This is a genomic window from Devosia sediminis (assembly GCF_016411825.1).
GTDB lineage: Bacteria > Pseudomonadota > Alphaproteobacteria > Rhizobiales > Devosiaceae > Devosia > Devosia sediminis.
Genome location: NZ_JAEKMH010000003.1, coordinates 1 through 54,917 on the forward strand (window position 1 = coordinate 1; position 54,917 = coordinate 54,917).

At 64.7% G+C, this 54,917-nt stretch carries 54 protein-coding genes and 2 tRNA genes (1 of these 56 running past the window's edge); 34 read left to right on the forward strand and 22 right to left on the reverse strand.

Going from position 1 to position 54,917, the window contains the following annotated elements; genetic code table 11:
* The first annotated feature begins 151 nt into the window (after nt 1–151).
* The 6 genes from murJ (at nt 152) to JEQ47_RS13075 (ending at nt 6,147) form a co-directional block, all read left to right on the forward strand.
* On the forward strand, nt 152–1,714 hold the full coding sequence (murJ, locus tag JEQ47_RS13050; RefSeq protein ID WP_198876888.1) for a murein biosynthesis integral membrane protein MurJ: 1,563 nt from the start codon (nt 152–154) through the stop codon (nt 1,712–1,714).
* A 69-nt stretch (nt 1,715–1,783) separates the two neighbouring features.
* The gene (trpS, locus tag JEQ47_RS13055) at nt 1,784–2,815 is read left to right on the forward strand and encodes a tryptophan--tRNA ligase (RefSeq protein ID WP_210338021.1); all 1,032 of its coding nucleotides are present in this window, start codon (nt 1,784–1,786) and stop codon (nt 2,813–2,815) included.
* Nucleotides 2,816–2,880: 65 nt separating this feature from the next.
* Nucleotides 2,881–3,354 carry a universal stress protein gene (locus JEQ47_RS13060; protein ID WP_198876889.1) on the forward strand — a complete coding sequence of 158 codons (474 nt, stop codon included), beginning with the start codon at nt 2,881–2,883 and terminating at the stop codon, nt 3,352–3,354.
* 254 nt (nt 3,355–3,608) lie between these two features.
* Nucleotides 3,609–4,175: a NifU family protein gene (locus JEQ47_RS13065; protein WP_198876890.1), complete on the forward strand. Its 567-nt coding sequence runs from the start codon at nt 3,609–3,611 to the stop codon at nt 4,173–4,175.
* A gap of 194 nt (nt 4,176–4,369) precedes the next feature.
* The gene (locus JEQ47_RS13070) at nt 4,370–5,626 is read left to right on the forward strand and encodes a class I SAM-dependent RNA methyltransferase (protein WP_236020870.1); all 1,257 of its coding nucleotides are present in this window, start codon (nt 4,370–4,372) and stop codon (nt 5,624–5,626) included.
* 134 nt (nt 5,627–5,760) lie between these two features.
* Nucleotides 5,761–6,147, forward strand: a complete 387-nt coding sequence (locus JEQ47_RS13075) for a hypothetical protein (protein WP_198876891.1) — start codon at nt 5,761–5,763, stop codon at nt 6,145–6,147.
* Between the two features lie 51 nt (nt 6,148–6,198).
* On the opposite strand, the gene JEQ47_RS13080 is transcribed toward JEQ47_RS13075, so the two are convergent.
* From JEQ47_RS13080 to JEQ47_RS13095, 4 genes are all read right to left on the reverse strand, one after another.
* Nucleotides 6,199–7,026, reverse strand: coding sequence for a sugar phosphate isomerase/epimerase family protein (locus JEQ47_RS13080; protein WP_198876892.1), 828 nt, complete (start codon nt 7,024–7,026; stop codon nt 6,199–6,201).
* Nucleotides 7,023–8,192 carry a dihydrodipicolinate synthase family protein gene (locus JEQ47_RS13085; protein WP_198876893.1) on the reverse strand — a complete coding sequence of 390 codons (1,170 nt, stop codon included), beginning with the start codon at nt 8,190–8,192 and terminating at the stop codon, nt 7,023–7,025. Before JEQ47_RS13085 ends, JEQ47_RS13080 begins: the two co-directional genes overlap by 4 nt.
* Before the next feature lie 156 nt (nt 8,193–8,348).
* Nucleotides 8,349–9,500 (reverse strand): Gfo/Idh/MocA family protein, encoded by a 1,152-nt coding sequence (locus JEQ47_RS13090; RefSeq protein WP_198876894.1) that lies wholly within the window; start codon nt 9,498–9,500, stop codon nt 8,349–8,351.
* Between the two features lie 113 nt (nt 9,501–9,613).
* Nucleotides 9,614–10,363 (reverse strand): sulfite exporter TauE/SafE family protein, encoded by a 750-nt coding sequence (locus JEQ47_RS13095; RefSeq protein WP_198876895.1) that lies wholly within the window; start codon nt 10,361–10,363, stop codon nt 9,614–9,616.
* A 212-nt stretch (nt 10,364–10,575) separates the two neighbouring features.
* On the opposite strand from JEQ47_RS13095, the gene JEQ47_RS13100 reads away from it, so the two are divergent.
* The 4 genes from JEQ47_RS13100 (at nt 10,576) to JEQ47_RS21070 (ending at nt 14,536) form a co-directional block, all read left to right on the forward strand.
* On the forward strand, nt 10,576–11,613 hold the full coding sequence (locus JEQ47_RS13100) for a Bug family tripartite tricarboxylate transporter substrate binding protein (protein ID WP_236020871.1): 1,038 nt from the start codon (nt 10,576–10,578) through the stop codon (nt 11,611–11,613).
* A gap of 201 nt (nt 11,614–11,814) precedes the next feature.
* A complete protein-coding gene (locus tag JEQ47_RS13105; RefSeq protein ID WP_198876896.1) occupies nt 11,815–12,360 on the forward strand; it encodes a tripartite tricarboxylate transporter TctB family protein in 546 nt (181 codons plus the stop codon).
* 12 nt (nt 12,361–12,372) lie between these two features.
* Entirely contained in the window at nt 12,373–13,899 is a 1,527-nt protein-coding gene (locus tag JEQ47_RS13110) for a tripartite tricarboxylate transporter permease (protein ID WP_198876897.1), read from the forward strand.
* Nucleotides 13,874–14,536 carry a TetR/AcrR family transcriptional regulator gene (locus JEQ47_RS21070; protein WP_198876898.1) on the forward strand — a complete coding sequence of 221 codons (663 nt, stop codon included), beginning with the start codon at nt 13,874–13,876 and terminating at the stop codon, nt 14,534–14,536. The genes JEQ47_RS13110 and JEQ47_RS21070 overlap by 26 nt, the downstream gene beginning before the upstream one ends.
* Before the next feature lie 160 nt (nt 14,537–14,696).
* Here JEQ47_RS21070 and JEQ47_RS13120 read toward each other — a convergent pair whose 3' ends face one another.
* Both JEQ47_RS13120 and JEQ47_RS13125 read right to left on the reverse strand, forming a co-directional pair.
* Nucleotides 14,697–15,407: a PadR family transcriptional regulator gene (locus JEQ47_RS13120; protein ID WP_236020872.1), complete on the reverse strand. Its 711-nt coding sequence runs from the start codon at nt 15,405–15,407 to the stop codon at nt 14,697–14,699.
* Nucleotides 15,408–15,610: 203 nt separating this feature from the next.
* On the reverse strand, nt 15,611–16,600 hold the full coding sequence (locus JEQ47_RS13125) for a complex I NDUFA9 subunit family protein (protein WP_198876899.1): 990 nt from the start codon (nt 16,598–16,600) through the stop codon (nt 15,611–15,613).
* A 159-nt stretch (nt 16,601–16,759) separates the two neighbouring features.
* Here JEQ47_RS13125 and JEQ47_RS13130 point away from each other — a divergent pair, with 159 nt between their 5' ends.
* Together JEQ47_RS13130 and JEQ47_RS13135 are read left to right on the forward strand one after the other, a co-directional pair.
* The gene (locus tag JEQ47_RS13130) at nt 16,760–17,122 is read left to right on the forward strand and encodes a GFA family protein (RefSeq protein ID WP_198876900.1); all 363 of its coding nucleotides are present in this window, start codon (nt 16,760–16,762) and stop codon (nt 17,120–17,122) included.
* Between the two features lie 58 nt (nt 17,123–17,180).
* Nucleotides 17,181–17,265, forward strand: a tRNA-Leu gene (locus JEQ47_RS13135).
* 59 nt (nt 17,266–17,324) lie between these two features.
* Here the strand turns inward: JEQ47_RS13135 and JEQ47_RS13140 are convergent.
* Together JEQ47_RS13140 and lnt are read right to left on the reverse strand one after the other, a co-directional pair.
* Nucleotides 17,325–17,699 (reverse strand): VOC family protein, encoded by a 375-nt coding sequence (locus tag JEQ47_RS13140; RefSeq protein ID WP_198876901.1) that lies wholly within the window; start codon nt 17,697–17,699, stop codon nt 17,325–17,327.
* Between the two features lie 17 nt (nt 17,700–17,716).
* Nucleotides 17,717–19,336 (reverse strand): apolipoprotein N-acyltransferase, encoded by a 1,620-nt coding sequence (lnt, locus tag JEQ47_RS13145; RefSeq protein WP_198876902.1) that lies wholly within the window; start codon nt 19,334–19,336, stop codon nt 17,717–17,719.
* 141 nt (nt 19,337–19,477) lie between these two features.
* Here lnt and tsaB point away from each other — a divergent pair, with 141 nt between their 5' ends.
* From tsaB to JEQ47_RS13170, 5 genes are all read left to right on the forward strand, one after another.
* Nucleotides 19,478–20,092 carry a tRNA (adenosine(37)-N6)-threonylcarbamoyltransferase complex dimerization subunit type 1 TsaB gene (gene tsaB, locus JEQ47_RS13150; RefSeq protein ID WP_198876903.1) on the forward strand — a complete coding sequence of 205 codons (615 nt, stop codon included), beginning with the start codon at nt 19,478–19,480 and terminating at the stop codon, nt 20,090–20,092.
* Entirely contained in the window at nt 20,089–20,568 is a 480-nt protein-coding gene (gene rimI / locus JEQ47_RS13155; protein WP_198876904.1) for a ribosomal protein S18-alanine N-acetyltransferase, read from the forward strand. The genes tsaB and rimI overlap by 4 nt, the downstream gene beginning before the upstream one ends.
* A gap of 90 nt (nt 20,569–20,658) precedes the next feature.
* Nucleotides 20,659–21,057 (forward strand): Fur family transcriptional regulator, encoded by a 399-nt coding sequence (locus tag JEQ47_RS13160; protein ID WP_198877353.1) that lies wholly within the window; start codon nt 20,659–20,661, stop codon nt 21,055–21,057.
* Nucleotides 21,054–21,869 carry a lysophospholipid acyltransferase family protein gene (locus JEQ47_RS13165; protein ID WP_198876905.1) on the forward strand — a complete coding sequence of 272 codons (816 nt, stop codon included), beginning with the start codon at nt 21,054–21,056 and terminating at the stop codon, nt 21,867–21,869. The genes JEQ47_RS13160 and JEQ47_RS13165 overlap by 4 nt, the downstream gene beginning before the upstream one ends.
* Before the next feature lie 84 nt (nt 21,870–21,953).
* Nucleotides 21,954–22,199: a hypothetical protein gene (locus JEQ47_RS13170; protein ID WP_198876906.1), complete on the forward strand. Its 246-nt coding sequence runs from the start codon at nt 21,954–21,956 to the stop codon at nt 22,197–22,199.
* Nucleotides 22,200–22,202: 3 nt separating this feature from the next.
* Here JEQ47_RS13170 and JEQ47_RS13175 read toward each other — a convergent pair whose 3' ends face one another.
* The 3 genes from JEQ47_RS13175 to JEQ47_RS13185 form a co-directional block, all read right to left on the reverse strand.
* Nucleotides 22,203–22,460, reverse strand: coding sequence for a hypothetical protein (locus tag JEQ47_RS13175; RefSeq protein ID WP_198876907.1), 258 nt, complete (start codon nt 22,458–22,460; stop codon nt 22,203–22,205).
* A 150-nt stretch (nt 22,461–22,610) separates the two neighbouring features.
* A complete protein-coding gene (gene pncB, locus JEQ47_RS13180; RefSeq protein WP_198876908.1) occupies nt 22,611–23,918 on the reverse strand; it encodes a nicotinate phosphoribosyltransferase in 1,308 nt (435 codons plus the stop codon).
* A gap of 293 nt (nt 23,919–24,211) precedes the next feature.
* Complete coding sequence (locus JEQ47_RS13185; protein WP_198877354.1) at nt 24,212–25,312, reverse strand: winged helix-turn-helix domain-containing protein; 1,101 nt, start codon at nt 25,310–25,312, stop codon at nt 24,212–24,214.
* A 210-nt stretch (nt 25,313–25,522) separates the two neighbouring features.
* Between JEQ47_RS13185 and JEQ47_RS13190 the strand changes: the two genes are divergently transcribed.
* Nucleotides 25,523–25,738: a DUF2934 domain-containing protein gene (locus JEQ47_RS13190; protein WP_198876909.1), complete on the forward strand. Its 216-nt coding sequence runs from the start codon at nt 25,523–25,525 to the stop codon at nt 25,736–25,738.
* 12 nt (nt 25,739–25,750) lie between these two features.
* On the opposite strand, the gene JEQ47_RS13195 is transcribed toward JEQ47_RS13190, so the two are convergent.
* The 3 genes from JEQ47_RS13195 to JEQ47_RS13205 all read right to left on the reverse strand — a co-directional run bounded on the left by JEQ47_RS13195 (nt 25,751) and on the right by JEQ47_RS13205 (nt 26,815).
* The gene (locus JEQ47_RS13195) at nt 25,751–25,990 is read right to left on the reverse strand and encodes a GIY-YIG nuclease family protein (RefSeq protein ID WP_198876910.1); all 240 of its coding nucleotides are present in this window, start codon (nt 25,988–25,990) and stop codon (nt 25,751–25,753) included.
* 175 nt (nt 25,991–26,165) lie between these two features.
* Nucleotides 26,166–26,241: transfer RNA gene (locus JEQ47_RS13200), tRNA-Ala, on the reverse strand.
* Between the two features lie 175 nt (nt 26,242–26,416).
* Complete coding sequence (locus JEQ47_RS13205) at nt 26,417–26,815, reverse strand: TIGR02300 family protein (protein ID WP_198876911.1); 399 nt, start codon at nt 26,813–26,815, stop codon at nt 26,417–26,419.
* Between the two features lie 220 nt (nt 26,816–27,035).
* Here JEQ47_RS13205 and JEQ47_RS13210 point away from each other — a divergent pair, with 220 nt between their 5' ends.
* The 16 genes from JEQ47_RS13210 to JEQ47_RS13285 all read left to right on the forward strand — a co-directional run bounded on the left by JEQ47_RS13210 (nt 27,036) and on the right by JEQ47_RS13285 (nt 46,275).
* Nucleotides 27,036–27,689, forward strand: coding sequence for a (d)CMP kinase (locus tag JEQ47_RS13210; protein ID WP_198876912.1), 654 nt, complete (start codon nt 27,036–27,038; stop codon nt 27,687–27,689).
* A gap of 178 nt (nt 27,690–27,867) precedes the next feature.
* Nucleotides 27,868–29,574 carry a 30S ribosomal protein S1 gene (gene rpsA, locus JEQ47_RS13215; protein WP_198876913.1) on the forward strand — a complete coding sequence of 569 codons (1,707 nt, stop codon included), beginning with the start codon at nt 27,868–27,870 and terminating at the stop codon, nt 29,572–29,574.
* 75 nt (nt 29,575–29,649) lie between these two features.
* A complete protein-coding gene (locus JEQ47_RS13220; protein ID WP_407931787.1) occupies nt 29,650–30,156 on the forward strand; it encodes a GNAT family N-acetyltransferase in 507 nt (168 codons plus the stop codon).
* 53 nt (nt 30,157–30,209) lie between these two features.
* The gene (gene sppA / locus JEQ47_RS13225; protein ID WP_198876915.1) at nt 30,210–31,148 is read left to right on the forward strand and encodes a signal peptide peptidase SppA; all 939 of its coding nucleotides are present in this window, start codon (nt 30,210–30,212) and stop codon (nt 31,146–31,148) included.
* Between the two features lie 32 nt (nt 31,149–31,180).
* Nucleotides 31,181–31,462, forward strand: a complete 282-nt coding sequence (locus JEQ47_RS13230) for an integration host factor subunit beta (RefSeq protein WP_035099264.1) — start codon at nt 31,181–31,183, stop codon at nt 31,460–31,462.
* Nucleotides 31,463–31,511: 49 nt separating this feature from the next.
* The gene (locus JEQ47_RS13235) at nt 31,512–31,874 is read left to right on the forward strand and encodes a lipopolysaccharide assembly protein LapA domain-containing protein (protein ID WP_198876916.1); all 363 of its coding nucleotides are present in this window, start codon (nt 31,512–31,514) and stop codon (nt 31,872–31,874) included.
* A 57-nt stretch (nt 31,875–31,931) separates the two neighbouring features.
* Nucleotides 31,932–32,579 carry a phosphoribosylanthranilate isomerase gene (locus tag JEQ47_RS13240; RefSeq protein WP_198876917.1) on the forward strand — a complete coding sequence of 216 codons (648 nt, stop codon included), beginning with the start codon at nt 31,932–31,934 and terminating at the stop codon, nt 32,577–32,579.
* A 126-nt stretch (nt 32,580–32,705) separates the two neighbouring features.
* On the forward strand, nt 32,706–33,926 hold the full coding sequence (gene trpB, locus JEQ47_RS13245; RefSeq protein ID WP_236020874.1) for a tryptophan synthase subunit beta: 1,221 nt from the start codon (nt 32,706–32,708) through the stop codon (nt 33,924–33,926).
* Between the two features lie 109 nt (nt 33,927–34,035).
* The gene (gene trpA, locus JEQ47_RS13250) at nt 34,036–34,860 is read left to right on the forward strand and encodes a tryptophan synthase subunit alpha (protein ID WP_198876919.1); all 825 of its coding nucleotides are present in this window, start codon (nt 34,036–34,038) and stop codon (nt 34,858–34,860) included.
* Between the two features lie 255 nt (nt 34,861–35,115).
* Complete coding sequence (locus JEQ47_RS13255; protein WP_198876920.1) at nt 35,116–36,099, forward strand: acetyl-CoA carboxylase carboxyltransferase subunit beta; 984 nt, start codon at nt 35,116–35,118, stop codon at nt 36,097–36,099.
* A 57-nt stretch (nt 36,100–36,156) separates the two neighbouring features.
* Nucleotides 36,157–36,849, forward strand: coding sequence for a nucleotidyltransferase family protein (locus JEQ47_RS13260; RefSeq protein ID WP_198876921.1), 693 nt, complete (start codon nt 36,157–36,159; stop codon nt 36,847–36,849).
* Entirely contained in the window at nt 36,846–39,869 is a 3,024-nt protein-coding gene (gene addB, locus JEQ47_RS13265) for a double-strand break repair protein AddB (protein ID WP_198876922.1), read from the forward strand. Before JEQ47_RS13260 ends, addB begins: the two co-directional genes overlap by 4 nt.
* On the forward strand, nt 39,866–43,312 hold the full coding sequence (gene addA, locus JEQ47_RS13270; protein WP_198876923.1) for a double-strand break repair helicase AddA: 3,447 nt from the start codon (nt 39,866–39,868) through the stop codon (nt 43,310–43,312). The genes addB and addA overlap by 4 nt, the downstream gene beginning before the upstream one ends.
* Nucleotides 43,313–43,477: 165 nt before the next feature.
* Nucleotides 43,478–43,801, forward strand: coding sequence for a thioredoxin (trxA, locus tag JEQ47_RS13275; RefSeq protein ID WP_198876924.1), 324 nt, complete (start codon nt 43,478–43,480; stop codon nt 43,799–43,801).
* A gap of 376 nt (nt 43,802–44,177) precedes the next feature.
* Nucleotides 44,178–44,501: a thioredoxin gene (trxA, locus tag JEQ47_RS13280; RefSeq protein ID WP_198876925.1), complete on the forward strand. Its 324-nt coding sequence runs from the start codon at nt 44,178–44,180 to the stop codon at nt 44,499–44,501.
* Nucleotides 44,502–44,601: 100 nt separating this feature from the next.
* Nucleotides 44,602–46,275, forward strand: coding sequence for a glycoside hydrolase family 3 protein (locus JEQ47_RS13285; protein WP_198876926.1), 1,674 nt, complete (start codon nt 44,602–44,604; stop codon nt 46,273–46,275).
* Nucleotides 46,276–46,411: 136 nt separating this feature from the next.
* Here JEQ47_RS13285 and JEQ47_RS13290 read toward each other — a convergent pair whose 3' ends face one another.
* The 8 genes from JEQ47_RS13290 to JEQ47_RS13325 all read right to left on the reverse strand — a co-directional run.
* Entirely contained in the window at nt 46,412–47,701 is a 1,290-nt protein-coding gene (locus tag JEQ47_RS13290; protein WP_198876927.1) for a bifunctional folylpolyglutamate synthase/dihydrofolate synthase, read from the reverse strand.
* A gap of 180 nt (nt 47,702–47,881) precedes the next feature.
* Nucleotides 47,882–50,305: a phenylalanine--tRNA ligase subunit beta gene (pheT, locus tag JEQ47_RS13295; protein WP_198876928.1), complete on the reverse strand. Its 2,424-nt coding sequence runs from the start codon at nt 50,303–50,305 to the stop codon at nt 47,882–47,884.
* Nucleotides 50,306–50,316: 11 nt separating this feature from the next.
* Nucleotides 50,317–51,357 (reverse strand): ASCH domain-containing protein, encoded by a 1,041-nt coding sequence (locus JEQ47_RS21075; protein ID WP_198876929.1) that lies wholly within the window; start codon nt 51,355–51,357, stop codon nt 50,317–50,319.
* Between the two features lie 27 nt (nt 51,358–51,384).
* On the reverse strand, nt 51,385–52,515 hold the full coding sequence (gene pheS, locus JEQ47_RS13305) for a phenylalanine--tRNA ligase subunit alpha (RefSeq protein WP_198876930.1): 1,131 nt from the start codon (nt 52,513–52,515) through the stop codon (nt 51,385–51,387).
* A gap of 113 nt (nt 52,516–52,628) precedes the next feature.
* Nucleotides 52,629–53,030, reverse strand: coding sequence for a 50S ribosomal protein L20 (gene rplT, locus JEQ47_RS13310; RefSeq protein WP_086471467.1), 402 nt, complete (start codon nt 53,028–53,030; stop codon nt 52,629–52,631).
* A 19-nt stretch (nt 53,031–53,049) separates the two neighbouring features.
* Nucleotides 53,050–53,250: a 50S ribosomal protein L35 gene (gene rpmI / locus JEQ47_RS13315; RefSeq protein WP_035084480.1), complete on the reverse strand. Its 201-nt coding sequence runs from the start codon at nt 53,248–53,250 to the stop codon at nt 53,050–53,052.
* A gap of 274 nt (nt 53,251–53,524) precedes the next feature.
* The gene (locus JEQ47_RS13320) at nt 53,525–54,091 is read right to left on the reverse strand and encodes a dihydrofolate reductase family protein (protein ID WP_198876931.1); all 567 of its coding nucleotides are present in this window, start codon (nt 54,089–54,091) and stop codon (nt 53,525–53,527) included.
* Between the two features lie 66 nt (nt 54,092–54,157).
* Nucleotides 54,158–54,917: the 3' portion of a glycosyltransferase family 2 protein gene (locus tag JEQ47_RS13325; protein WP_198876932.1), read on the reverse strand. It continues 92 nt past the right edge of the window; the window shows 760 of its 852 coding nt (coding positions 93–852); the start codon falls outside the window, past its right edge; the stop codon is at nt 54,158–54,160.

Consider the following 54,917-nt stretch of genomic DNA (forward strand, 5'->3'; position numbering starts at 1 on the left):
CGGCCCCCCCCCCCCCGCCGGGGGGGCTGGGGGCGCGGGGCCGGGGGGGGGGGGCCCCCCCCTTTCCCATTCCCGCCGGCAGGCCCCCTCACCCGGCCCTACGGGCCGACCTCTCCCCCGGAGGGAGAGGTGAAGAGGGCGCCGCTGCTCCATGAGCCTCTTCCGCAATTTCGTCTCCGTCGGTTCCCTCACCCTGGTCAGCCGCATTGCCGGCTTTGTGCGCGATGCGCTGATGGCCGCCGTGCTGGGCACAGGGCCCGCGGCCGACGCCTTCTTTGCCGCCTTCCGCTTCCCCAATCTCTTCCGCCGGCTCTTTGCCGAAGGCGCCTTCAACACCGCCTTCGTGCCCATGTTCTCTGGCGCCCTGGAGCGCGAAGGCGAGGAGGGCGCAAAGCTGCTCGCGGCGCGCATCATGAGCTGGCTGGTGGTGATGCTGGTCATCACCACGGTCCTCGCCGAAATTTTCATGCCGCAGATCATGCTGGCCTTCGTGCCCGGCTTTGTCGACGATCCAGAGAAATTCGACCTGACCGTGCTCTTGACGCGGATCATGTTCCCCTATCTGGCCTGCATGTCGCTGATGGCCGCCTATGGCGCCATTCTCAACACGCTGGGGCGGTTCTTCGCGGCGGCCTTTGCCCCGGTGCTGCTCAACCTCGTCAATATCGCCATGCTGGTGCCGCTGGCGACGGTTTGGGTGCAGGATCCGGCCTCGGCCACGGTCTGGGTCGCCGTGGCCACCATGGGCGGGGGCCTCGCCCAACTGGCCCTGGTCTGGGCGGCCATCGAGCGCACGGGCTTCCGGCCAAAGTTCCGGATGCCGCGCTTCGACGCCGAAGTCAGGCGCTTCTGGGTGCTGGCCGTGCCGGCAATCCTCGCCGGCGGCATTACCCAGATCAACATTTTCGTGGGCACCATCATCGCCTCGGGCGCCGACAATGCCATTTCCGTGCTGTCCTATGCCGACCGGCTCTACCAGTTGCCGCTCGGCATTATCGGCATCGCCATCGGCACCGTGCTGCTGCCCGAGTTGAGCCGGCACCTCAAAGGGGGGCGCGTCGTCGAAGCCCGCAAGAGCCAGGACCAGGCGCTGTTCGTCTCCATGCTGCTGACCATGCCGGCGGCCGTGGCACTGATCGCGCTCGCCGAGCCGATCGTGCGGGTGCTGTTCGAGCGCGGCGCCTTCAATGCCTTGGCCACCACCCAGACCTCGGAGGCTCTGGTCGCTTTCTCTCTCGGCCTGCCGGCCTATGTGCTGATCCGCGTGCTGCAGCCGGGCTTTTTTGCCCGCGAGGACACGCTGACCCCCACCATTTTCGCGGGCGCGAGCGTCGTCGCCAATATCGGCATTTCGCTCTGGCTGTTCCCCAGCCTCGTCCATGTCGGTATTGCCATCGCCACCGCCGCCTCGTCCTGGCTCAATGTGGTGCTGCTGGCAGGAACGCTCGCCCTGCGCGGCGACTTCCGCCTCACCTGGCCGCAATGGCGGGCGCAACTGGCCATCCTGGCCATCAGCCTCGTCATGGGCGGCGTGCTGTGGCTCCTCGCCGAACGCGGCGCGATGCATCTGGCATCAGGCGTGCAGCTCTGGCGCCAGGGCGGCGCGTTGGCGCTGCTGATCGGCTTCGGCATCGTGACCTATTTCACCCTGATCCACGTTTCCGGCACGCAGAACCTGCGGACCCTTCTCGGCCGCCTGCGGCGGCGCGGGTGACGGTTCCCTTCTGCGCGGCGTCCGTATAGAACTTGCCCCGGAATTTCGTCTCTCAGTTTGAAGGGCATCATGACGTTCAGCCCCCGCGTTTTCTCCGGCATCAAGCCTTCGGGCGACCTGCACCTGGGCAATTATCTCGGCGCCATCCGCCGCTTCGTGCCGCTGCAGGATACGCATGAGACCATCTATTGCGTGGTCGACATGCATGCCATCACCGTCTGGCAGGACCCGGAAGATTTGAAGCGCTGGACCTATGAAATCGCGGCCGCCTATATCGCAGCCGGCGTCGACCCCAAGCGCTCGATCATCTTCAACCAAAGCCAGGTGATGGAGCATGCCGAGCTGAGCTGGATCTTCAACTGCGTGGCGCGCATGGGCTGGATGGCCCGCATGACCCAGTTCAAGGACAAGGCCGGCGAGAACAGCGAACAGGTCTCGCTCGGCCTCTTCGCCTATCCCTCGCTGATGGCTGCCGACATTCTCTTGTACAAGGCCACCGGCGTGCCCGTCGGCGAGGACCAGAAGCAGCATCTGGAACTGACCCGCGACATCGCCAAGAAGTTCAATCACGACTTCAAGAAGCAGATCAAGGCGCTGGGGCATAAGGGTGACTTCTTCCCCATCACCGAAACCCTGGCCACCGGCCCCGCCATGCGCGTCAAATCGCTCAAGGATGGGTCCAAGAAGATGAGCAAGTCCGACGCTTCGGACCTCTCCACCATCTACATGATGGATGATGCCGACCTGATTGCCAAAAAGATCAAGCGCGCCACGACGGATGCCGATGCGCTGCCGAGCGAGGCCGCGGGCCTTGCCGGGCGCCTCGAGGCCGAAAACCTGGTCGGCATCTATGCCGCGCTTTCGGGTCAGAGCGTCGACGAGGTTCTGGGTCAATTCGGCGGCCAGGGCTGGGGCGTGTTCAAGCCGGCGCTGGCCGATCTCGCGGTCGAAAAGCTCGCGCCGATTGCCACCGAGATGAAGCGCCTGGTGGCCGATCGGGGCGAGATGGACAAGATATTGCGCGACGGCGCCGAGCGTGCCCGCGCCATCGCCCAGCCCATCATGGCCGATGTGCGCAATATCGTGGGTTTCGTGCGCTAGAAGCGTTTCCAGCAATAGTGCGACGCGGTTTTCCGTCCGGAAACGCGTCCTGAAGGAGCAGCGCCATGGTTTCGCAGGTCGAATACAAGCGCAAATTCCTCGTCGTCATCGACGAGACCCAGGAATGCGAACGGGCGCTTACTTTTGCGGCCTGGCGCGTCAAGCGCACCGGCGGCACCGTGGTGCTGGTGACCATCATTCCCACGCCCGAATTCATAGGCCTCGGCGTCGAGGACGTGCTGCGCGCCGAGGCGGTGGAAGAGGCCGAGCGCAATCTTGATCGGCGCATGGCCCGGATCCGCGAAATCGGCGACGTTCGGGCCGAGTCGGTGATCCGCGAGGGCAATGGCCCCGAGCAGATCGAAAGCGTCATCGACCAGGATCACGACATCGCCATTCTGGTGCTGGCGGCATCCAATTCGCCCGAAGGCCCCGGTCCGCTGGTGACCCACTTCGCCGCCCGCGCCAATGTCCTGCCGATCCCGCTGACCATCGTGCCCGGCCGCATGACCGACGAAGAAGTTATCGCTATCTGCTGAATGTCCAGCGCTTGCGCTGGCAAATCGCTCCAGTGGAGCGGTTTGAATGAAGCAGGCCCGGAGAGCTATGCTCGCAGGGCAAGAGCGTGCCACGAAGCGCCGCAAGATGGATTGCCCGGTCAAGCCGGGCAATGACGATGGACTGCGGGGCTTCCGGCATGAGGCCTGGCAGCCATGCATCTGGACTTTGCTATTGCATCCTGACTGTAAAAGTCTATTTTAGAAGCATTCTAATCGCATCGCGCGGGACATCCATGTTCATCCAGACCGAAGCCACGCCCAATCCGGCGACCCTGAAATTCCTGCCGGGACGCGAAGTGCTGATCGGTGAGCCGCGCGATTTCCGTTCGGTCGATGCCGCTGGCGTTTCCCCGCTGGCCACTGGTCTTTTCGCCATTTCCGGCGTGACCGGTGTGTTCCTCGGCTCCGACTTCATTTCGGTGACCAAGGACGACACCAACTGGGCCCATATCAAGCCGGCCATTCTCGGCGTCATCATGGACCACTTTCTTTCGGGCAAGCCGGTGATCGCCGAAGCGGGCGTCGCCGACGTCGATTTCAGCGAAACCGACGAGTTCTTCGAGGACGAGGACAAGGAAATGGTCGAAGTCATCAAGGAACTGCTGGCCACTCGCGTGCGCCCTGCCGTGGCCATGGATGGCGGCGACATCATCTTCAAAGGCTTCAAGGAAGGTACCGTCTTCCTCCACATGCAGGGCGCCTGCTCGGGCTGCCCCTCCTCGACCGCCACGCTCAAGAACGGCATCGAGAACCTGCTCCGCCACTTCGTGCCGGGCGTCGAAGCGGTTCAGCAAGTCTAAAGCGACTGCGGTCGATACAAGTTACGCAGCAAGCCGGGAGCCCGATGAGCGATCATCGGGCTTCTGTCTATTTGTGGCCCGTGCGTCACCCCACCCTAATTCCCTCCCCATCAAGGGGAGGGAGGCGCTGGGCTGAGGCATGGGTGTTCATCGTCGCCCTCCCCCTTGTGGGGAGGGACCAAGGGTGGGGTGCAATGCCCAGAGTTGCCCCGATCCCCCAAACCCGCTACTTCCGCCCCAGCAAGCCCCGGACCAACATGACCGTCACCGCCACCATCGAAGCGCTTGGCCACAAGGGCGAAGGCGTCGTCACCATCGACGGCAGCAAGGTCTTCGTACCCTTCGCCCTGCCCGGTGAAGTGGTGGACATCGACGTCGCGGGTGACCGGGGAACACTGCGATCCCTGACGACGGCGTCGCCCAGCCGCATAGATGCCTTCTGCCCGCATTTCGGCACCTGTGGTGGCTGCCAGCTTCAGCACATGGATGCCGAGAGCTACGCCGCCTTCAAGATCGGCCTCGTCGAAACCCCGCTTCGCCATGCCGGCATCGACGCAAGGGTTGAAAAGTTCATCACTGCCCATGGCGCCGGGCGGCGGCGTGCCACGCTCCATGCGCGCAGAGACGCTGCCGGCTATATGCGGTTGCGGAGCCATGATCTCCTCGATCTTGACGCCTGTCCGATCCTCGTGCCCGAGCTCAAGCGCGCCCCCGCCATCGCCCGGGCGCTGGGCGCCGCCATCGGCGACTGCGACGTGAGTTTTACCGCCACAAATGCAGGGATCGATGTGGCCATCCGCAATGCCCCCAAGGGCGTGCGCGCCGAAAAGCTGGTGCCGCTGGCCAATGCCCTTGGCCTCGCGCGGCTGGCGCTGGACCGGGAGATGATCCTGCTGCGCCAGCAACCCAGCGTCACCATGGGGCGATCGGACGTGGATCTGCCGATCGGCAGCTTCCTCCAGGCCACGGCGGAGGCCGAAGCGGTGCTGGCCGACTATGTGCTCGAGGCCGTGGGCAAATCCAAATCCGTTGCCGACCTCTTTTGCGGCATCGGCCCCTTTGCCCTCCGCCTGGCGCAGGTGGCGCCGGTCTATGCCGCCGACAGCGACCGAGCCGGCATTGCCGCGCTAGAAAAAGCCGTGCGCCACACCAAGGGGCTGAAGGCCGTGACGGCCAAGGCGCGGGACCTGTTCCGCGATCCGCTCACCCGGTTCGAACTCGCTTTCGAAACCGTGGTGCTCGACCCGCCCCGGGCGGGCGCCCAGGCGCAGGTCAAGGAGATCGCGCTCTCCAAGGTCAAGCATGTGGTCATGGTCGCCTGCGACCCGAAAACCTTTGCCCGCGACGCTGAACACCTCGTTCAGGCCGGGTTCAGGTTGAGCGGGCTAATAGCGGTGGATCAGTTCGCTTACTCAACCCATGTCGAGTTGGCAGCAACGTTCCGGCGCTGAGCCGGTCCGGGTGGAAAAGAGCAAAAATTGCTCGCAACTTTGCCGCATTTTGTGGGTTTAACGCGGCATCAAACCAATATTGACCAGTAGTGGCCGCGGGCGGGGGGTGCGCGGTGACCAGACGGAGACTTGCCTTGACCAAAGTCAGATCCTTTCTTGTTGGCGCTGCTCTCTTGAGCGCCATTGCCATGCCCGCCTTTGCCCAGGAAGCCAACATCAACGGCACCTGGGTCGATGCCGAGGGCACCAGCTTCACATTCAAGCTCTGCGGCGACGGTACCGACCTCTGTGGCGTGCTGAACGACATCCAGGGCGCCTCGCGCACCCCGGAAAACCTCGCCTATGTGAACCAGGAAGTGGTTCAGGCCGAGCAGACCGCCCCCGGCAAGTGGGAAGGCACCATCAACTACGGTGGCTCCGCGGCCGGCGCCAAGGTAACCCTGGTGGCCGAAAACGCGATCGAGATCACCGGCTGCCAGTTGGGCATCCTTTGCCAGTCGATCACCTTCTATAAGAGCTGATCTTATCTCGACAAAACAAAAGCCCCGGATCGCTCCGGGGCTTTTTCGTTATCAGCAGACGGTTGCGACCCGTTCCTTGATCACCTGCAGCACCTCGTCGCCGGGGCGCTTCCACCAGTTGTCCTGCGAGAAGATCTCGACCTCCTGCGGACCGTGGAAACCGGCCTCCTCGATCATTTTGCGGATCGCCTTTAGATCGATGACGCCGTCTCCCATCATGCCGCGATCGAGCAGCATATCCTTGGTCGGGACCAGCCAGTCGCAGATATGGTGCGCAAAGATGCGCTTCATGCGCCCTGCCCTTGCAATGGCATTGGCGAGGTTCGGGTCCCACCAGATGTGATAGACGTCGAGCGCCACGCCCACCGTTTCCCCGAGCTTCTCGCAGATGTCGAGCGCCTGATCGACCGTGTTCACGCAGGCCCGGTCGGCCGCATACATGGGGTGCAGCGGCTCGATGGCGATCTTGACGCCCGAGGCCTTGGCATGGGGCAGCATGGCGGCAATGCCGTCGGTCACCTGCTGGCGGGCGCCGGGCAGATCCCTGCTCGAACCGGGCAGACCGCCCACCACCAGCACGAGGCAATCGGCATTGAGCGCCGCGGCCTGGTCGATGGCGCGCAGATTGTCATCGATGCGCTTCTGCCGGTCGGCCGCGTCGACACCTGGAAACATCCCGCCGCGGCAGACGCCGGTCACCTGCAGCTTGTTGGCCTTGACGATGCGCGCCGCCTCGTCGAGCCCGATGGCCTCGATCTGGTCGCGCCAGGGCGAGATGGCGGTGATGCCGGCCCGGAGACACCCGTCCACGGCCTCGGCAAAACCCCATTGCGGACGCGTCGTGGCGAGGTTCAGCGAAATCACGGTATCGGCGCTCATGCGGATACTCCATTGACCGCCAGCACCGCCTTCATCCGCTGCGTGGCCAGTTCCGGATCGGCCAGCACGCGCGCCTTGTCGGCCAAGCGGAACAGTTCGGCAAGGTGCTGCACGGAACGCGTCGACTGCTGCCCGCCGATCATCTGGAAATGGTCCTGCAGGCCATTGAGATAGGCCAGGAACACGACGCCGGTCTTGTAGAAGCGGGTGGGCGCCGCAAAGATATGGCGCGAGAGCGGCACGGTGGGCTCGAGAATGTCGAAGAACGCTGCTGTGTCGCCGCGCCCGAGCGCTGCGAGGCCCGCCGAGGCGGCCGGAGCGATGGCATCGAAGATGCCCAGGAGCGCATGGGAATAACCCTGGTCGTCGCCAGCAATCAGTTCGGCATAGTTGAAGTCGTCGCCGGTGTACATCTTGACGCTCGCCGGCAGGCGGCGGCGCATATTGATTTCCTTCTCAGCGGAAAGGAGGGAAATCTTGATGCCGTCGACCTTGTCCGAATGGGCTGCGATGACGTCGAGGCAGGTATCCATGGCCGCGTCATGGTCGATATTGCCCCAATAGCCCTGCAGGGCCGGATCGAACATTTCCCCCAGCCAATGCATGATCACGGGCTGCTTCACGTTGGATAGCACATGGCCATAAACGCGGGCATAGTCATCGGGCGACTTGGCCGCGGCGGCGAGGGCGCGCGAGGCCATGAGGATGACGCGGCCACCCTGGGCCTCCACGAACTCGACCTGCTCGTCATAGGCGCGCATAATGTCGTCGATGCTGACATCCGGGCCGGGCATCAGATGATCGGTGCCGGCGCCATAGGCGATCAGGGCGTCGTCGCGGGTGCGCGCTTCGGCCTGAGAGCGGCGGATCAGCTCCTGCGCCTCGGTCCAGGTGAGGCCCATGCCGCGCTGGGCGGTGTCCATGGCTTCAGCAACGCCCAGGCCCAGGTCCCACATGCGATGGCGGAATTTGAGGGTCGTGTCCCAGTCGATGGCGGGCGTCAGCCAGGGATCGTTGCTGGCCAAGGGATCGGCCACGACATGCGCCGCCGAATAAGCGATGCGCGGAAAGTCCGCCGCCTTGAATTTCACGAAGGGGATCGGATCGCCGGTCAGCGTATAGGGGCTGATGGAGCGATCGGCATTGGGCAGGTTGATGGTCGGCATGGTGGCCTCCAAAAGGCCCCCTCACCCGGCGCTGCGCGCCGACCTCTCCCCCAAGGGAGAGGTGAAGAGGGCACAATGACTGATCTGGCGACACCTCTCCCTCTGGGGGAGAGGTCGGCCCACAAGGGGCCGGGTGAGGGGGCCTTGCGGCCGCCCTCAGAACTCCAGCTTCGGAACGTCCAGCCAGCGGCGTTCTTCCCAGCTCTTGAGGCCGAGTTCGGCGAGCTGCACGCCCTTGGCGCCGGCTTCGAGGCCGTATTCCCACGGCGCGTCCTCGGCGACGTGGCGGAGGAACATTTCCCACTGGGCCTTAAAACCGTTGTCGGCCGGCCAGTTGTCGGGAACCTCTTCCCAGTCGTTGAAGAAGTTCATGGTCTGCGGCTGGTCGGGGTTCCACACCGGCTTGGGCGTATTGACGCGATGCTGGGTCCAGCATTTGTGCAGACCCGCCACGGCAGAGCCATGGGTACCGTCGACATGGAAGGTGACGAGATCGTCGCGGCGGACGCGTGTGGTCCAGCTCGAATTGATCTGGGCGATCACCCCGCCTTCGAGTTCGAACGTGGCATAGGCCGCGTCATCCGTGTCGCAGTTGAAGGTATTGCCCTTCTCGTCGACGCGCTGCGGGATATGGGTGGCGCCCAGGCACGAGACGGCTTGCACTTCGCCGAACAAGTTGTCCATCACATAGCGCCAGTGGCAGAGCATATCGAGGATGATGCCGCCGCCGTCATTCTTGCGATAGTTCCAGCTCGGGCGCTGCGCCTTCTGCCAGTCGCCCTCGAATACCCAGTAGCCGAACTCGCCGCGCACTGAGAGGATCTTGCCGAAAAAGCCCGAGTCGCGGAGCATCTTGATCTTCATCAGGCCCGGCAGGAACAGCTTGTCCTGCACCACGCCATGCTTGAGGCCGGAGGCGCGGGCGGTCTTTGCCAGGTTGACGGCGATCTCGAGATCGTCCGAGGTCGGCTTTTCGCAGTAAACGTTCTTGCCGGCGGCCAGCGCCTTTTCGAGGAGGCCGGCACGCATCAGCGTCGTGCCGGCATCGAAGAAAATGGTGTCATCAGGATTGGCAAGGGCGGCGTCGAGATCGGTGCCCCAGCGCGCGATATTGTGCTTCTTGGCGAGGGCTTCGATCTTGTCGCGGTCACGACCGACGATGATCGGATCGACGACGAGGCGGTCGCCGTTCCTGAGCGTGATGCCGCCCTGATCGCGGATCGCGAGGATCGAGCGCACCAGATGCTGGTTGTAGCCCATGCGTCCGGTGACGCCGTGCATGATAATGCCAATCCGTTGCTCTGCCATTCGATTTCCTCCCAAGCCGCAGCATTCGGTGTAACTGATTAGTTACTTACCTATATGAGCGCAGAGGGTCTCGTCAAGCGTCGCCGGCGGCACGGTGGTAAAATCCTGCGGTGCTAGAGCCCGAGCACCATCTTGAGCCCGATGAGCCCGAGAAAGATCAGGATCATCCGGTCGAACGCCCTGCGGCTGAGTTTCCCCGCCAGCATCTGTCCCAAAGGCATGAACAACATGATCGGGATCATGGCGAGCACCGCCTGCAGCACCCATTCGGGCTGCATGATGCCGCTGATGAACAGTGCCGGCAGTTGCACGAGGCCCAGCACCAGGAACATGGCCGAAACGGCGTAGACATGGGCGCGCCGCTCCATGCCCATGGCGTGGATGAAGGTGACGCCGACGGGCGCCGAAATGCCGGTTGCGCCCTGCAGCGTACCGCTGCCGAACCCAGCCAGGGGCCCGAAAAGCCGCGCGCCTCGAGGGGTGACGACGATATGCGGCGCCGTCAGCTTGAGCACGAAATAGCCCAGCAGCAGCACGCCGAGGGAGAGCACCAGCACGCGCTCGGGTAGGGTGCCGAGCAGCCAGGTGCCCAGGATCACGCCCAGCCCGCCGGCCAGGAGGAACCAGGGCAGAAAGCGCATTTGCGGCTGTCCTGCCTCCGCGCGGAACTGCCAGAGCTGCATGGAATTGGTGATGACCTGGGTGATGGCCATGATGCAGATGGCGTGCTGCATGCCGAAGAATGTCGCCAGCACCGGCAGCGCCACCAGCGGCAGGCCCATGCCGGTCGCGCCCTTGACCACGGCGCCCGCGCCCAATGCCGCGATCATGATGGCGACGTCGGCTAACTCATATTCCCACATCGGCCCTCGGCTTCACGGTCTGGTTCAGCGCATTGATTTCGGGCAATGATTAGCACCAGAAGTCCTTGCTGCAATGGCTTTTATCGCCGCCTGTTGTGATCACTCATGCTCACCAGCCGGTTACATCTGTCTTGACTCACCCTCGCAACGGCCGCAAGTTTGCCCGGCAGCAACCGAAAGATCGGTGTTGCGCAACGAGGGAGGAGATGACGATGAAGCCGTCTTTGCGGATCGTTCTGGTGTCGGGCTGTGCCCTGATGGCGCTGGGAACTGCGAGTGCGATCGCCCAGGAATGGAAGCCTGATCGCCCGATCAACCTGATCGTGCCCTGGGGTGCCGGCGGCTCGACCGACCAGGTCACCCGCGTCACCGCGCCGATCCTGGCCGAAGCGCTGGGCGTCGAAGTCGTGGTGGTCAACCAGCCGGGTGCCTCGGGCGCCATCGGCACCCAGGAAGTGCTGAACGCCCCGCGCGACGGCTATACCTGGACCGCCAACGCCATTGCCAACAATGCCACCTACCATGTCTCGGGCCTGCTGCCCGATACCGATATCGATGACTGGCATATCTACCTTTCGGTCGCCAACGTGCCCGTCGTCTCGGTCCCGGCCGATAGCGAGTTCGAGGATTTCGGCCAGCTTCTGGAAGCTCTCAAGACCCGCGGCAACGAAATCACCGTGGCCACGGCCGGCGTCACCTCGTCGGGTGGCACCGCTATCGCGGCCCTGTCAGGCGCCGCCGATGGTTTTGACTACAATATGATCACCTATGACGGTGGCGGACCGGCGGCCATTGCCACGGCGGCCGGCGAAGCCATGGTGACCACGCAGCTTGCCGTGGAACAGACCGAACTGATCCGTGGTCAGAGGCTGAAGCCGCTGGCGGTTCTCTCCGACCAGCCGCTGGTGCTCGAAGGCGTGGATCCCATTCCGCCGATCACCGAATGGCTGCCGGACATGGAACTGGCGCCCGATTATTTCGGCATCTTCATCCCAACCGGCGTGCCGGATGAGGTGGTGGCCACTGTCGACAAGATCTGGGCCGAACAGGTGGTCAATTCCGAAGCGCTCAAGACCTATGCCGAAACCTTCGGCGCGGTCTTCGCCCCGTCCTACGGCGCCGAGGCCCGGGCCCTGGCCATGCCGGTGGTGATCCTCGAAGCCTGTGACTCGGTCGATCGCGGCGAAGCCGTCAACGACCCATCCACGATCGGCATCGACTGCGAAACCCGCACGGAAGTCGCGCAGTAACGTCCTTGGGTGCCGGGACTCCGGTACTTTCGCTCCCTCCCCCTTGAGGGGAGGGTAGCGTCGCTGGGCCCTTGGGCCCTAGCAGAGCTGGGGAGGGGGTCGTCCTGTGTGTCACAGGTGGACCCCCACCCTCGTTCCCTCCCCTCAAGGGGGAGGGAGGCGATGGAGCGATCGGCTCCTCAATCCCCTTGCGAGACAGATATGACCACCGAAGCGCCCACACCCATTCCCGCCGACGAGGCCAGCGACCCCGCCCGTATCCGGGCCGATCTGATCACGGCAATCGTCTTCATCGCCCTGGGCGTGGCGGTCGCCTATTTTTCCTGGACCATGGACCGGCTGGAAGTGCGCCGCATCCACCCCTCCACCATTCCCGGCCTCGTGCCCTTCATTCTGGGCCTGGCGCTGACCCTGTGCGGCAGCCTGCTCGCCATCCGCTCGGCGCGGCTCGATACCAGGGGCGCGGGCGCGGCGCTGGTGCGGGTGCTGGTTTCGTGGCAGGCCGTGCGGGTGCTGGTCGTGCTTGGCCTGGCGCTGGTCTATACGCTCGGGCTCGTGGGCCGCATGCCCTTCTGGCTGGCTTCGGCCCTGTTCGTCTTCAGTTTCATCACCCTGTTCGAGACGGTGCTGGCCGATCATCCGGGCTCGCTGGTGCGCACGCTGATCTGGGCCACGGTCATCGCGCTCGGCGCGGGCCTCGGCATTCAATACGTCTTCGGCGAGATCTTTCTCGTCCGCCTGCCGTGAGGACTTATGGCCATGTTTGACGGTCTCATTCTCCTGGGCCAGGGCATCGCCCACTTCCTCACGCCCGAGGGCCTGTTCAACGTCGTCTGGGCGACGCTGCTCGGCCTGGCCATCGGCATCCTGCCCGGCCTGACGGCAACCATGGGCGTCGCCTTGCTGGTGACCCTCACCTACAAGATGGCCCCCGACCAGGCGATTTTGACGCTGATGTGCGTCTATCTCGGCGCCATTTATGGCGGCAGCCGCACCGCCATCTTGCTCAACATTCCCGGCACCCCCGCCAATGCCGCCGCCACGCTCGACGGCCACCCCCTGGCGCTCCAAGGCAAGGCGGGCCTGGCCATGGGCCTTGCCACCACGTCCTCGACGCTGGGCACGCTGGTCGGCATCTTCTTTCTCGCCATCATCGCGCCCATGCTGGCCGAGGCGGCGCTGAAATTCGGCTCCTACGAATTCTTCTGGCTCGCGCTTTTCGGCGTGGTCATATCCGGCCAGATGACGGGCTCCGATACCCCGCTCAAGGGCTATATTGCCGGCATTCTGGGCCTCATGGTCGCCATGATCGGCATGGAAACGCTCCATGCCTACCAGCGCTTCACCTTCGGCATTCCGGCTCTGGGCGGGGGCATCGACCTGATACCGGCCATGGTCGGCGCCTTTGGCCTCGCGGAAATCCTTTCCACCATGAAGCGCACCGCTATTGCCCGCATTGCCCCGGTCAATGACCGGGTTGTGCCGCGCCTCCGCGAAATCTTCCAGTATTGGAAGACCATCATCCGTTCGGGCATTATCGGCACCTTTGTCGGCATCATTCCCGGTGTCGGCGAGGACGTGGGCGCCTGGAGTTCCTATGCGGCGGCCAAGAAGCGCTCGAAAAATCCCGAACTGTTCGGCAGGGGCAGCCAGGAGGGTCTGATCGCCGCGGAAACCGGCGACAATGCCGTGGTCTCGGCCTCGATGATCCCGACCCTCACCCTGGCGCTGCCCGGTTCGGCGGCAGCGGCGGTGCTGATCGCGGCCATGATGATCCACGGCATCCGCCCCGGCCCCATGCTGATGATCGAGAATGCGCCCTTCCTCTACCAGGTCGTGGCCATGTTGCTGCTTGCGACACTCGCCAACCTTGTGTTTGGCCTGTCGCTGACCCGCGTCTTCATCAAAATTCTCAGTGTGCCGCGCGAGCGGCTGATGGCGGTCATCTATGTGCTCTGCGTCGTCGGCAGTTTTGCCATCACCCAGCGCATGTTCGACGTCTATGTCATGCTGGTCTTCGGTATTGTCGGCTTCATTCTGCGGGAAATGAAATATCCGATGGCGCCACTGGTGCTCGGCATTGTCCTCGGGGATCTGCTCGATCTCAACCTGAGGCGGGGGCTGGCACTCACCAATGGCGATCCGACGCCGTTCTTTACCCGGCCCATCAGCGCTGCTATCTGCATTGTCATCGTCCTGACCATCCTCATGTCCATTCCAGCGGTGTCCACTCGTGTCCGATCCCTCTTCAAGCGTGGCCGTGGAGACGCCCCGGCCCAAGGCTGAGGCGACGAAGCGCCCGCGCAATTCGGCCAAGACCAAGGCCTCCATCCTCGCCGCGGCGCGGGTGGAGTTTGCCGATCGCGGCTTTGAGGGGGCGAGGGTGGACGCCATTGCCGAACGGGCCGGCGCCAACAAGCGCCTGCTCTACCACTATTTCGGCAACAAGGAAGACCTATACCGGGCCGTGCTGCTGGATGCCTATCAGGAGATCCGGCGGGGCGAGCGGGCGCTGAGCCTTGATCAATACGATCCGGTGCAGGCCATGGACCGGCTGGTGCGCTTCACCTTCCGGCACTTTCTCGCCAATCCCTGGTTTCCACGCCTGCTCGGCACCGAAAACATCGAGAATGCCCGGTTTTTGAAGACCCTGCCCGACATCAAGGCGCTGCATTCCCCGCTGGTCGGGCAGATCGCCGCCATCATCGAGCGCGGCGCCGCCTCGGGTGCCTTCCGCCGCGACGTCGACCCGGTGCAGCTCTATATTTCCGTCGCCGCCCTGGGCTTCTTCTACGTCTCCAACACGGCCACGCTCTCGGTGATCTTCGAGCGCGACCTCACCAGCGTCGCCATGGTGCAGGAACGCGAAGCCCACGCCGTGCAGATGGTGCTGGATTTTCTGAAGACCAAGCCGGGGGCTTGAGGCATCATCCTTCGTCATTGCCGGGCCTGTCCCGGCAATTCACTCTGCGGAGGCATGGACCACCGGGACAAGCCCGGTGACGGTGGGGTGATACCGCGATCCCAAAACAGCTTCATTGCCCGGCTCGACCGGGCAATCCATTCTTGCTAGCTGCACTGGCCTAAATGTCCACCTCGTCATCGCCAAGCGCATGAAGCGCATTGGCGGCTTGCTGCAGGATGGCCGCGGCCTTGCGCTGCTGTTCCTTGTCCGCGTGACGGACGCGTTTGATCGCCTCCTTGAGGGTCTTGCGGGCAGCTTCCAGTTCCGGCGCCGCGTCATGCATCGGGCGGTCGGGCCCGCCGCGACCGCGTTCACCCCAGAAGGGGGGCACATTGCCGTCTTCGGGACGGCCTTCGCCACCAAAGGGCCAGTCGGCCTTCACGAATTCGCGGAAGCGGTTCATCTGCTCGCCGGTGCGGCCGAGGAAATCCAGCGTCGAGGCCACGGCCTCGCGATTCTCCTCGAGATGGGTCTTGCCCTCGGCGGTGATCGTATAGAGCTTCTTGTTGCCGTCGGCTGCCGAGGTGACGTAGCCGGCTTCCTCGAGATAGGTCAGCGCCGGATAAACGATGCCGGGGCTCGGGGAGTAAACGCCGTTGGAGCGCTCCTCGACGGCCTTGATGAGGTCATAGCCGTGCCGCGGCTGCTGCTCGATGAAGTAGAGCGCGACGAGCCTGAGGTCGCCCGAGGCGAGCATGCGGCCGACGCGGAAATTGCCACCCATCTGGCCGAAATCGCTGTCGGCCATGCGGGACACGCGGCCCCAGCCACGGCGCGCCATGCGCTCGAATTCGCGCCAGTTCGGCTCGCCATCTTTCCAGTAACTCATGGTGTATCTCCTGATATATCGCAAAACCCTGATCCAGGAGATTGGCGCAGGGTCTGAACGATTCAAGATATATCTTGGAAGTTTTTGCGCCCAAGGGATGACGCAACGAAGGAAGATGCGGGCGCCTTCTGTGCCTGCCAAAGCCAAAACAAAACCCCGAACCGAAGTTCGGGGTTGAGTGCGTTTGGAAGATGGAACGAAAATCAGACCGGATAGGCCGGAGCACCGCCGTCGCGGTCGAACTGGCCGTGGCGGCGATAGGTCCACATATAGGTGGGCAGCACATCGTCCATGGGGGTCGGGGTAATGCCGAAGGCGGCAAAGGTGCGCTTGTCCTTTTTCGCCTCGTCCGAGACCACGTTGTCGACGCCCAGCAACTCGACCTGGTCGGCGGTGATCAGCGGCTTGAAGGGCAGGATACCGAGGACGCTGGCCACGAGCTTCATGATCCCGCCGGGCACGCCCACCAGCATCGGCTTGCGGCCGGCCTCGCGCAGGATGCGCCGCATCAGCGCCTTGTGGCTTTCCACATCCGGCCCGCCCAGTTCATAGACGCGGCCGGTCTTGACCACGCCCTCGGCGGCGGCGGTGATGGCCTCGGCCACATCGCCCACGAACACCGGCTGGAACTGCGTCTTGCCCGAGATCAGCGGCATGACCGGCAGGATGCGCGACAGCGAGCCCATCAGGTTGAAGAAGCCGTCGCCCTGGCCGAACATGATCGAGGGGCGGATCACCACGGCATTGGGGAAGGCGGCGAGCACGGCCCGTTCGCCTTCGAGCTTGGATGCGGCATAGCTGCTGACCTCGGCCGCCCGGTCGACACCGAGCGCCGACACATGCACCAGCGCCGTCGCCCCGGCAGCCTTGGCGGCGCGGGCGACCGCAGCGGCGCCCTCGACATGCACGGCGTCAAAGCGCTGCTTGCCGCTCTGGTGGCCGATACCCACCAGATTGATCACCACGTCCGAGCCGGCGGCGGCGCGCTGCACAGAGGCTTCATTGCGTAGATTGGCCTGCACCGGGACGATCTGGCCGACGCCGCCATACATGCGCACTTCCCCGGCGAGATCGGGGCGGCGCACGGCGACGCGGATGCGATAGCCCTTGCGCGCCAGAAGCTGCACCAGGTGATTGCCGACAAATCCCGACCCGCCAAAGATGGTGACGAGTTTGGCTTCATTGCGATCCATGACGAGGCTCCGCGACAGGCAAGTAAGAGAGGTGTCCGCTTCTAGCCTAGGCGGCTTGCCTCTGTCGAGCCTTGCCGGCGCCAGAAGTGAAGCCGGCGGGCTTGACTCTTGGACATTGATGTTCGTTATTTGTTCTCACGATCAGTCTGGAGACCTGTCATGAGTGAGATGCGCGACTATCACGGCCAATGCCATTGCGGCGCGGTGCGCTATACGGTGCGAACCGACCTGTCATCCATGGGCGACTGCAACTGCTCGCGCTGCCGGCGGCTGGGCTGGGTGATGCAGTCTGTGCCCTCGGACGCCTTCACCCTCCATTCGGGCGAAGAGCAGCTCTCGATCTACCATTTCAACACCGAAATGATCGACCACCTGTTCTGCACCCATTGCGGCATCGAATCCTTCGCCCGCGGCAGCGACGGCAAGGGCAATGAGATGGTCATGGTTAACGTCAATTGCCTCGATGGAGCCCCGGCGGTCGACCGCAGCGCCATCCAGCACTGGGACGGTGCAAACTTCTGACTTTGTATGTGAAAGCCCGTTGACATCGCTTCGGCTGGGCCCTAGACACACCGCCGTCGCCCAGATGGCGGAATTGGTAGACGCGCACGGTTCAGGTCCGTGTGCCGCAAGGCGTGAAGGTTCGAGTCCTTTTCTGGGCACCAATTTCTCAAAACCCCGATTGCAGCAATGCAATCGGGGTTTTGCTTTTGGGGGCCGGTCGTCAGCCCTGGCACACGCAGAAATTGTTGCCCTCGGGATCGTTGAGGACGACATACCCATCGCCATTCCGCACCCGTGTGGCGCCGAGGGCGAGGAGCCTCGTCACCTCGGCTTCGATATCGGGCGCGGCAATGTCGAGATGGACGCGGTTGCGCTCGGGGCGGGGACCTGTGCGCAGATGGATGCAGATTCGCGTGCCCGGCCCCTCGAGCATGACGCTGGTATCGGTCTCGGGCGTAAGGCCCAGCGCCGCCAGCCGGGCGATTTCGGCATCGTCATAGGGCAGAATGGCATAGTCGTCGATCGCTGCCGCCCAGAAGCGGGCGAGGCCGGCCGGGTGATCGGCGTCGACGACGATTTCAACCAGGCGTCCCATTCGCTTCTCCATGCTGATCAGTTCGGCAGGCGCCGACGGGTGCGGCGCGAGGCGACGAAGCCGGCGAGAATTCCGGCAACCACGGCGATCAGGAAGGGCCAGTGGCGGACCGACTGGAACACCGTCGATTCGAGCTTGTAGTGCGGCCTGACATCGAGTGCCGCCATTTCTCCCGGCGCCAGCCTTTCGGTGATGCGGCCCAGCGGGTCGGTGGCAAAGGTGAGGCCGGTATTGGCGGCACGGACGAGGCTCATGCCTTCCTCGACGGCGCGGATGCGGGCGTGGTGGGCGTGCTGGGCCGGGCCGATGGAATTGTCGAACCAGGCATCATTGGTCAGATTGAGCAGGAATTGCGCGCCCTGCACATCGCCCAGTTGCCCCGAAAAGATGATCTCGTAGCAGATCAGCACCAGCGGCGCCGGCGCGGCGGGCAGGCTCATCAGCCGCCGGCGGGCCTCTCCCTGCGACCACCCTTCGGCGCCAGGCACGAACTGGGTAATGCCCAGCCGGGCGAAGAAGTCGGCAAAAGGCAGGTACTCGCCAAAGGGCACCAGATGCGCCTTGTCATAGCTGGCAATGACCTCGCCCTCGCTGTTGATGGCGACCACGGAATTATAGGGCGGTCGCGCCGTGGCTTCGGCATTGCCCAGCTCATAGGGGCGGCGCGGCACGCCGGCGAGGAGCGTGGTCTGTTCGGGCAGGAGGCGGGCGATCCGGGCCAGGGCCTCGGGATAGGTTTCGAGGAAGAAGGGCAGGCTCGATTCGGGCCAGACCAGGTGGGTGATATCGGCGAGACCCTGGTCATTGGGGTTCATCCGCATGTCCGAGAGCATCAGCAGCCGGTCGACCAGCGCCACCGGATCGACATTGCCAAAATCGGCATGCTCGAGCACCAAGGGCTGCACGAGGCGCAGGGTCATGTCCTGCCGCTCGGTCGCCTGCATGCCGCTCAAGCGGTTCCAGCCATAACCGAGCTGGGCAGCGATGACGAGGAGGGCGAGAAAGACCGGCGCCAGGCGCTGGCTCAACGGCCGCTGGTCGGCAGGCCAGACCAGAGCCGGCGTCACGGCGAGGAGCGGCGCGAGGAAGGTGAGGCCATAAACGCCGATCACCGAGCTCAATTGCATCATCTCGTCGGTGCCGGTGAGGCTGTAGCCGAGGAGGTCGAAGGGGAAGCCCGTCAGCACATGGCCGCGCGCGAATTCGGCCGCCGCCAGCCAGGCAGCGAGATTGAGAATGCGCACCCAGCCATGGCTCCAGCTCAGATGCGCAAAGGCGCTGGCAAGGCCCCAGAACACGGCAATCAGCGCTGCGAGAAACAGGATGGCGGGCGGCATGGCCGCCAGCACCCAGCCGCCATCGACGAAAAAGGCCGCGCCCAGCCAGTGGAAGGCGACGAGAAAGTACCCGAGCCCAAAGGCGAAACCGATGGAAAAGGCCGGTCCGAACAGACGCCGCCAGCCTGGCAGGCGCTCGGCGCCATCGAGCGCCCAGACCCAGATCGGCATGGCCAGAAACAGGGCCGGCAGGATGAAGAACGGCGGCACCGACAGGCCAGCCAGCGCTCCGGCCACCAGCAGCAGCAGGAAGCGGCGCCAGCCATGGCTCAGCATGGCGGTTTCAGCCAGCCAGGTCATTGGCGCAGGGAGGGCGAATCAATGGACATGCGGGCAAGGTGGTCGCGCCCCGCTGGGGCGTCAAGGCAAGGTTTCGCGGTGGACTTCACGGTGCCGTGGCGCTACTTGCCAAGGAAGCGCCCGCTGCGGGCGGGAGCCCAGATGACGACCTTGCCGATCACCCTTGCCATCGACACTGCCGCGCCGCGCCTCAACCTGGCGCTGCTGCGCGCCGATGGTGGCGTGGACGTCCTGGTCGAGGATATCGCCAAGGGCCATGCCGAAATCCTCTTTGACCGGATCGGTACGCTGTTGGAGCGCAATGGCCTCGGCTATGTCGATGTCGAACGAGTGGCGGTGACCACGGGGCCGGGCTCGTTCACCGGGCTCCGCATCGGCCTTTCGGCGGCCCGCGGCTTGGGCGTGGCGCGGAACATCCCGGTCCTGGGCATTCCGAGCCTCCTGGCCGTATCGCTGGGCGCCGCGACCGGACCGGTTGCCGTGCTGATCGATGCCCGCCGCGACGAGGCCTATTTCGAGCTCTTTCCTGCGCCGGGCGTCGTCGGCGAGGGGCCGATGCTGGTCGGCATGACCAGCGCGCGCGAAAAAATTCCGGAGGGCGTCGTCCTCATCGAATCGCCCTTTGTCGATATCGGTGCCATGGCCCGCTTTGCCGCAGCGGCCGATCCGCAGCGCTTTCCCCCCCACGCCTCCTATGTGCGCGACGCCGATGCCAAGCCACAGGATGCGGCGCGCATCCCGAGGCGCGTGCCATGATCAAGCTCTGGATGGCGCCGGGCGGCCTCCATGTCGAGCCGGCCGAGACGCGCGACGCCAAGGAGCTGGCGCGCATCCATGCCCAGAGCTTTTTCCGGGGCTGGCCGGCCGCCGATTTCGTCAGCTTTGTCGAGGATCGCAACACGCCCGCCTATGTGGCCTGCGACGCCAGGCGCCGCATTGCCGGCTTCGCGCTGATCCGCACCGTGGCCGATGAGGCCGAACTCCTCACCATTGCCGTCGATCCGCGCTGGCGCGGCAAGGGCGTCGGTCGGGCGCTGATGAATGCGGTCTTTGCCGATCTCATGATGTCGCCGGCCCGGCGCATGTTCCTCGAGGTCGACGAACAGAACCACGCGGCCATCCACCTTTACCAGCGCCTGGGCTTTGCCACGATCTCGTCGCGCAAGGGCTATTATCCGCGCCCCGATGGCAGCGCCGCCACGGCGCTTGTCATGGCGCGCGATCTTGGTTAACCCGGTCGGCATGCAGCCAGGACAGGAGGCGACGGCGTGAACAGACATCCTTCCGATCCGACGCTCGAAGAGGCCTGCGTGGCGCGCGGCATGCGCATGACCGACCAGCGCCGCACCATTGCCCGGGTCATCGAGGAAGCGTCCGACCACCCGGACGTGGAAGAGCTCTATCGCCGCGCCTCGGCGCTCGATCCGCGCATTTCCCTGTCCACCGTCTATCGCACAGTCAATCTCTTTGAAGAGGCGGGGCTGGTCACCAAGCACGATTTCAAGGACGGTCGCGCCCGTTTCGAGCTGATCCCCGACGAGCACCACGATCATCTGATCGATATCCGCTCGGGCACGGTGATCGAGTTCCGCAACGAGGAGATCGAGGCCATTCAGGAAGTCATCGCCAAGCGCCTCGGCTACAAGCTGGTCGATCACCGGCTCGAACTCTATGCGGTGCCGCTCAGCGACAAGGCCAAGAAGGACGTGCCGACCAAATGATCTTCAGGATCCTGTTTTTCCTGGTTGTCTTCATTCCCTTCATGCTGGTGGTGATCCCGCTCCAGGCGCTCATCCTGCTGCTGCGCCTTCCAGGCTGGAATGTGCTGCCGCGTCTTTTCCACCGCGTCGGCTGCGTCTTCCTGGGGCTCAGGGTCACGGTGATCGGTCAGCCATCCACCGGAAGGCCCACGCTCCTCGTCTCCAACCACGTGTCCTGGACCGATATCGTCGCCATCGGTTCGGTGGCCGACGTGACCTTCGTGGCCAAGCGCGAAGTGGGCAAGTGGCCCTTCGTGGGCATGATGGCCGACCTGCAGCGCACCATCTATGTCGACCGCACGCGGCGCTCCGATGCCGGCCGCACCGCCGAGGCCATGGGCCGCCACATGGCCGGCAACAATGCCGTGCTGCTGTTTGCCGAGGGCCAGTCCGATATCGGCACCCATGTCCTGCCCTTCCGCTCGGCGCTGATCGGGGCGGCGCAGCACGCCATGATCGAGGCCGGGGCCGGCGACGTGCTGATCCAGCCGCTCACCATCGCCTATACCAGGCTCCAGGGCCTGCCGGTCAGCCGCAACGAGCGCTCGCTGATCGCCTGGATCAAGTCCAAGTCGGTCAAGCAGAACGTGCTCGAAATTCTCTCCGGCCCGGTCAAGGATATCACCGTGGCCTTTGGCACGCCCATGTCGCTCAGCGCCCGGGACGATCGCAAGGCCGTCAGCAAGGCCGCCGAAAACCAGGTGCGCGCCATGCTGGTGGCGCTCAACCGCGGCGGCGCTTTGCCGCTCGCCGGCGAATCCTCGCAAGTTTAGCAGTTAAGCCTAACAGGCGATCCGGCTTCCCCGGTTAACCTCCCGTTAGCTATGACAGCCTCCGGATAAGTACGGAGACGGTCCATGGTCTGGGAACTGGTGGCGATCTGGGCGATCGTGGGCGCGACGTTTTGGTGGTTCCTGCGCGACGAGCGCCGCCGCCTCGGCCTTGATCGCCTCGCCGAGCAGGCCCGGGTTTTTGCCACCGGCCCGCAATGGCGCCATGGCGCCCCGCCGCTCCGGCGCGAACCGTCCGAACCGGCGTCGCGTGATCTTACCGACGTACAGCGCCGCTTTCTGGAAGAATTGCGCCGTCAGCGGCAGCGATAGGGGCTAGCCCGCCACCGGGCCCATATGCTGCTTGAGGCGGCCCACGATATCGGCCGCCTTGACCATCAGGCCGAGCTCGATGTCCTCGTCGCTCATGCCGGCGCTGATATCCATCCATACCGGCACCATGATTTCATGGCGGATTTCCTGCCCGCCGATGGTTTCGGTCAGTACGGCTTTGACCTTGCCGGTCATACGCTCCGAAAGTGTGGGATGGGGCTGGCGTTCGGCCAGGGCGATGTCGATCAATTCAAGGCTCATAACTGGCTCCGGAGAGCCCCCATGGCCAGACTGAGCCCTGGTGGTTCACCGAGTCTTAACGTGGCCATCCCCTCAGGGTTTCTCCACAGGGGCAGCGAAACTACGATTGTTGCCGATTGGCATCAGAAGCCGGCGGCGGGCGGAAGGGCGCTAGACACGCACGGCGTGTTCGACGCGGCCCAGGTCACCAAAGACCCGTAGATAGCGCGCGATCTCTGATTTGTCACCCGTGGCCTTGGCGGGATTGTCCGAAAGCTTGACCGCCGGCCGCCCATTGGCCTCGCTCACCTTGGCGACGATGGAAATCGGCTTGAGGCCCGGATTTGGCGCCGGGGCGCAATCCTCAAAATCATTGGTGAGATTGGTGCCCCAGCCAAAGCTCATGCGCACCTTGCCGTCAAAATGGAGGTACGCTTCCTCGATCATGTCGACGTCGAGCCCGTCCGAAAAGATCAGCAGTTTTTCGCGCGGGTCGCGGCCGCGGCTTTTCCAGAAGTCGATGATCTTCTCGCCGCCCTCAATGGCCGGGGCGCTGTCGGGACGGAAACCGGTCCAGTCGGCCACCCAGTCGGGCGCATCGCGCAGGAACGCGTCGGTGCCGAAGGCGTCGGGCAGGACGATGAGCAGGTTGCCCCCGTAATAGCTCTTCCAGTCCTGCAGCACGCGGTAGGGGGCCTCGCGCAATTCCTCGTCGGACCGGGCCAGCGCCGCCAGCACCATGGGCAGCTCATGCGCATTGGTCCCCAGCGCCTCGAGATCGTTGTCCATGGCCAGCTTCACATTGGACGTGCCGGTGAGGTTGGCGCCGATGCCTTCCTTGAGCGCCTCGACGCACCAGCGCTGCCAGAGGAAGGAGTGGCGGCGGCGGGTGCCGAAATCGGAAATTTTCAGCTCCGGCAGCTTCTGCAGCCGCTCGACCTTTTCCCACATCTTGGCCTTGGCGCGGGCATAGAGCACGTCCAGCGTGAACGGCCCATAGGCCTTCATCGCCGCGCGCGAGCGCAACTCGTTGATGATGGCCAGCGCCGGGATTTCCCACATCGTGGTCTCGACCCAGAGGCCCGGAAATTCCAGTACAAACTGGCCGTCGCGCTTCTCGAGGCGATAATCCGGGAGCTGAAAGTTTTCCAGCCAGCGCAGGAAGCCGGGCTGAAAAATCTGCTTGGAGCCGTAGAAGGTATTGCCCGCCAGCCAGATCATCTCTTTTTTCGAAAAGCGCAGCGTGCGGCAATGGTCGAGCTGGGCGCGCAGCTCGTCGATGTCGATCTCGTCGGCCAGGCGCACCGAGGTGGTGCGGTTGATGAGGCTGAAGGTGGCGTCGACCTTGGGATAGAGCCCCCAGATCATCTGCAGCATCAGCAGCTTGTAGAAGTCCGTGTCGAGCAGGCTGCGGATGATCGGATCGAGCTTGAACGTGTGGTTGTAAACCCGCCGGGCAATATCGGTATAGGTGGCCATGAAAGTCCCCAAAGCGCGGTGGCTTTGTAGCGCGGCCGACCGCCCGATGGAAAGCTCCGAGCCGTGCCGAGGGCAAATTCGCTCCAGTGGAGCGAATTTAGGCGAGGAGGCCATGAGCGCTCAGCGCGAATGGCTTGCGGACAAAGGGTTCGGTGCGAGACTGGGGCAGGTGGTCGCCACCCCACAATGCCGTCCTCGGACTTGATCCGAGGACCAGTCAGGACGCCCGCAGGCCTTGCGGCTGGCCCTCGGGTCGCGCCCGAGGGCGGCCTGGTGGTTGGGCATGCTGATTGCTAGTTGTCGGACCCCAATTGAAACCGCTCGAACCGTCCCAGTTCCGCGTCGATCGCCGCCTTTGTCTCCGCGCCGGGCTCCTCTAGTGCGGTCCATTTCTGGATCAGCAGCTTGCCCGCCTGCCGGTCGGTCTTGAGATCGGCCACGGCCGCGACGCGGTCGTCGACCAGGACGGGCAGGGCGAAATAGCCGTATTTGCGCTTGGCCTGGGGCACATAGGCCTCGAAAACATGGTCATAGCCGAACATCAGCTTGAGGCGCTTGCGCTGGATGATCAGCGGATCGAAGGGCGAGAGGATGTGGACGCGATTGGCCCCATCAGGAGCGACAGTATCGAGCGCTTCCGGGGTCGCCCAATGCGGCACCTTTTCGGCGCCTTCGATGCTGACCGGCACCAGCAGGCGCCGCTTCACCCGCGCCTCGATGAGCTCGTGCACCGCCTTCTTTGCCGGTGCATTGAGGTGGCAGATGGAATCGATGCTCACGACACCCTGGCTGCGCAGCGCCCGGTCGAGCAGATAGGCCGTCACCTGCCGCTCGGTGGCGGGTCGGGGATTGGCCGCCCAGCCGAAATGCCTGGCGATGAGGTCATAGGTCTTGACCATGCCCTGGCGCGCCGAAATGGTCACGAGTCCCTGGTAGAACATCAGTTGCAGCACCCGCTTGGAGGGCTTGCGGCTGGCCCAGGGATGGGTCTTGTCGACCAGCTCGTCGTCGTCGATGTCGCGGATGGAGAGCGGCCCCTCGTTTCGGAGGCGTTTGGCCATGGCGCTGACTTCAGCCTTGGTCACCGAGCCGAACCAGGCGCTGGGCTTGTCCCGATAGACCTTCATCGCCGGCACGAAATAGGAGAGGTCGGCGCTGGACACATAGCTCAGCGCATGGGTCCAGTATTCGAACACCGACTTGTCCGCCGATTGTAGCGCCGCGAGGTCGCTGCGCCGATAGTCCGGAATGCGGGAGTAAAGGATGTGATGGTGGCAGCGCTCGATGACGTTGATCGTGTCGATCTGCACATAGCCCAACTGCTCGATGGCCGCCTGGCTCGCCGCGGGGCCGGCGCCGAAAGGCGCGGCCTCGTCGAGGCGCTGCGCCCGCATCCAGATGGCGCGGGCCTGTCGTGTAGTGATGGAAACGGGCTTTTTCGGCACGGCTGATTCCTGTGGGATGACGCTCACGATGTCAGATCAGGGACGTGTGTCAAAGCCGGTCAGCAGCGCGCCATAACGCGTCGCCCAAGCAATATTGCGTTTGTCATGCATCGAATTGGCCCGCCGCGCATTGGCCCGAATGTACTGCGGAGGGCGGCTATGTACGAAGACACCGAAAAATTCGTCGATATGGATTTCGAGCAGAGCGTGCGCAAGGCCGCGTACCATCTGTGGGAAGCCGACGGCCGGCCCTTCGGCCGCGAAAAGGACTACTGGTTCCGCGCCATTGAAAAGCTGATGGCCGAACGAAGCCAGGCCCAGCCGTCTGACACCGAACCGGCCAACGGCTACAACGGCGCCCAGCAGCAGCATTGAGGCGTCGAAGGGTCAGAGACGCTTTTTGGCGAAAGCTCTACCCGATGCAGTCTTGAGGTATCGCTCAAAGTTGCGTGTCCGGCTTTCGTCCTCGAACGCCAGATAGGTCTTTATGGCCCAGGGCGCGAATTTTGATGTGTGCGTCACGGCACCGGAATTGTGCGTCGCCAATCGGGATCTCAGATCGAGGGTGGTGCCGACGTAGTGCCGCTCAGGATCGACGAGACTGCGCAGGATATAGACATACTGCATCGTGAGCCCCCTTGCAGTGGAAGCTATACGTTGTCAGCGGGGTAGCGCCAGATACGGCCGTGGTCCGGCTTCGTTGCCTTGGGCAACTACGCCGCGACAGCCTTCGCAAATTTCAGCATGATCTTCGTGGAAGCCTCGAGGGCTTGCCGAGCCGAAGCTGCAGAGCAGCGAAGGCTGGTGGAGCCAAGCGGGATCGAACCGCTGACCTCTTGCATGCCATGCAAGCGCTCTCCCAGCTGAGCTATGGCCCCATCCGGACAAGGCGGCGAAACGCTGGCCTTGCGGTAGTTTTGGGTTCGTCCGGGGCGTTGCCCGTCCGAAGCGAGGCGGAACCTATTGGATGAAATCGGCTCGCGCAAGTGCCTAAATGACACTTTTTTGTCCCGCCGGGAAAAACCCGTCCCCGGCGGAAAAAATACAGTCAGATCAACGGTCTTCGTCGTCGCCGACGTCAAAGCCGAGGCCGTCGTCTTCGTCTTCGTCTTCCTCGAGGAACACGTCTTCCTCATCGTCGCCGAGCTCTTCGTCGACCTCGACATCTTCCACGTCATCGGGAACTTCGTCGCCGCTCTCCTCGGCGTCGGCTTCCTCGAGGCTGACGATTTCGGGGCCTGCGGTTTCCTCGACCTCGTCTTCTTCTTCCTGCTCGTCCTCGTCATCGATCTTGCGAGCGGTGGCAGGGCTGACCTTGCCGGCCATCTGTTCGAAGAAGGACCGCGGATAGCTCTTGCCGGTATAGGGCGAGACGATCGGGTCCATGTTGAGGTCGTAGAACTTCTTGCCGGTATCGGGATCGGTCCGCTTGGTACCGCGTTCGTTGGCCATCTCTCATGCCTTCTCGAAAATGGAGATTTCGGGCGCGCTTAGCCGCGTGTGCCCAATTCGGTCAGTTCGGTTATGGGCAAAGCCCGATCCTGTCAAACGCAAAATGCGCTCGGGGCGGGTCCGGTTGCCATGCCGGGTCCTGCCGCTCCGTCGTCTGACCCCTTGCCCTCGCCACGCCGCGCCGCTAGTCCCATGGCAAAGAGCAACCAAGAGGCACGCCATGATCATCGCCGTTGACGGACCCGCCGCCTCGGGCAAGGGCACGCTGGCCTCGGGCCTGGCCCGTCACTATGGTCTGCCCCATCTCGATACGGGCCTGCTCTACCGGGCCGTGGGCCTGGCTTCGGCTGCTGCCGTGGACGGACCCGATCTTGAGCCGACCGCCATTGCCGCGGCGCGCTCGCTCGATGCCGGCCAGCTCACCGATCTCGATGCCCTGACCGCGGCCGAAACCGGCGTCCTCGCCTCCAAGGTTGCGGTGATCGCCGAGGTGCGGGCGGCCCTATTCGATTTCCAGCGCAATTTCGCCCTCCAGCCGGGCGGCGCGGTGCTCGACGGGCGCGATATCGGCACGAAAATCTGCCCCGACGCGGATGCGAAGCTGTTCATCCAGGCCGACAGCAAGGCGCGCATGGAGCGCCGGGCGCGGCAGTTGGAGGCGCGCGGCGTCGCGGTGGATCGCTATGCGCTGTTCCACCAGATCGAGGAACGCGACGCGCGCGACATGCTCAACCCCAATGGCGGCTTCTATCCTGCCCCGGATGCGCACTTGCTTGATACCACGCTTATGGGTATAGAGGCCGCACTCCGCGCTGCCATCGCGGTTGTCGAGACGGCCCTGGCGCTCAAGGCAGGGGGGCAAAGCCCCTCCTAATTTCCTCCTTGGGTCCTGTCGGTCGAGGCAATCGAACAAGCGTTGGCCCGGACCGACTAAGCAAATTCTCCTGTCAGTGAAGCGGTGCTCCGTGCGCCGGCCTTGGCATTTGTGCTGAGGCGGACCCGCATTCAGGCAGGATTTAACCCCCTAACCACCGGCGCACCGGAGAAATGATTTGGCACAGCAGACTGTGACGAAAGACGATTTTGAATCGATGCTTCTCGACTCCTTTGTCGACAACGATGCCGCCGAAGGCAACGTCGTCAAGGGCCGCGTCGTCGCCATCGAAAAGGACCTCGCGATCATCGACGTGGGTCTCAAGACTGAAGGCCGCGTGCCGCTGAAGGAATTCGGCCAGGCCGGCCGCGACGGCACCATCGCCGTCGGCTCGGAAGTGGAAGTCTATGTCGACCGCGTCGAGAACGCTGCCGGCGAGGCCGTCCTCAGCCGCGAGAAGGCCCGCCGGGAAGAGAGCTGGGTCAAGCTCGAAGAGAAGTACAACGCCAATGAGCGCGTTGAAGGCACCATCTTCAACCAGGTCAAGGGTGGTTTCACCGTCGACCTCGAAGGCGCCGTGGCCTTCCTGCCGCGTTCGCAGGTCGATATCCGTCCGATCCGCGACATCGCGCCGCTCATGAACGTGCCGCAGCCCTTCCAGATCCTCAAGATGGACAAGCGTCGCGGCAATATCGTCGTTTCGCGCCGTGCCATTCTCGAAGAATCGCGCGCCGAACAGCGTTCGGAAATCGTCCAGCAGCTCGAAGAGGGCCAGGTGGTCGATGGCGTGGTCAAGAACATCACCGACTACGGTGCGTTCGTTGACCTGGGCGGTATCGACGGCCTGCTGCATGTCACCGACATTGCATGGCGCCGCGTCAACCACCCGTCCGAAGTGCTCACCATCGGCGAGACCATCAAGGTCCAGATCGTGCGCATCAACCACGAGTCGCACCGCATCAGCCTGGGCATGAAGCAGCTCCAGGCCGATCCGTGGGAAGGCATCGAGGCCAAGTACCCGATCAACGCCAAGTTCACCGGCCGCGTGACCAACATCACCGACTACGGTGCCTTCGTCGAGCTCGAGCCGGGCATCGAAGGCCTGATCCACGTCTCGGAAATGAGCTGGACCAAGAAGAACGTCCATCCGGGCAAGATCGTCTCGACCTCGCAGGAAGTCGATGTCGTCGTGCTCGAAGTCGATCCGGACAAGCGCCGCATCTCGCTTGGCCTCAAGCAGACCCTGCAGAACCCGTGGGAAGCCTTTGCCGAGAAGAACCCGGTCGGCTCCACCATCGAAGGCGAAGTCAAGAACAAGACCGAATTCGGTCTGTTCATTGGCCTCGAAGGCGATGTGGACGGCATGGTTCACCTCTCCGACCTCGACTGGCAGAAGTCGGGTGAAGTGGCGCTGGACGACTACAACCGTGGCGACATGGTTAAGGCCAAGGTTCTCGACGTCGATGTCGAGAAGGAACGTATCTCGCTCGGCATCAAGCAGCTCGCTGCCGATGACCTGGCCGACACCGGTTCGTCCGATGGCTCGGGCCTGCGCAAGAACGCCGTGGTCACCACCGAAGTCGTGGAAGTCAACGATGGCGGCATCGAAGTGCGCATCGCCGACAGCGACGTGACCGCCTTCATTCGCCGCGCCGACCTCAGCCGCGACCGCAACGACCAGCGCCCCGAGCGCTTCGCCAAGGGCGACAAGGTCGATGCCCGCGTCACCCAGTACGACCGCAAGACCGGCCGCATCCAGCTCTCGATCAAGGCGCTTGAAATCGCCGAGGAACGTGAAGCCGTGGCCAATTTCGGTTCGTCCGACTCGGGCGCTTCGCTCGGCGACATCCTGGGCGCTGCCCTCAAGGGTCGCGACGAGAAGTAAGCGTTCCGCGCTTGATGCAAACCCTTCGACCCGCGCCACCAGGCGCGGGTCGTTTCGTTCGATGAGATGACAATGATGCAGTTCCGAGACGTCGCCTGGCGGGCCATGAGCGGCTACGACTTCCCCGCCATGTTCGAGATCGCCAATCGCGTGCATCCGGGCTTCTTCGAGGCCGAGGCGGTGCTGGCCGAAAAATTCGAGCTCTACCGCAATGGCTGCTACCTGCTCGAAGTCTCGGAGAAGCCGGCCGGCTATGTGTTGAGCCATCCCTGGAAACGCGGCAGCCTGCCCGCGCTCAACGCCCTTCTTGGCGCGCTGCCCGACCACGCCGATACCTACTACATCCACGACCTCGCGCTCTTGCCGCTGACCCGCGGCGTGGGTGCGGCGGGGCAGATCGTGGCGGCCCTCACCAAGCACGCCGTGGCCATGGGCTATCCCACGATGAGCCTCGTGGCCGTCAACAACTCGCTGCCCTTCTGGGAAAAGCAGGGTTTCGCCGTGGAGGAGCGGCCCGAACTGGCCGACAAGCTCGCCGCCTATGAGGCGAATGCACGCTATATGGTCAAGACGCTCGACTAGCTTGCCTTGACGGGCCGCTGCCGCTACCTCAGGAGACGTCCGAGGAGCCTGCCGTGACCGATCCCAGCCCGCACGAATATCTTGCCGCCGACCGCTATCGCCGTTCGCGCGGGCTCTGGCGCATCCTCGCGCTGTTGGCCGCCGTGGTCGCGGTCCTGGCGCTGGTGGGGCGCTTTGCCTTTGCCGAGCAGACCGGGGGTGAGCGGGTTGCACGCCTCGTGGTCTCGGGCACCATCACCACCGACCCTGAGCGCTCGAAGGCCATCGACGACCTCATCGAGGACGATGCTGTACGAGCCGTCATCGTCGCCATCAATTCGCCCGGCGGCACCACGGCGGGTGGCGAAGAACTCTACGAGGACCTGCGGCGGCTGGCTGAAGCCAAGCCCGTGGTTTCGACCATCGACGAGCTCGGTGCCTCGGCCGCCTATATGACTGCCATCGCCACCGACCGCATCTTTGCCCGGCGCCTTTCGATCGTCGGCTCGATCGGCGTGCTCTACCAGCATGTCAATGCCGGCAAGCTGCTCGAAACCATCGGCGTCGACCTCGACAAGGTGGCCTCAGGCCCGCTCAAGGCCGAGCCTGATTTCGACGAGCCGCTGGTGGGCGAGGTTCGCGCCTCCCTGACGGAACTGGTGGAGGACAGCTTTGCCTGGTTCGTCGACATCGTGGCCGAGCGCCGCGGCCTCACGCGACCGGCCACCCTGGCTCTGGCCGATGGCCGGATCATGACCGGCCGGTCCGGCATCGAGGCCGGGCTCATCGACGCCATTGGCGGCGAATACGAGGCGCTGGCCTGGCTGGCCGCCGAACATGGCCTCGACGCCGATATCCCCGTGGTCACCGCCTGGCCGCCCGAGAGTGGCGAGTTCAACTGGATCGGCGACCTCCTGGGCTCTTCGGTGCGCCGCGCCATCGGCCTTGGTGGGGAAGGGACTGTCATGCTTGACGGTTTGGTCTCGCTTTGGCAGGTTGATGGCACCCAATGACATGGGGACATGGGTGATTACCGGAGCCTTTGATGATCAAGTCTGAACTTGTCGAAAAGCTCGCCGCGGAGAACCCGCATCTGTTCCAGCGTGACATCGAGAACATCGTCAACGCCATCCTCGACGAGATCGGGGACGCCATGGCGCGGGGCGATCGGGTGGAACTCCGTGGTTTCGGCGCCTTTTCGGTGAAGAATCGCCCGGCGCGTGTGGGACGCAACCCGCGCACCGGCGAGCAGGTCGATGTGGGCGAGAAATACGTGCCGCAGTTCAAGGCCGGCAAGGAAATCCGCGAGCGGCTCAACCGCTCGTAAGCCTGCCAAGCATAGGACCGGGGCCCAGGCGGGCTCCACTGGACGCTCAATGGTCAACAAAATCGTCGGCTGGCTGGTTCTGGTGCCGCTTTGCGCTTTGCTGATCGCTTTTGCGCTGGCCAATCGCCATCTGGTCAGCGTCAATCTCAATCCCTTCGTGCCGGTCCTCGAAAGCGACGCGGCCGGCTATGGCGTGCCGCTTTTCGTGGTGCTCTACGTGGTGCTGCTGATCGGCGTGCTCCTGGGCGGCATTGCCAGCTGGTTCGCGCAAGGACCCCATCGGCGCAGTGAAAAGCACTGGCGGCGCGAGGCCCAGCACCTGGGCCAGGAGCTCGAAACCCAGCGCCGTCGCAATGGCGAGGCCCGCGCCACCACCCATGGCGATGTCGATGATCTGCTGGAACTGCGATGATGGACGGCGCAGTACGGCTTGCCCCATCCTGTTCGTCCCGTTGAGCCTAAATCTACCATGGCCGATCCCTTGATCGTCAAAATCTGCGGCATCAAGACCTATGACATGCTGGACGTGGCCATTGCGGCCGGCGCCGACATGGTGGGCTTCATGCATTTCCCGCGCTCGCCGCGCCATGTTTCGATCGACGAGCTGGGCGGGCTGATTTCGGCCGCCCGCGGCAGGATCGAAAGCTGCGTGGTGCTGGTCAATCCGGACAATTCCAGCGTTGCCGAAGTTGCGGCCCTCGGTCCCGACTGGATCCAGCTCCATGGCCCGGAAACACCGCACCGGGTGGAAGCCATCCGCGCCGAGGCCGGGGTCGAGATCATGAAGGCCCTGCCCATCGGCGCCGCCGAGGACGTGGCCCATGTCGCCGATTTCACCGAAGTCGCCGATCGCGTCCTGCTCGATGCCAAGCCGCCAAAGGGCGCCGACCGGCCGGGGGGCCTGGGCGAAAGTTTTGACTGGAGCCTCCTCAAGGCCCTGGACCCTGCTATTCCCTTTATGCTCTCGGGCGGGCTTACGCCCGACAATGTGGCCGAGGCCATCCGCTCGGTGAGACCGCTCGGCGTCGACGTCTCCTCGGGCGTCGAGCGTGCCCCCGGCGTCAAGGATCGTCGGCTCATAGAAGCCTTCATCCGCAACGCCAGGGCCGCAAGCTGACTTGCCAGTGATGGCCCGGAGGTCTTAAGGAGACCGCATGGCGAGCGTGCCCGGCCTCATTCCCTCTGGCATGAGATCGGGACGCCCGGAATGAGGTCCTGCCCTGGACTTCCGGAGGACGATGGTTTGACGACGCAAAACACCAATTCCCTGCGCAACGGTCCGGACGAGCACGGCCGCTTCGGCATCTATGGCGGCCGCTTTGTGGCCGAGACGCTGATGCCGCTGATCCTCGATCTCGAAAAGGAATATCGCGCCGCCAAGGCCGATCCGGCCTATGCCGCCGAGCTGCAGGACCTTGCCGTCCACTATACCGGCCGCCCCAGCCCGCTCTATTTCGCCGAGCGCCTGACCGAGCATCTGGGCGGCGCAAAAGTGTGGCTCAAGCGCGAAGAGCTCAACCACACCGGTTCGCACAAGATCAACAATTGCCTGGGGCAGATCCTCCTCGCCAGGCGCATGGGCAAGACCCGCGTCATCGCCGAGACCGGCGCCGGCCAGCATGGCGTCGCCACCGCTACGGTCTGCGCCAAGTTCGACCTGCCCTGCACCATTTTCATGGGCGCCACCGACGTCGAGCGGCAGATGCCCAATGTCCTGCGCATGAAGATGCTGGGCGCCGAAGTCCGCCCGGTCACCGCCGGCGCCGGCACGCTCAAGGACGCCATGAACGAGGCCCTGCGCGACTGGGTCACCAATGTGGACTCTACCTATTACCTGATCGGAACGGCGGCGGGCCCGCATCCCTATCCGGAAATGGTGCGTGATTTTCAGTCGGTCATCGGCACCGAACTCAAGGAACAGTTCCGCCAGGCCGAGGGCAAGCTGCCGGATGCGGTGGTCGCCTGCGTCGGCGGCGGCTCCAATGCCATCGGCACGTTCCACGCTTTCCTCGATGATCCCGAAGTCGCCATCTATGGCGCAGAAGCGGGCGGGCACGGCATCGAGGTCGAAAACGGCCACGCCGCCTCGATGACCGGCGGCCGCCCCGGCGTTCTCCATGGCAACCGCACCTATCTCCTGCAGGACAGCGACGGCCAGATCCTCGAGGGCCATTCGATTTCGGCCGGTCTCGACTATCCCGGCGTCGGCCCGGAACATTCCTGGCTCCACGACACCAAGCGCGTCACCTATGTGCCGATCACCGACAAGGAGGCGCTCGACGCCTTCCAGCTTCTGACGCGCACCGAAGGCATCATCCCGGCGCTGGAATCGGCCCATGGCCTGGCGCAGGTCGTCAAACTCGCCCCCACCATGGGCAAGGACCAGTCGGTCGTCCTCTGCCTGTCCGGTCGGGGCGACAAGGACGTCGAAAGCGTCGGCAAATATCTGGGGCTGTTGAAGTGACCCACCGCATCCATTTCACCTCTCCCTCTGGGGGAGAGGTCGGCGCAACGCGCCGGGTGAGGGGGCCTTCCCCCGTTCCTTCCAGAAATCATCCTTCAGGGGCCATCGCATGACCACCCGTATCGATGCCCGCTTTGCCCAGTGCAAGGCCGAGAACCGCCCCGCTTTCGTCACCTATGTCATGGGCGGCGATCCGGACCTCGCCACCAGCCAGGCGATTCTGAATGCCCTGCCGCAGGCCGGCGCTGACGTCATCGAGCTCGGCCTACCCTTTTCCGACCCCATGGCCGATGGCGTCGTCATCCAGATGGCGGCGCAGCGGGCTTTGGCGCAAGGCCAGACGCTGCTCGGCGTGCTCGGCATGGTGGAAGAGTTCCGCCGCAAGGACGACACCACGCCGATCGTCATGATGGGCTATTACAACCCCATCTATTCCTTTGGCGTCGAGCGCTTCATTGCTGCGGCCAGGGAAGCGGGCGTCGACGGCCTGATCATCGTCGACCTGCCGGCCGAGGAAGATGACGAGCTCTGCATTCCGGCGCTTAAGGCCGGGCTCAACTTCATCCGCTTGACCACGCCCACCACCGATGACAGGCGCCTGCCTGTGGTGCTCGAAAACACCTCGGGCTTTGTCTACTACGTCTCGATGACCGGCATTACCGGCGCCGCCATCAAGTCCCGCGCCGCGGTGGGCGAGGCGGTGCAGCGCATCAAGAGCCATACCGACCTGCCTGTCGCCGTCGGCTTCGGCATCAAGACGGCCGAGGATGCCGAGGAAATCGGCAAGTATTCCGATGGCGTCGTGGTCGGCACGGTGCTGGTCGATGCAGTGGCGAAAACCCTTGTCGATGGCAAGGCCACCGACAAGACCGTCGCCGCGGTGCGCGACCTCGTCGCCGACATTGCAGCCGGGGTGATGCGGGCGCGGGGGTAAGCCTGGGAGGGTTCCCCCTCTCCCCTTGTGGGAGTGCGTGCCCGCAGGGCGGGTGAGGGGCCTGACCTCCCGTTTATCGTCATTGCCCGGCTTGACCGGGCAATCCATGGACCACCCGGTCAAGCCGGGTGGTGACGCAAGCCGGGAATGTGGATTGCGCCTCGGCATCTTTGCCCTCGCTCCCATCCCCTGATAAGAATTGCCACAATTGACGACTACGGAACCGGCAAAAGGTTCCCCGCGAAAGGCCGCGCCATGAACTGGATCGACAATTTCGTCCGCCCCAAAATCCGTTCCTTCCTCTCCAACAAGCGGGAAACGCCGGAAAATCTCTGGGTCAAGGATCCGGAATCGGGCGAGATGGTGTTCTATCGCGATCTCGAGGCCAATCAGTGGGTCGTGCCCAATTCGGGCTACCACATGAAGATCAAGCCGGTGGACCGGCTCGCCACCTTCCTCGACGATGGCAAGTACGATCTGGTGCCGGTGCCATCGGCGCCGCAGGACCCGCTGAAATTCCGCGCGCAGAAGCGCTATGTCGACCAGCTCAAGGAAAACCGCGCCAAGACCGGCTATGAAGATGCCGTGCTGGTGGCAACCGGCAAGCTCTACGAGCGCGCCGTGACCGTCGCCGTGCAGGATTTCGACTTCCTTGCCGGCTCGCTCGGCATGGCCGCGGGGCAGGGGATCATCACCGGCCTCGAAACCGCGGTGCGCCTCAAGACCCCATTCATCCTCTTCGTCGCCTCGGGCGGCGCGCGCATGCAGGAGGGCGTCCTCGGCCTCATGCAGATGCCGCGTACGACGGTGGCCGTGCTGCGCCTGCGCGAAGCGGGCCTGCCCTTCTTCGTGGTGCTGACCAATCCGACCACCGGTGGCGTCACCGCCTCCTATGCCATGATCGGCGACGTGCACCTGGCCGAGCCAGGCGCCCTTATCGGTTTTGCCGGCCAGCGCGTCATCGAGCAGACCATCCGCGAAAAGCTACCCAAGGGCTTCCAGCGCTCGGAATATCTCTACAGCCACGGCATGGTCGACATGGTCGTCCACCGCCACAACCTCCGGTCGACCATCGGCTCGCTGGCCGCCATTCTCACCAATGCGCCGCCCAATGATGCCATTGCGGCGAGCACGGCCAAGGCCATCACCGCACAGGCCAGCCTGCGCGATGCCGCCGTCGCGGCCGAGGCCGATGACGACGAGATCGACCCGCCGGCCGCTGCTGCCCACGCCGAATAGGCCAGGCTCACAGGCTGCGGGCTGGACATGTCCACCCCGCGCCTGATCTAACCGGGCATGGACAAAAGCGCCCGATTCCCTGATGTGATGCTGCTCGCGGCCGGGCTCGGCACGCGCCTGCGCCCCATCACCGAAACCGTGCCCAAGCCGCTGGTGCCGGTGGCGGGTACGCCGCTGATCGAGCGCATCATCGCCAATGCCAGGGCCGAAGGCGCGACGCGTTTTGTCGCCAATGCCCATTATCGCGCCGATCAGCTGCTGGCCCATTTCGGGGGGCTCCTCAAGGTCAATCGCGAGGCCGAATTGCTGGGCACAGGCGGCGGGGTCAAGGCGGCGCTGCCCATGCTCCATTCCGACCCGTTCTTCGTCATGAATACCGACGCCTTCTGGCCCCCGGGCAGCGATGCGCCCCTGGCGCGGATGCAGGCGCGCTATGCGAGGCCTGATGACATCGTGCTGCTCTGCGTGCAGCCGCATCGCGCCACTGGCTTTGGCCGCAGCCACGATTTCTGCCTCGATCCCATGGGCCAGATCACCCTCGATTATGGCGCGCCGGTCATCTATGCCGGCGTCGCGCTGATGGCCAAGGGGCTCTTCGCCGATACCCCCGACGGCGCCTTTTCCCTCAATCGCCTGTTCGAGGCGGCGCTGGAGCGCGAGACGCTGAAAGGCGTCGTGCTCGACGCCCCCTGGTTCCATGTCGGTGACCCCTCGGCGCTGGAAGCGGCCCAGGCCGCCCTCAAGCCATGAACCTCTATTCCATCGCTCCGCATACGCCCTTCCTCCATTGCCTCGTCGAGGCGGTGATGGATGGTCGCCTCCTGGGCGGTTGGGACAGGACCGGTCCGTTCTGGCTGTCCGATGTCACCATCATCCTGCCCACGCGCCGCGCCCAGGATCGGCTGGCCGATGCCTTTGCCGCCCATCCTGATTTCACCGGCGCGCTGCCCGATCTCCGGACCTTTGGCGGCGAGGCGGGCGATGAAGAACCGTTCCTGCCGCCTTTCGACGCCGCCCCGCTGCCGGGACGCGCTTCGGGCCTGCAACGCCGTTTGAAGCTGTCGAGCCTCGTTGCCGCCTGGGCCCATACCAGCGAGGGCCGGCAGGCCTTCGCGACGCCGCCGACCGCGGCCGAAATCTTTTCCATGGCCGACTCGCTGGGCATGCTGATCGACGATCTCGCCATCGAGGAACGCAGCCCCGCCGATGTCGCAGGCCTTGGCGCGGGCATGGCGCAGGAGCTGGGCGATTATTGGCAGCAGACACTGAAATTCCTCGGCATCGCGCTCGACGCCTGGCCAGCCTGGCTCGCTGACCAGGGCCTTGCCGATGCCGCCCAACTGCGCGGACTGCGGCTCGATCGGCAGGCAGGGGCGGCAGGGTTTCTTTATGGCGATCGCCCGGTCATCGCTGCCGGTTCAACCGGCTCCATTCCGGCCACCGCACGGTTGCTGGGCACGATCGCGACTCTGCCGCGCGGCGCCGTGGTGCTGCCCGGGCTCGATCTCGACATCACGCCACCCATGCACGAGGCCCTGCTCGATCCGCTGGCCAACGCCCATGGCCATCCGCAATATGGTCTGGCGCAACTGCTCCGGCGCTTCGGCGCGGGTGTCGGGCAGGTGACCGAACTCTGTGCCGCCGATCATCCCCGCACGCGCCTCGTCAACCTGGCGCTGGCGCCCACGGCACAGACGGCCCTCTGGTCGGAGCAGCGCTTTGACGCCACAACGCTATCAGCAGCGCTTGACGGCGTTTCCATCATCCGCGCCCGCAACGAAGACGATGAAGCCCGCGCCATGGCGCTGGCAGGCCGCGCCGCGCTCGAAAACGGCAAGAGTGTCGGCATCATCACGCCCGACCGCAACCTTGCCCGCCGCATTGCCGCCGAGCTCAAACGCTTCGATATCGTCGTCGACGACGCCGCGGGCACGCCGCTCTATCACGCCCCGGCCGGCCGTCTGGCCCGGCAGGTCCTTAATCTCGTCGAGGGTGGTTGCGCTGCGGTCGATCTCCTGGCGCTCTTGCGCAATCGCGCGACCACGCTGGGCAGCGAGCGCGGCGCGTTGCTCGCCCTGGCCGACGACATAGACCTGGGCCTCCTGCGCGGGCAGCGCCCCGCGCCGGGCATGGCGGGGCTGCGTTCCATCCTCGCCGCGCATCTGGCCGGCACTCTCAACCGCCCCGCGCGAAAACTCTCGCCCGCACGCGGCGCCGAGATAAGTGCCCTGTTCGACCGGCTCGAAACGGCCATCGCGCCCCTCGTTGCTCTGCGGGAGCGCCCCGACCTACCTGCTTCGGACCTGGCCCGGGCCCTGGGTGCAGCCCTGGAGGCCATCAGCCCCGATGCGTCCCTTGCCGGCGGCGCGGAGCTGGCCGCCTGGGTCGACAGCATGGCGACCCTCGCCGGCGAGGGCTATCGCTTTTCGCCATTCGGGCTCGACGATGTGCTGGCGGCGCTGATGACCGGCATCGAGGTCCGCCACCGCGTGCCCGAGGATCGGCGTACCGACATCGCTATCTGGGGCCAGCTCGAAGCGCGGCTGATGAGCCCGGATGTGCTGATCCTCGGTGCTCTCAACGAGGACAAGTGGCCGGGCGCCGCCGATCCGGGCCCGTGGCTCAGCCGGGGCATGCGCCTGGGCGCGGGCCTGGAGCCGCCCGAGCGCCAGCAGGGCCTCGCCGCGCATGACTTTGCGCAAGGGCTGGGCAATGCCGAGGTCATCCTCGCCTACGCCGACCGCGTCGGCTCGAGCCCCTCACTGCCGTCGCGCCTCCTGCAGCGCCTCGATGCCTTTATCGGCGAAGATGCCAGCCAGGCGCTGCGCGCACGCGGCCAGGGCTGGCTCGACGCGGCGCGTCGGGTCGACGCCGTGGCCAGCGTAGAACCGGCCCCGCGGCCAGTCCCCAATCCGCCCGTGCATATGCGGCCGCGAAAGCTCTCGGTCACCGAGGTCGAAACGCTGATGCGCTCGCCCTATGATCTTTATGCCAAGCATGTGCTGCGCCTGAGGCCGCTCGATGCCTTGGGCGAAGATCCCGATGCCCGCGAACGCGGCACCATCATCCACGCTATCTTCGCCCGCTTTGTCGACGAGAACCACGATCCCGCCGATCCGGGCGCCTTCGAGCGGCTGATCGAGATCGCCAACGAGGAGTTCGCCGGGCTCGACGCCATCGGCGAACGCCGCGACATCTGGCTCAAGCGCTTTGCCACCGCCGCCGCCCAGTTCCTCGAATTCGAGCAGGGACGCGCCCATCGCGTGCTCCGGCGCCGCGCCGAAGTGGACGGGCGCTGGGACCTGAAACTCCCCGAGCCCTTCGCCATTACCGGCCAGGCCGACCGCGTCGACCTGCTCCATGACGGGACCCTCGAAATCCTCGATTTCAAGACCGGATCGCCCCCGAGCCCGGGCACGATGCGGGCTTTCGAAGCGCCGCAATTGCCGGTCGAGGCGCTGATGGCCGTCCATGGCGGCCTTCGCGACGTCGCCCCGGCCAAGACCAGCGCCCTCACCTATATCAAGATCGGGCTCGGGCCCGATGCCTTCAAGCCGAGCGGCTTTGCCCTGCCCGAGGGGATGAGCGTCAGCGACGTGGCCGACGAAGTGTTCCGGCGCATGCAGTTGCAGATCGACTATTTCCTCCTGCGCCAGCATCCGCTGCCCTCGCGCCTGCTGCCGGTCAAGGGCCAGCGCTTCGCCGGCGCCTATGACCATCTGGCGCGGGTCGCCGAATGGACGGCGGTGGACGGCGAGGAGGAGCCATGAGCCGCGGCGCCCTGCAGATCCCCGCCGATACCAGGCACAGCCAAGCCCTGGCCAGCGACCCATCCATGTCCATCTGGGTGGAGGCCAATGCCGGCTCGGGCAAGACCTTCGTGCTCACCAACCGGGTGCTGCGCCTGCTCCTCTCTGGCGTCAAACCGCAATCCATCCTCTGCCTCACCTATACCAAGGCGGCCGCCGCCGAAATGCGCAAGCGCGTCGGCGAAAGGCTGGCCGCCTGGGCCGTGGATGACGAGAAGGATCTGCGCGAAAAGCTCCGCGACCTGACCGGCAGCGAGCCTTCGCCACGCCAGGTCGAGGACGCCCGCACCCTCTTTGCCAAGGCGCTGGAAACCCCCGGGGGTCTCCGCATCCTCACCATCCACGCCTATTGCGAGGCGGTGCTGCATCGCTTCCCGATCGAGGCCGGCGTGCCCTTCGACTTCGCCGTCATCGAGGACGATCAGCAGGCCAATATGCTGCTCGCCGCCCGCGAAACCGTGCTCGCCGATGGCCTGCGGGGTGGCGCCAATGCCGAGGCGGTCGAAACCCTGTTCGGCGTGCTCAGCGACCACGCCATTACCGAGGCCATCGGCGCCGCGCTGGGCGAAGGCGCACGGCTCAAATCCGTGCTCTCCGATATCGGGGGCGCCAAGGCCCGGTTGCGCCGTCTCGTCGGCGTCACCGGCAGCACCGCCGACATTGCCCGCTCCATCGTCGAAGACACCGCCCTCACCCGCGCCGTGTGGCAGGACATTGTCGGGAGTTTCGATCCTGATCCGGCCAGGACCCGCGGCGCCCGCTTCATCGATCTCGTCGCCCGGCTCGATCCGGATCGTTTGAGCGCTTCCCAACTCTGTGATCTCTTCGTCACCACGGACAAGGACAAGGTCAAGCAGCCGCGCGCCAACCTCCTCAATGCCGACCAGCGCAAGCAGCGCCCGCTGTTGCAACCGCTGCTCGAGGGCGAGCGCAACCGCGTCTTCGCGCTCGAGGCGCAACTGGCCGGCGCGCTTCTTGTCGAGCGCAGCGAGGCAGTGCTCGATGTCGTGGCAGCCATTGCCGCGCGCTACGAGGACGACAAGCGCCGTCACGCGCTGCTCGACTTCGACGACCTCATCGAAAAGCTGGGCGATCTCTTCGCCAATGCGAGCATCGGTCCCTGGGTGCAATACAAGCTCGATGCCGGCATCGACCATATCCTCGTCGATGAAAGCCAGGACACCAACGAGCAGCAATGGCGCGTGGTGCGGGCCCTGGCCGAGGAATTCTTCACCGGCGCCGGAGCGGTGACGCGGCCCCGCTCGATCTTTGCCGTGGGTGACCAGAAACAGTCGATCTATTCCTTCCAGGGCGCCCAGCCGGCTTTGTTCGGCACCACCGGCAAGGACATGGCGCGCCGCGCCGCCCATGCCGAAAAGCCGTTCCAGAGCGTGCGCCTGCATACGAGCTTCCGCACGCTCAAGGGCATTCTCGATGCCGTCGACCTCGTCTGCGACCGGGCCGACATCCAGAAGGCGCTCCTCTCGGAAGACAAGGTGATCCACCAGCCGGCGCGGGTACAGCCGGGCGGCACGGTGACGCTGTGGCCACCGGTGCAGGAGGAAAAGGGTAGTCGCGACGCATCGGCCTGGCCGGTGGCGGTGGTCGAGGCCGAGCGCAGCGCCAACCGGCTCGTTGCCCAGCGCATTGCCCGCGAAATCCGAGGCTGGATCGACAGCGGCCGGGTCCTGGGCGAGCGCGGACGCGCCGTCAGCGCCGACGACGTGCTGATCCTGGTCCAGAAGCGCGGGCCGCTGTTCCAGGAAATCATCCGCGCCCTCCGGGGCGAAGACCTCGCGACCCCCGGCGCCGACCGGCTGGCCGTCACCGGCCATATTGCCGTGCTCGACCTCTTGGCGCTGATCGACGTGCTGCTCAATCCGGCCGATGACCTGCAACTGGCTTCGCTGTTGCGCTCGCCGCTCTTCGACATCGACGAGGACGACCTCCTCGCCCTGGCCCAGCCGCGCGCGCCCGGGCAGACCCTGTGGTCAGCGCTGTCAGGCTCGACCATGCCCAGGGCCGTGGACGCTGCCGCGCGCCTCGGGCGCTGGCGCACCGAACTCGACATGGAACGGCCGTTCGAATTCCTGTCCGGCGTGCTCTATGCCGGGGATGGCCTCAAGCGCTTCCATGCCCGGCTCGGCGGCGAAGTCGACGATGTGCTGTCCGAACTGCTCGATCTGGCCCTTGCCCATGAACAGGGCGCGCAACCCTCCCTGCAGGGCTTTGCCGCCGAGATGCGCCGCCGCGCCGTCACCATCAAGCGCGAACTGGCGGAGAGCGGCGCTGGTGTGCGGGTGATGACCGTGCATGGCGCCAAGGGGCTCGAGGCGCCGATCGTCATCCTGGCCGACGCTACCGCCAAGCCCATTGGTCGCCAGACCGGCAAATGCGTCTATGTGATCGACAAGGCGCCTGGCCCGCTGCTGATCCATGCTGCATCCAGAAGCCAGCACGTCCCCGCGACCACGGCGTTGCGCCAGGGGACGGACGAAGCGCTGGCCGAGGAATATTGGCGCCGGCTCTATGTCGCCATGACCCGCGCCGAGGACGAGCTCTATGTCACCGGTGCGCTGGGCGCCGGTTCGAGCGCCGAATCCCAGCTCACCGCGACTTGGTATGAAGCCATAGAAACCGGTCTCGCCGAGCGCGCCCAGCCGGTTTTCGACGCTGCCGGCGCCGAAATTTCCCGCGTCTTCCCCGAGGCCGTGCCGCCGCGGTTCGGAACTGCCGCCGCACCCCGGGCCCGGCCCGGCGAACCGCCGGCCTTTTCGCCGGTCCAGCCGCCCCGGCGCGTGCCCCTGGTCCGCCCCTCCTATGCCGGCAGCGCGGACCGGCTGACCGTGCTGGAAACCAAGGCCGAGGCGGTTCGCGATGCCGAGGCGGCGCGGCGCGAGGGCATTGCGCTCCATGCCCTCTTGCAGCATCTGGGCCGGGTCGACCGGGCGGATTGGTCCCGCGTGGCGCCGCGCGCACTGGAAGTGCTGCTGCCCGATCATGCGGATCAGCATGTGCGCGTGGCCGGCAAGGCCATCTCCATCCTGTCGCGGCCCGAACTTGGTCGCCTTTTCGGACCCGCCAGCCGCGCCGAACTGCCGTTCCGGGTCGATGTGCTTCACCAGCAGCAGCCGGCTCTGCTCAGCGGCCGCATCGACCGCGTCGTGGTTGACGGAGACGGCGTGCTGGTGGTCGACTATAAATCCGACGCAAGCGTACCCGTGTCTCCCGACGCGGTGGCGGGGAACTATCTCACGCAGGTCGGATTGTATGCACTGGTTGCAAGCCAGCTCTTCCCCGGACGGCCCGTACGGGCGGCGATCCTCTGGACAGAGTTGGAATCGTTGATGAATCTGCCGAGCGAGCTGTTGGACGCGGCCCGCTCGGATTTCACCCTCAGGTGATCGGACTTGTCGCAAGGCTGGACTCTCACCAGCTTTGGGAGCAAACAGACCGCCGCCTCCGGACCGGGACATTTCGTTGCGGGCCGGACTACTATTCCGTCGCACCACGTGCATGAGGCCAGGGGCCTCACACCGGCTGCAGCAGACCAAAAAGGCATGAAAACCATGACCAAAGCCGTTTCCGAAGCCAATTTCGGCCAGGAAGTCCTGAGCTCCAGCGAACCCGTCCTCGTTGATTTCTGGGCCGAATGGTGCGGCCCGTGCCGCGCCATCGCGCCGGTGCTGGACGAGCTGTCCTCCGAGCTCGCGGGCAAGGTGAAGATCGTCAAGCTCAATGTCGACGAAAACCCGGGCCTCGCCGCCCAGTATGGCGTGCGCTCCATCCCCACCATGATCCTGTTCAAGGGTGGTGCGGCCGCGGACATGAAGATCGGCGCCGGCACGCCCAAGGCGGGCCTCACCAAATGGCTCGAAAGCCACGCCGCCTGATCCAGGGCCGCTATTCGACTTCAAAACACCGCCGGAGCGATCCGGCGGTGTTTTTGTTTGTTCTTCCCTTCTCCCTTCTCCCCATGCGGGAGAAGGCGCCCAAAGAGACGAAACCATGAGAGCTATCCTCGAATGGCCGCGGCCATGGTTGGGGCACCCCCACCCTTGATCCCTCCCCACAAGGGGAGGGAGACGATGAACATTGGCGTTTCGGTCCTGCGCCTCCCTCCCCTTGATGGGGAGGGAATGAGGGTGGGGTGACCCCAGGCACTCCACGCCAAAGAAAACTACGCCTGCTGCTACGCGCAAAAATCCATCTCTTTCCCCCGCCGCCGTCCTCCCTTAGCGTCATCGTCCAATGCCGATGGAGGAATGCATGGCGCTCAGCGTGACGGATGCGAATTTTGATCAGGAAGTGCTGGCTTCGGAGAGGCCGGTGCTGGTGGATTTCTGGGCCGAATGGTGCCCGCCCTGCAAGGCCATGTCGCCCACCATCGATGCCCTGGCCGAGGAACTGGCCATGTCGGTCAAAATCGTCAAGCTTGATGTCGACAGCAATCCCGGCATCACCGTCCAGTACAATGTCCGCTCCATGCCGACGCTGATCCTCTTCAAGAATGGCAAGCCGGTCGACTTCAAGGTCGGTGCCGGGCAGAGCCGGGTGCAACTGGTCAAGTGGATCGAGCAGCACGCCGCCTGAGCGCGTTGATCACTCGCCGCCTTTGTTTCAATCTGGCCGCTGCGGGGCGGCTCTGCTAAGTCTGGGGCAACAATAACGATAACAGGACGGGGAGCCCGCCTTGGCTGCCATCGATCTTTCCGCCGCCCCCTTCAATCTCGATGACGACGCTATCGCCTGGGTCAACCAGACCCGCGACAAGCTGAGTGCGCGCGACAAGCTGGCCCAGCTCTTCGTGCTGCTCTCGCGCGGCGCGCCCGAGGAAGCGCTGGAGGCCGTGCGCGCCTTCAAGCCCGGCGGCATTACCCGCATCTTCTCGGCCAACCTCGCCGATGAAATCGCGCTGATGCGCCAGATCGACACCGCCGGCCCCGTGCCGATGACAGTGAGCGCCGATCTCGAAGGCAGCCGCATGAGCCTTCCCTTCGGCACCGAAGTGCCCAACCCGCTCGGCCTTGCCGCCGTCGACGACGTGGAGGCGACCACGGCCATTTCGGCCATCATGGCCGAGGAAGCCCGGGCCGTGGGGCTCAACTGGAGCTTTACGCCGGTCATCGACATCAACAAGGCGTTCCAGAGCGCCATTGTCGGCACCCGCTCCTATGGCGACGACGTGGATCGCATCGAGCGGCATGCGCTGGCCCAGATCGCCGCCTTCCAGGGCAAGGGTGTGGCGGCCACCGTGAAACACTGGCCGGGCGAAGGCTTTGACGATCGCGACCAGCACCTCGTGACCACGGTCAATCCGCTGACCTTGGACGAATGGGAAAAGACCTTCGGCCGGCTCTACCGCGCCGCCATCGATGCCGGCGTCCTCAGCATCATGTCGGCCCATATCGCCTTTCCCGCCTTTGTGCGCGAGCTCGATCCCGATGCCGGTGCCGAGGCCTATCGCCCGGCCACCCAGAGCGCTCTTCTCAATCGGACATTGCTGCGCGAGCGGCTGGGCTTCAACGGCCTCATCGTCTCCGACGCGACGCCCATGGCCGGCTTCGGCGATTGGGGTCCGCGCGGCGAGACCATTCCGCAATGCATCATTGCCGGCTGCGACGTCATCCTCTTTTCCGATGACCCGACCGCCGACCTCATGGCGCTGGTCAAGGCCGTCGCCGATGGCCGCCTGACCCAGGAACGCGTCGACGAGGCCGTGACCCGCGTCCTGGCGCTCAAGGCAGCCTTGGGCCTCCACAAGGCGGATCGCCCGGAACCGGCGCTCAACACGGCCGAAGTCATCATGGCGCGCTCGCAGAGCAAGCTGACGGCGGCCTCGGTCACCGCGCGCGTGCCGACCCTGGTCAAGGATGTCGCCAATCTCCTGCCGCTCTCGCCGGCGCGCCACCGCAAGGTGCTGATCTTTTCGACCGGCTCCATCCAGCCTTTCGCACCGGTGCCCCTGCCGCTGTCGCTGCCCGACCTGTTGCGGCAGGAAGGGTTCGAGGTCACCGAATACACGCCCGATCTGCAGGTCAGCGCCAAGGATTTCGATCTCATCCTCTATCTCCTGGCCGAGGAGACGCTGCTGACCCGGCAGCGCATCTTCCTCAACTGGCGGGCGCTGACCGGCAATGTCTTCGGCGCCATGAAGCGCTACTGGCACGATGTGCCCACGCTCATGGTGTCGCTGGGCTATCCCTATTACCTCCACGACGCGCCGCGCGTGCCCACCTATGTCAACGCCTATGGCTCCAACGAGGACATGCAGGCCGCCGTCGTCGAATGCCTCCTCGGCCGCAAGCCGTTCGACGGCAAGAGCCCCATCGACGCCTTCTGCGGCAGCGACCAGGCGAAGTACTGATCTGACTGGATTCCAGTTCGGTCGTCATTGCCCGGCTTGTCCGGGCAATCCATCCTTCCGATCCATCGCATGGACCACCCGGGCAAGCCGGGTGGTGACGACGTGAGGAGATCCAGTTCTCCAATGGGCAAAGGCCTCAGTCGGGCCGCGTGCCGTTCTTCGCCAGCACATCACCGGCCAAATACAGCGACCCGCAGATCAGCACCCTTGCATCGGGCACCTTGGCGGCAGCCTTCAGCGCCGTGGTGATGGAGCGTGTGGCCTTGGCCGCAAAACCCTGCGCGCGGGCCCTGGCGGCGATCTCTTCGGCGCCATGGGCGTTCTGCTCTCCCGGGATCGTCAGCGTAAAAATCTTCGCCGGATGCAGATCCCGGAAAGGCGCCAGGAAATCCTCGGGCGGGCGGGTATTCATCATGCCCATGATCATCACCAGCGGCTTTTTCGGCATAGCGGATATGGTCCGGGCCAGGGCCGCGGCGCCATGCGGATTATGCCCGCCGTCCAGCCAGAGTTCGTGGCCCGGTGGCAGCAGGTCGCGCAGCTTGCCCGTGCGGATCGGCTGCATGCGGGCCGGCCAGGTGACACACCGCAATCCCTCGGCAAATGCCTTTTCGTCCACCGGCAGGTCGAAATGCCGGGCGGCGGCGATGGCGAGGGCGGCGTTTTCAAACTGGTGCGGACCGGGCAGAGCCGGGGGCGGCAGGTCGAGCAAACCCTGTTCATCCTGATACTCCAGGCGCCCATCCCGGCTTGTGCCGTGGAAATCCTCGCCCTGCCAGAGCGGCGCGATGCCGAGCTTGCGCGCCGCCCGATCCAGCACCGCCCGTGCCTCGTCGCGCTGCAGGCCCATCACCGATTTCGCTCCGCGCTTCAGGATTCCGGCCTTGCTGACGGCGATTTCGGCAACGGTATTGCCCAGAAATCCCTGATGATCCAGATCGATAGGGGTAATGACGGTGCCGATCGGATGCTTGACCACATTGGTCGTATCATAGGTCCCGCCCATGCCGGTCTCGAGCAGCAGGAAGTCGGCTTTCGTTTCGGCAAAAAGCTTAAAGGCGGTCACCGTGGTCACCTCGAAAAAGGTGATCGGCGCCCCGCCATTAAGGGCTTCCACCTCTTCAAGCGCCGCATTTAACCTGCGGGTACCAACCAGTTTTCCGGCCAGGCGGATGCGCTCGTTGAAGCGCACGAGGTGCGGGGAATTATAGACATGGACCGACTTGCCCGAGGCCTCGAGAAAGGCCCGCAAATAGGCAATGGTCGACCCCTTGGCATTGGTGCCGGCGACATGGATGGTCGGTGGCAGCCGATCTTGCGGATTGCCCAGCTTTTCCAACAGCGGCAGCATGCGGTCGAGGCTGAGATCGATCAGCTTGGGATGCAGCCTGCTGAGGCGGGCCAGAATGGCGTCGGTGCGGGACATCATCATTTCCCAAGATAGACTCAAACCCGGTTACGCCACCGGCCCGGCTCCTCCCCCTTGACGGGGGAGGTTGGGTGGGGGTGCGTCACGTACACAGCGCTCGCCGATCCCCCACCCAGCTCCGCTAAGCCCCTTTGGGGCAAGCTGCGCTGCCCTCCCCGCACGGGGGAGGGTGAAGAGCTACTTCCTGAGGTCGCCACCCGTGGTCTTGGTCACCGCCGCAACCACTGCCGCCGAGACCTTGTCGATTTCCTCGTCGGTCAGCGTCCGGTCCTTGGGCTGCAGCGTCACTTCGATGGCGACGGACTTCTTGCCCTCGCCCACATGCGCGCCTTCGAACACGTCGAAAATACCAACGTCCTTGATGAGACCCTTGTCGGCGCCGCGGGCGGCCTTGAGGATGGAAGCGGCCGAAACACCACGATCCATGACAAAGGCAAAATCGCGGGATACCGGCTGGAACTGGGAGAGTTCGATGGCCGGCTTGGTGCGCGTCGCCTTCTTGCGCGGCTCGGGCAGCGCGTCGAGATCGATCTCGAAGGCCGCGACCGGCCCCTCGATATCGAGTTCGGCGGCCAGCGCCGGGTGCAGTTCGCCGAACCAGCCCAGCGTCACTTTCGGCCCCAGGGCCACGCGGCCGCCACGGCCCGGATGGCTCCAGGCGGCGGCTTCGGGCAGGACCTGCACCTTTTCGATATCGACGCCGAGGGCATCGAGCACGGCCGCAAGGTCCGCCTTGGCGTCCCAGACGGTGACCGCCTGCGCCTTGCCCGACCAGTGGCGGCCGGCGCCATTGAGCCCCGCCGTTCCGGTGCGCACTCCGGAGGCATAGGTGTGCTGACCTTCCGGCTTGTCGGAAAGGAAGATTTGCCCCACTTCAAACAAAGCGACATCGGCAAAGCCGCGATTGGCATTGCGGCGGGCGCCGGCAATGAGGCCCGGCAGCAGCGAGGGCCGCATGTCGGTCATGTCGGAGGCAATGGCATTGGCCAATTGCCGGTCCTCGGTGCCGCCGCCGAAACGGGTGGCTTCGGCATTGGAAATGAAGCTCCAGGTCACCGCCTCGTCGAGGCCGCGCGCCGCCAGCGCCCGGCGCGCCAGGCGGCGGCGGTTCTGGATCGTCGTCAGCATCAGCGGCGCGACATGGTTGAGGCGCGGCAGCGGCTCCTTGGGCACATTGTCGACGCCGACCATGCGCATGACTTCTTCGACGAGGTCCGCCTTCTGCGTCACGTCAGGACGCCAGCTTGGCACTTTGACGGACCGCGTGGGGCCAGACCCCTCGACGGCAAAGCCGAGGTGACCGAGAATGGCGTCGATCTCGCTCGGCTCGACCGAAAGACCCGTGAGGCGCTTGACCTCGGACAGCGGGAATTCCACGACCGTGTTCGGGAACACGTCCTCGCCGGAAATGGCAGGCTCCATGGCCTCGCCGCCACACAGCTCCAGCACGAGGCGCGTCGCCAGTTCCATGCCGGGTTCCGTAAGAGCCGGGTCGACATTGCGTTCGAGCCGGTAGCGGGCATCCGAGACAATGCCGGTCTTGCGACCGGTCTGGGCGATCAGGTCGGGGTCCCAGCTCGCGCATTCCATGAACACATTGGTGGTTTCGTCGGTCACCCCCGAGCGGATGCCGCCCATGATACCGCCGAGGCAAAGCGGCCCCTTGTCGTCGGCAATGACGGTCATGCTCTGGTCGAGCGTATAGATTTTGTTGTCGAGCGCATCGAAGGCTTCGCCGCGCGCATTGCGCAGCACCATTTCGCCCTCGACCTTGTCGGCGTCATAGGCATGCAGCGGCCGGCCCCAGCCGAGCGAAACGAGGTTGGTGATATCGACCACGGTGTTGATGGGCCGCAGGCCCACGGCGCGCAGGCGCGCCTGCAGCCAGTCGGGCGAGGGGCCATTCTTGATGCCCTTCAGGTAGCGCCCGGCGAACTTGCGGATGGCCTTGGGTTCATCCGCGGAAAACTGATGCGGCAGCGGCGCGATCGGGCTCTTGCCGGTCGAGGCGACGGGCGAAAAGTCGGTCTTTTTCAGCGTGCCGAGGCCGAAGGCGGCTAGATCGCGCGCCACGCCATAGACGCCGGTGGCGTCGCCGCGATTGGGGGTAATGGAAATGTCGAAGACGACGCCATTGATGCCGGCATAGTCGACATACTTTTCACCCACCGGCGCATCTCCCGGCAGCTCGATGATGCCGTCATGGTCTTCGCTGAGTTCGAGTTCGGCGGCCGAGCACAGCATGCCGTTGGACGGCGTGCCGCGAATGACCACGCCGGCCTTTAGTTCAAAATCCTTGCCCGGAATATAGGTGCCGGGAAAGGCGAAGACCGACTTCAAACCCGTGCGGCAATTGGGGGCGCCGCAGACCACGTCGATCATCTCGCCGGTGCCGGCATCGACCTTGCAGACATTGAGGTGGTCGGAATTGGGATGCGGCTCGGCCGAAACCACATGGGCGACGACGAATTTCTCCAGGCGCGCGCCCTGCGATTCGACGCCTTCCACCTCGAGGCCAATCATGGTCAGCGCCTTGCTGATTTCCTCGGCCGAGGCAGTGGTCTCGAGATGTTCCTTGAGCCAATCAAGCGTGAATTTCATGTCTTTAGCCTTTAGCGGAAGTCGCTTTTGCTACCAATGATGGGCGGCAGCTGAGAAGAAAGTTGCAAAAGTTCGACAAGCACATTGGCAAAGCCGCGGGCGTCGTCGATGGCGCGGTGGGTGTGGGGAATATGGCCATAGAATTCGGCCGGCAGCTTGCTCATGCCCCAATCCATATAGGGCGCACCGCGCAGCGTACCCGCCATGGTATAAAGGCAGATGCCGCCGCCACGAAAGATCTGGCGACCCTTGAAGGGGCCGGATAGGGCGCGCGTGCCGGCATAGTCGTCGAGATAATGGTCCATCCAGAGACCATCGAAAATCATCGGCGCTGCCACGAAAACCTTTGGCCCGGCCAGGCTTTCCACCCAGTCCGCAAAGCGCGGCATGACCACGGCCGGGTCTTCCGCGCCGGTCGTCGCCGCCGCCCAGGCCTCGGGCTGGGTCGCCCACCAGGCCATCGTGGTTTCGTTCTGCTTGCGATCGGCGCGCGGCGTCAGCACCGCCTCGAATTCGCCATGGCGGGTACCGTCGGCTTCCACGGCGACCGAGGCAAAGCTCAGCATGGAATTGTGCAGCGGCGTCGGACCATCGCTCTCGATGTCGGTGACGATGAAGATCGGCCGCGCTACCTGGGCATAAAGCGCGCGCCCGGCCGGCAGCACGGTGACCAGACGGAATGTCTCGCAGACGATTTCCATCTCCGGCGCAAAACCGCCATTGCGCGCGAAATAGGCCTCATGCCCCTCGCGCCAGGTGGCGTAGTCGCCCTCGCCTTCGCGATCGGTGAAATCCGGTTCGATCTCGTCGAAGCGCCTGGTTTCGATGGTCAGCGTTTCGATCACGCAGGCCTCTTCACCCGCACCGTTGAGCACGATATCGCGCCGCCCCACCTCGGGCATCGGCTCGCTGCCATGGCCATAGTCGCGCAGCGCCCCACAGGTCGCCGTCTTCTTGCCCGCCAGCACCAGCGCGAGCAGGCGGTCGGCCAGCTCCGGGGAATCCCCGAAGCTGAACCTGATCTGCTCAGTACTGGCCGTGCTGGACGACACCTGCTGCTGCCTCGCCGTGCGTTGGGTTTAGGAAGAAAGCCCGCCAAACAGCGTCGGCAGATCAAGCGGGCGGAAACCGTAATGGTCGAGCCAGCGCTGGTCGGCGTCGAAGAAGGCCCGCAGGTCCGGCATGCCGTATTTGAGCATGGCGATGCGGTCGATGCCGATGCCCCAGGCAAAGCCCTGATAGACATCGGGGTCGAGCCCGGCATTGCGGATGACGTTCGGATGCACCATGCCGCAGCCCAGGATTTCGAGCCAGTCCTTGCCCTCGCCGATCTTCACCTCCGAACCGGAGCGGTCGCATTGCACGTCCACTTCCATCGACGGCTCGGTGAAGGGGAAGAAGCTCGGGCGGAACCTGAGGGTCACGCTCGGCACTTCGAAAAAGGCCTTCAGGAACTCTTCCAGCACCCAGCGCAACTGGCCGATATGGGAGTTCTTGTCGATGACGAGGCCTTCCACCTGGTGGAACATCGGCGTGTGGGTCTGGTCCGAGTCATTGCGATAGGTGCGGCCGGGCATGACCACGCGGATCGGCGGGTCCATGGCCGGGGTGATGTAGCTCGCCGCCGGCTTTTCATTGGTCTTCTGCATGACGCGCACCTGCACCGGCGAGGTGTGGGTGCGCAAAACCTTCTTCACCCCGTCAGGGCCGGGCTTCATGAAGAACGTATCGTGCATTTCGCGTGCCGGATGTCCCTCGGGGAAATTCAGCGCCGTGAAGTTGAAATAGTCGGTTTCGATATCGGGCCCTTCGGCAATGGAGAAACCCATATCCGAGAAGATGGCGGTGATTTCGTCGATGGTCTGGGAAATCGGATGGATACGGCCGCGCGCCGTGGGGGCGGGCTTCAGCGGCAGGGTGACGTCGACCGTTTCGGCCTTGAGGCGAGCCTCGAGCGCGGCGCCCTTCAGTGCCTCGCTGCGCGTTTCGATCAAGGCGGCGACCTCGTTCTTGAGGCCGTTGATGGCGGGGCCCGCGCTCTTGCGGTCCTCGGGCGCCATGGAGCCGAGCGTGGCGAGCAGGGCCGAAACCGAACCCTTCTTGCCCAGGGCCGATACGCGGACCGCGTCCAGCGCTGCCTCGCTGTCCGACGCGGCGATGGCTGTCGACAATTCGCTGCGCAGGATTTCGATCTGTGTTTGCAAGGACATCGTTATTCTCAGCTCGGACAGTGTGGCGCGGTTAGAGCAAACAAAAACGCCCTGCGCCAGCCCTCTCGGGCGGCGCAAGGCGCGATTTTGACCTCAGCGAGGGAGGGGTGAGCTTAGGCGGTGACGCGAGCGTGGGTGACGGAGTCCACGTCTGCGAGATACGCCAGAGCTGCCTTGGCCTTGACGACCAGGGCCGCAAACGCTTCGGGCTGGGTGATCGCGAGATCGGACAGCACCTTGCGGTCGACGGCAACCTCAGCCTTGCTGAGGCCGTCGATAAATCGGTTATAGGTCAGGCCGTGGTCACGGACAGCGGCGTTGATGCGCTGGATCCAGAGCGCGCGGAAGTTGCGCTTCTTGACGCGACGATCGCGATACGCGTACTGGCCGGCCTTTTCGACGGCCTGCTTGGCGATACGGATCGTGGATTTACGACGGCCATAATAGCCCTCGGCGGCCTTCAAGACCTTCTTGTGACGGGCGTGGGCGGTTACGCCTCTCTTTACGCGTGCCATATTTCAGTGTCCTTCCAGCTTAGCGGTTGTACGGCATGTACCACTTCACCAGACCCTCGTCGCCCTTGGAGAGGATCTTGGTGCCGCGGTTGGTGCGGATGTACTTGGCGTTGTGGCTGATCAGGCGGTGGCGCTTGCCGGCAACGCCGGCCTTCACCTTACCCGAGGCGGTGAAGCTGAAACGCTTCTTGGCGCCGGACTTGGTCTTCATCTTGGGCATTTTGCGGGTCCTTATTGGTCTTGATCCGGCTCTCGCGAGCCTTCGCTTTCAAAGACCGCCACGGCATGCCTTTTGGCCGGGCGATCCGGAGATGCGGCTCTATAGGGGTAAATGGGTGGGGTGGCAAGGGGAGTCTGCCCACAGGCGCCACGGCAGTACCGCGATCCCTCAGTGATCGTCACCACCCGGCTTGTCCGGGTGGTCCATGCTTCAGCAAGGTGGACTGCCCGGACAAGCCGGGCAATGACGATGGGGGAGATCTGCCGTGGAAGCTTCACCCCCGCTTCGGCTCATAAACCAGGTTGACGCCCGACCCGCTCTGGCTCTGATGCACAAGTCTCAGATGCACAGGCGCCTCCCCGGTATCGGCGAAGATCTTCACCCCCGCCCCGATCATTACCGGCGCGACCTGCAGGAACACCTGGTCGACAAGCCCGGCCCGCAGCAGCGCCGAGCCCAGCGTCGGCCCGAGGATGACGACCATCCTGCCATCGGCTTTTGCCTTGGCCTGGGCCACGGCGCCCTTAAGATCATTGCCATCGGCCCAGAAATATCGGTCATCATCGGGAAAGGGGCGGCGGGTCACCACATATTCTGGAATGTCGTCGAGCCCATAGGCCTTGGGCAGGTCTTCCCAATGCTGCGAAATGTCATAGCCGCGCCTTCCGCCCAAAGTGCAGCCGACATTGGCCATGACGAAATCCACCAGCGGATTGTCGGCCTCCTCGTCGTCGCCGCCCATCATGAACATGAGGCTGTCATTCACATCGGCGGCATAGCCGTCGAGGCTGATGGCGGTGTGCCAGATCACGCCGTCTTCTCTCAGAATATTGGACTGCATCTGGTGGCTCCTCTCTGCTTGCATGCCCTTGAGACGAACCGGCACGGCCCGGATCGACAGCCCTGGTCAGTCAATGCCGCGTGCAACGTCCAGCATGGGCCCGATATGGTCCTCGAACAACAGGCCCGGCTTGGCCGCGAGCGCTGCGCCATAGGCGGCCTCGGCGGCGATGGAGACATCGAGAAAGCCCTTCAGGCCCGCCACGTCCTCGGCGCCGAGCCCATAATGGCCGGTTTCGAGGCGTCGGAGGATTTCGCGCTTGGAGGCGATCATCCCGGCAGCCACGTCCTTGGAATTGCTCATCGAGCCGTCGCGCTTGATGTAGTCGTGGAGCGGCGTTCCCAGGTGATAGCTCTCCGGCACGGTGCGGTAGAGCTGCAGCAGGAATTCGAGATCGGTCATGTTGCTCATGGTGGGGTCGAACCGGCCGTCGGCGCGCCGCCGGTCCCACACCACCATCGCGTCCATGGAGAGGCTCACCCATTTGTGTTGTCCGGGCGTCAGCGCGGCGTCGGCGCCGTCGCCCACATGGCGCAGGTGGCGAAAATCCTCGGTCATCACATCGAGCGCCGTGGTGACGATGCCATATTGGCCGAGCGCAGCCACAGCCTGTTCGAGCTTGGTGGACTTGAGGCGATCGTCCGCGTCGAGAATGGCGCCAAAGGGCGTCTCGATCTGCTCCAGCGCCACATTGCGCGTCGCCGAGGCCCCCCTTCCGGTGCCGCCACTCGACAGGAACACCTGGCGCGGATCGTTCAGCCCCTGTTCAGCGAGAAAGGCGCCATAGTCGAAACCGTCATCGGCCACGATCCAGTGCTGCCAATCG

Excerpts from the sequence above, each read along its gene's own strand:
- JEQ47_RS13320 (WP_198876931.1), bottom strand. The coding sequence starts at position 54,091 with ATGCAGTCCAATATTCTGAGAGAAGACGGCGTGATCTGGCACACCGCC.
- trxA (WP_198876924.1), top strand. The coding sequence starts at position 43,478 with ATGACCAAAGCCGTTTCCGAAGCCAATTTCGGCCAGGAAGTCCTGAGC.
- JEQ47_RS13190 (WP_198876909.1), top strand. The coding sequence starts at position 25,523 with ATGTACGAAGACACCGAAAAATTCGTCGATATGGATTTCGAGCAGAGC.
- pheT (WP_198876928.1), bottom strand. The coding sequence starts at position 50,305 with ATGAAATTCACGCTTGATTGGCTCAAGGAACATCTCGAGACCACTGCC.
- pncB (WP_198876908.1), bottom strand. The coding sequence starts at position 23,918 with ATGGCCACCTATACCGATATTGCCCGGCGGGTTTACAACCACACGTTC.
- JEQ47_RS13240 (WP_198876917.1), top strand. The coding sequence starts at position 31,932 with ATGGCCGATCCCTTGATCGTCAAAATCTGCGGCATCAAGACCTATGAC.
- trxA (WP_198876925.1), top strand. The coding sequence starts at position 44,178 with ATGGCGCTCAGCGTGACGGATGCGAATTTTGATCAGGAAGTGCTGGCT.
- rpmI (WP_035084480.1), bottom strand. The coding sequence starts at position 53,250 with ATGCCCAAGATGAAGACCAAGTCCGGCGCCAAGAAGCGTTTCAGCTTC.
- rplT (WP_086471467.1), bottom strand. The coding sequence starts at position 53,030 with ATGGCACGCGTAAAGAGAGGCGTAACCGCCCACGCCCGTCACAAGAAG.
- JEQ47_RS13170 (WP_198876906.1), top strand. The coding sequence starts at position 21,954 with ATGGTCTGGGAACTGGTGGCGATCTGGGCGATCGTGGGCGCGACGTTT.
- JEQ47_RS13090 (WP_198876894.1), bottom strand. The coding sequence starts at position 9,500 with ATGGCAGAGCAACGGATTGGCATTATCATGCACGGCGTCACCGGACGC.
- murJ (WP_198876888.1), top strand. The coding sequence starts at position 152 with ATGAGCCTCTTCCGCAATTTCGTCTCCGTCGGTTCCCTCACCCTGGTC.
- addB (WP_198876922.1), top strand. The coding sequence starts at position 36,846 with ATGAACCTCTATTCCATCGCTCCGCATACGCCCTTCCTCCATTGCCTC.
- addA (WP_198876923.1), top strand. The coding sequence starts at position 39,866 with ATGAGCCGCGGCGCCCTGCAGATCCCCGCCGATACCAGGCACAGCCAA.
- pheS (WP_198876930.1), bottom strand. The coding sequence starts at position 52,515 with ATGTCCTTGCAAACACAGATCGAAATCCTGCGCAGCGAATTGTCGACA.
- JEQ47_RS13165 (WP_198876905.1), top strand. The coding sequence starts at position 21,054 with ATGATCTTCAGGATCCTGTTTTTCCTGGTTGTCTTCATTCCCTTCATG.
- lnt (WP_198876902.1), bottom strand. The coding sequence starts at position 19,336 with ATGACCTGGCTGGCTGAAACCGCCATGCTGAGCCATGGCTGGCGCCGC.
- JEQ47_RS13130 (WP_198876900.1), top strand. The coding sequence starts at position 16,760 with ATGAGTGAGATGCGCGACTATCACGGCCAATGCCATTGCGGCGCGGTG.
- JEQ47_RS13120 (WP_236020872.1), bottom strand. The coding sequence starts at position 15,407 with ATGAGTTACTGGAAAGATGGCGAGCCGAACTGGCGCGAATTCGAGCGC.
- JEQ47_RS13175 (WP_198876907.1), bottom strand. The coding sequence starts at position 22,460 with ATGAGCCTTGAATTGATCGACATCGCCCTGGCCGAACGCCAGCCCCAT.
- JEQ47_RS13105 (WP_198876896.1), top strand. The coding sequence starts at position 11,815 with ATGACCACCGAAGCGCCCACACCCATTCCCGCCGACGAGGCCAGCGAC.
- JEQ47_RS13255 (WP_198876920.1), top strand. The coding sequence starts at position 35,116 with ATGAACTGGATCGACAATTTCGTCCGCCCCAAAATCCGTTCCTTCCTC.
- JEQ47_RS13260 (WP_198876921.1), top strand. The coding sequence starts at position 36,157 with ATGGACAAAAGCGCCCGATTCCCTGATGTGATGCTGCTCGCGGCCGGG.
- JEQ47_RS13210 (WP_198876912.1), top strand. The coding sequence starts at position 27,036 with ATGATCATCGCCGTTGACGGACCCGCCGCCTCGGGCAAGGGCACGCTG.
- trpS (WP_210338021.1), top strand. The coding sequence starts at position 1,784 with ATGACGTTCAGCCCCCGCGTTTTCTCCGGCATCAAGCCTTCGGGCGAC.
- JEQ47_RS13125 (WP_198876899.1), bottom strand. The coding sequence starts at position 16,600 with ATGGATCGCAATGAAGCCAAACTCGTCACCATCTTTGGCGGGTCGGGA.
- rimI (WP_198876904.1), top strand. The coding sequence starts at position 20,089 with ATGATCAAGCTCTGGATGGCGCCGGGCGGCCTCCATGTCGAGCCGGCC.
- JEQ47_RS13290 (WP_198876927.1), bottom strand. The coding sequence starts at position 47,701 with ATGTCCCGCACCGACGCCATTCTGGCCCGCCTCAGCAGGCTGCATCCC.
- JEQ47_RS13065 (WP_198876890.1), top strand. The coding sequence starts at position 3,609 with ATGTTCATCCAGACCGAAGCCACGCCCAATCCGGCGACCCTGAAATTC.
- JEQ47_RS13085 (WP_198876893.1), bottom strand. The coding sequence starts at position 8,192 with ATGCCGACCATCAACCTGCCCAATGCCGATCGCTCCATCAGCCCCTAT.
- JEQ47_RS13095 (WP_198876895.1), bottom strand. The coding sequence starts at position 10,363 with ATGTGGGAATATGAGTTAGCCGACGTCGCCATCATGATCGCGGCATTG.
- JEQ47_RS13235 (WP_198876916.1), top strand. The coding sequence starts at position 31,512 with ATGGTCAACAAAATCGTCGGCTGGCTGGTTCTGGTGCCGCTTTGCGCT.
- JEQ47_RS13060 (WP_198876889.1), top strand. The coding sequence starts at position 2,881 with ATGGTTTCGCAGGTCGAATACAAGCGCAAATTCCTCGTCGTCATCGAC.
- JEQ47_RS13220 (WP_407931787.1), top strand. The coding sequence starts at position 29,650 with ATGCAGTTCCGAGACGTCGCCTGGCGGGCCATGAGCGGCTACGACTTC.
- JEQ47_RS13185 (WP_198877354.1), bottom strand. The coding sequence starts at position 25,312 with ATGCGGGCGCAGCGCCTCGACGAGGCCGCGCCTTTCGGCGCCGGCCCC.
- JEQ47_RS13160 (WP_198877353.1), top strand. The coding sequence starts at position 20,659 with ATGCGCATGACCGACCAGCGCCGCACCATTGCCCGGGTCATCGAGGAA.
- JEQ47_RS13140 (WP_198876901.1), bottom strand. The coding sequence starts at position 17,699 with ATGGGACGCCTGGTTGAAATCGTCGTCGACGCCGATCACCCGGCCGGC.
- JEQ47_RS13230 (WP_035099264.1), top strand. The coding sequence starts at position 31,181 with ATGATCAAGTCTGAACTTGTCGAAAAGCTCGCCGCGGAGAACCCGCAT.
- JEQ47_RS13070 (WP_236020870.1), top strand. The coding sequence starts at position 4,370 with ATGCCCAGAGTTGCCCCGATCCCCCAAACCCGCTACTTCCGCCCCAGC.
- JEQ47_RS13205 (WP_198876911.1), bottom strand. The coding sequence starts at position 26,815 with ATGGCCAACGAACGCGGTACCAAGCGGACCGATCCCGATACCGGCAAG.
- JEQ47_RS13195 (WP_198876910.1), bottom strand. The coding sequence starts at position 25,990 with ATGCAGTATGTCTATATCCTGCGCAGTCTCGTCGATCCTGAGCGGCAC.
- JEQ47_RS13080 (WP_198876892.1), bottom strand. The coding sequence starts at position 7,026 with ATGAGCGCCGATACCGTGATTTCGCTGAACCTCGCCACGACGCGTCCG.
- JEQ47_RS13110 (WP_198876897.1), top strand. The coding sequence starts at position 12,373 with ATGTTTGACGGTCTCATTCTCCTGGGCCAGGGCATCGCCCACTTCCTC.
- trpA (WP_198876919.1), top strand. The coding sequence starts at position 34,036 with ATGACCACCCGTATCGATGCCCGCTTTGCCCAGTGCAAGGCCGAGAAC.
- tsaB (WP_198876903.1), top strand. The coding sequence starts at position 19,478 with ATGACGACCTTGCCGATCACCCTTGCCATCGACACTGCCGCGCCGCGC.
- JEQ47_RS13100 (WP_236020871.1), top strand. The coding sequence starts at position 10,576 with ATGAAGCCGTCTTTGCGGATCGTTCTGGTGTCGGGCTGTGCCCTGATG.